Source organism: Marinobacterium profundum (genome assembly GCF_001528745.1).
Lineage (GTDB): Bacteria > Pseudomonadota > Gammaproteobacteria > Pseudomonadales > Balneatricaceae > Marinobacterium_A > Marinobacterium_A profundum.
In genome coordinates this window covers 1-57671 of record NZ_BCNS01000032.1, presented here as the reverse complement: position 1 = coordinate 57671, position 57671 = coordinate 1, and the positions used below count along the sequence as shown (strand labels likewise).

General features: G+C 57.9%; 54 protein-coding genes (1 of these 54 running past the window's edge). 22 read left to right on the top strand and 32 right to left on the bottom strand.

Going from position 1 to position 57671, the window contains the following annotated elements:
* On the bottom strand, positions 1-132 hold the 5' end (the start) of the coding sequence (locus MPRO_RS02390) for a glycosyltransferase (protein ID WP_067286561.1). It extends 939 nt beyond the left edge of the window; the window shows 132 of its 1071 coding nt (coding positions 1-132); its start codon is at positions 130-132; the stop codon falls past the left edge of the window.
* Between the two features lie 283 nt (positions 133-415).
* Here MPRO_RS02390 and msbA (MPRO_RS02385) point away from each other — a divergent pair, with 283 nt between their 5' ends.
* Positions 416-2176, top strand: a complete 1761-nt coding sequence (msbA, locus tag MPRO_RS02385) for a lipid A export permease/ATP-binding protein MsbA (RefSeq protein WP_102136253.1) — start codon at positions 416-418, stop codon at positions 2174-2176.
* An 87-nt stretch (positions 2177-2263) separates the two neighbouring features.
* Here msbA (MPRO_RS02385) and MPRO_RS02380 read toward each other — a convergent pair whose 3' ends face one another.
* From MPRO_RS02380 to lpxL, 6 genes are all read right to left on the bottom strand, one after another.
* On the bottom strand, positions 2264-3433 hold the full coding sequence (locus tag MPRO_RS02380) for a nucleotide sugar dehydrogenase (RefSeq protein WP_067286496.1): 1170 nt from the start codon (positions 3431-3433) through the stop codon (positions 2264-2266).
* A 170-nt stretch (positions 3434-3603) separates the two neighbouring features.
* Complete coding sequence (rfbD, locus tag MPRO_RS02375) at positions 3604-4485, bottom strand: dTDP-4-dehydrorhamnose reductase (protein ID WP_067286494.1); 882 nt, start codon at positions 4483-4485, stop codon at positions 3604-3606.
* 2 nt (positions 4486-4487) lie between these two features.
* Positions 4488-5030 carry a dTDP-4-dehydrorhamnose 3,5-epimerase gene (gene rfbC / locus MPRO_RS02370; RefSeq protein WP_067286491.1) on the bottom strand — a complete coding sequence of 181 codons (543 nt, stop codon included), beginning with the start codon at positions 5028-5030 and terminating at the stop codon, positions 4488-4490.
* Positions 5027-5905 (bottom strand): glucose-1-phosphate thymidylyltransferase RfbA, encoded by an 879-nt coding sequence (gene rfbA, locus MPRO_RS02365; RefSeq protein ID WP_067286489.1) that lies wholly within the window; start codon positions 5903-5905, stop codon positions 5027-5029. The genes rfbC and rfbA overlap by 4 nt, the downstream gene beginning before the upstream one ends.
* A gap of 76 nt (positions 5906-5981) precedes the next feature.
* Entirely contained in the window at positions 5982-7052 is a 1071-nt protein-coding gene (gene rfbB, locus MPRO_RS02360; protein WP_067286487.1) for a dTDP-glucose 4,6-dehydratase, read from the bottom strand.
* Between the two features lie 176 nt (positions 7053-7228).
* Positions 7229-8155 carry an LpxL/LpxP family Kdo(2)-lipid IV(A) lauroyl/palmitoleoyl acyltransferase gene (gene lpxL / locus MPRO_RS02355; RefSeq protein WP_067286485.1) on the bottom strand — a complete coding sequence of 309 codons (927 nt, stop codon included), beginning with the start codon at positions 8153-8155 and terminating at the stop codon, positions 7229-7231.
* Positions 8156-8344: 189 nt separating this feature from the next.
* Between lpxL and msbA (MPRO_RS02350) the strand changes: the two genes are divergently transcribed.
* Entirely contained in the window at positions 8345-10105 is a 1761-nt protein-coding gene (gene msbA / locus MPRO_RS02350; RefSeq protein WP_067286483.1) for a lipid A export permease/ATP-binding protein MsbA, read from the top strand.
* A gap of 3 nt (positions 10106-10108) precedes the next feature.
* Positions 10109-11389 carry a lipid IV(A) 3-deoxy-D-manno-octulosonic acid transferase gene (gene waaA, locus MPRO_RS02345; protein WP_067286481.1) on the top strand — a complete coding sequence of 427 codons (1281 nt, stop codon included), beginning with the start codon at positions 10109-10111 and terminating at the stop codon, positions 11387-11389.
* Positions 11390-12022: 633 nt separating this feature from the next.
* Here waaA and cyaY read toward each other — a convergent pair.
* Positions 12023-12346, bottom strand: a complete 324-nt coding sequence (gene cyaY / locus MPRO_RS02340; protein WP_067286479.1) for an iron donor protein CyaY — start codon at positions 12344-12346, stop codon at positions 12023-12025.
* A gap of 110 nt (positions 12347-12456) precedes the next feature.
* On the opposite strand from cyaY, the gene lptM reads away from it, so the two are divergent.
* From lptM to MPRO_RS02315, 6 genes are read left to right on the top strand one after another with little or no spacing between them, the layout of a single operon-like run.
* Entirely contained in the window at positions 12457-12606 is a 150-nt protein-coding gene (gene lptM / locus MPRO_RS25390; RefSeq protein WP_216821216.1) for an LPS translocon maturation chaperone LptM, read from the top strand.
* A gap of 14 nt (positions 12607-12620) precedes the next feature.
* Entirely contained in the window at positions 12621-13880 is a 1260-nt protein-coding gene (gene lysA, locus MPRO_RS02335; protein ID WP_067286477.1) for a diaminopimelate decarboxylase, read from the top strand.
* A gap of 14 nt (positions 13881-13894) precedes the next feature.
* The gene (gene dapF, locus MPRO_RS02330) at positions 13895-14725 is read left to right on the top strand and encodes a diaminopimelate epimerase (RefSeq protein ID WP_067286475.1); all 831 of its coding nucleotides are present in this window, start codon (positions 13895-13897) and stop codon (positions 14723-14725) included.
* Entirely contained in the window at positions 14722-15408 is a 687-nt protein-coding gene (locus tag MPRO_RS02325) for a DUF484 family protein (RefSeq protein WP_067286467.1), read from the top strand. The genes dapF and MPRO_RS02325 overlap by 4 nt, the downstream gene beginning before the upstream one ends.
* Entirely contained in the window at positions 15408-16310 is a 903-nt protein-coding gene (gene xerC, locus MPRO_RS02320) for a tyrosine recombinase XerC (protein WP_067286465.1), read from the top strand. Before MPRO_RS02325 ends, xerC begins: the two co-directional genes overlap by 1 nt.
* A complete protein-coding gene (locus MPRO_RS02315; RefSeq protein ID WP_067286463.1) occupies positions 16303-17028 on the top strand; it encodes an HAD family hydrolase in 726 nt (241 codons plus the stop codon). Before xerC ends, MPRO_RS02315 begins: the two co-directional genes overlap by 8 nt.
* 18 nt (positions 17029-17046) lie before the next feature.
* On the opposite strand, the gene hemW is transcribed toward MPRO_RS02315, so the two are convergent.
* The 8 genes from hemW to MPRO_RS02275 all read right to left on the bottom strand — a co-directional run bounded on the left by hemW (position 17047) and on the right by MPRO_RS02275 (position 23592).
* Positions 17047-18186: a radical SAM family heme chaperone HemW gene (hemW, locus tag MPRO_RS02310; protein ID WP_067286461.1), complete on the bottom strand. Its 1140-nt coding sequence runs from the start codon at positions 18184-18186 to the stop codon at positions 17047-17049.
* Between the two features lie 130 nt (positions 18187-18316).
* On the bottom strand, positions 18317-18934 hold the full coding sequence (gene rdgB / locus MPRO_RS02305) for an RdgB/HAM1 family non-canonical purine NTP pyrophosphatase (protein ID WP_067286459.1): 618 nt from the start codon (positions 18932-18934) through the stop codon (positions 18317-18319).
* Positions 18931-19392, bottom strand: a complete 462-nt coding sequence (locus MPRO_RS02300; protein ID WP_067286454.1) for a DUF4426 domain-containing protein — start codon at positions 19390-19392, stop codon at positions 18931-18933. Before MPRO_RS02300 ends, rdgB begins: the two co-directional genes overlap by 4 nt.
* A gap of 14 nt (positions 19393-19406) precedes the next feature.
* Entirely contained in the window at positions 19407-19997 is a 591-nt protein-coding gene (gene metW / locus MPRO_RS02295; protein WP_067286450.1) for a methionine biosynthesis protein MetW, read from the bottom strand.
* Positions 19988-21163, bottom strand: coding sequence for a homoserine O-succinyltransferase MetX (gene metX / locus MPRO_RS02290; RefSeq protein WP_067286448.1), 1176 nt, complete (start codon positions 21161-21163; stop codon positions 19988-19990). Before metX ends, metW begins: the two co-directional genes overlap by 10 nt.
* 255 nt (positions 21164-21418) lie before the next feature.
* On the bottom strand, positions 21419-21961 hold the full coding sequence (locus MPRO_RS02285) for a YggT family protein (RefSeq protein ID WP_067286446.1): 543 nt from the start codon (positions 21959-21961) through the stop codon (positions 21419-21421).
* A gap of 96 nt (positions 21962-22057) precedes the next feature.
* Positions 22058-22882 (bottom strand): pyrroline-5-carboxylate reductase, encoded by an 825-nt coding sequence (proC, locus tag MPRO_RS02280; protein WP_067286444.1) that lies wholly within the window; start codon positions 22880-22882, stop codon positions 22058-22060.
* Entirely contained in the window at positions 22879-23592 is a 714-nt protein-coding gene (locus tag MPRO_RS02275; protein ID WP_067286442.1) for a YggS family pyridoxal phosphate-dependent enzyme, read from the bottom strand. The genes proC and MPRO_RS02275 overlap by 4 nt, the downstream gene beginning before the upstream one ends.
* A gap of 93 nt (positions 23593-23685) precedes the next feature.
* On the opposite strand from MPRO_RS02275, the gene MPRO_RS02270 reads away from it, so the two are divergent.
* The 4 genes from MPRO_RS02270 (at position 23686) to MPRO_RS02255 (ending at position 28049) form a co-directional block, all read left to right on the top strand.
* Positions 23686-24720: a type IV pilus twitching motility protein PilT gene (locus MPRO_RS02270; protein WP_067286440.1), complete on the top strand. Its 1035-nt coding sequence runs from the start codon at positions 23686-23688 to the stop codon at positions 24718-24720.
* Positions 24721-24747: 27 nt separating this feature from the next.
* Entirely contained in the window at positions 24748-25914 is a 1167-nt protein-coding gene (locus MPRO_RS02265) for a PilT/PilU family type 4a pilus ATPase (protein ID WP_067286438.1), read from the top strand.
* A gap of 225 nt (positions 25915-26139) precedes the next feature.
* Entirely contained in the window at positions 26140-27390 is a 1251-nt protein-coding gene (locus MPRO_RS02260; RefSeq protein WP_067286436.1) for an MFS transporter, read from the top strand.
* Positions 27391-27527: 137 nt separating this feature from the next.
* On the top strand, positions 27528-28049 hold the full coding sequence (locus MPRO_RS02255; protein WP_067286434.1) for a 2-amino-4-hydroxy-6-hydroxymethyldihydropteridine diphosphokinase: 522 nt from the start codon (positions 27528-27530) through the stop codon (positions 28047-28049).
* Here MPRO_RS02255 and MPRO_RS24945 read toward each other — a convergent pair.
* The 11 genes from MPRO_RS24945 to MPRO_RS02195 all read right to left on the bottom strand — a co-directional run bounded on the left by MPRO_RS24945 (position 27930) and on the right by MPRO_RS02195 (position 38285).
* Positions 27930-28643: an SDR family NAD(P)-dependent oxidoreductase gene (locus tag MPRO_RS24945; protein ID WP_158651721.1), complete on the bottom strand. Its 714-nt coding sequence runs from the start codon at positions 28641-28643 to the stop codon at positions 27930-27932. The two genes, MPRO_RS02255 and MPRO_RS24945, sit on opposite strands and share 120 nt — an antisense overlap.
* Before the next feature lie 55 nt (positions 28644-28698).
* On the bottom strand, positions 28699-30660 hold the full coding sequence (locus tag MPRO_RS02240) for a putative bifunctional diguanylate cyclase/phosphodiesterase (protein ID WP_067286428.1): 1962 nt from the start codon (positions 30658-30660) through the stop codon (positions 28699-28701).
* 27 nt (positions 30661-30687) lie between these two features.
* Positions 30688-31191: a putative pterin-binding protein gene (locus MPRO_RS02235; protein WP_067286426.1), complete on the bottom strand. Its 504-nt coding sequence runs from the start codon at positions 31189-31191 to the stop codon at positions 30688-30690.
* 292 nt (positions 31192-31483) lie between these two features.
* Positions 31484-32755, bottom strand: a complete 1272-nt coding sequence (locus MPRO_RS02230; protein ID WP_067286423.1) for a dihydroorotase — start codon at positions 32753-32755, stop codon at positions 31484-31486.
* A 20-nt stretch (positions 32756-32775) separates the two neighbouring features.
* Complete coding sequence (locus tag MPRO_RS02225; protein ID WP_067286421.1) at positions 32776-33786, bottom strand: aspartate carbamoyltransferase catalytic subunit; 1011 nt, start codon at positions 33784-33786, stop codon at positions 32776-32778.
* A gap of 14 nt (positions 33787-33800) precedes the next feature.
* Positions 33801-34310: a bifunctional pyr operon transcriptional regulator/uracil phosphoribosyltransferase PyrR gene (gene pyrR / locus MPRO_RS02220; protein WP_067286419.1), complete on the bottom strand. Its 510-nt coding sequence runs from the start codon at positions 34308-34310 to the stop codon at positions 33801-33803.
* Positions 34291-34767, bottom strand: a complete 477-nt coding sequence (gene ruvX / locus MPRO_RS02215) for a Holliday junction resolvase RuvX (RefSeq protein WP_067286418.1) — start codon at positions 34765-34767, stop codon at positions 34291-34293. Before ruvX ends, pyrR begins: the two co-directional genes overlap by 20 nt.
* 162 nt (positions 34768-34929) lie before the next feature.
* Positions 34930-35499: a YqgE/AlgH family protein gene (locus MPRO_RS02210; protein ID WP_067286416.1), complete on the bottom strand. Its 570-nt coding sequence runs from the start codon at positions 35497-35499 to the stop codon at positions 34930-34932.
* 34 nt (positions 35500-35533) lie between these two features.
* Positions 35534-36511: an energy transducer TonB gene (locus MPRO_RS02205; protein ID WP_245635010.1), complete on the bottom strand. Its 978-nt coding sequence runs from the start codon at positions 36509-36511 to the stop codon at positions 35534-35536.
* A gap of 8 nt (positions 36512-36519) precedes the next feature.
* Positions 36520-37470 (bottom strand): glutathione synthase, encoded by a 951-nt coding sequence (gshB, locus tag MPRO_RS02200; protein ID WP_067286412.1) that lies wholly within the window; start codon positions 37468-37470, stop codon positions 36520-36522.
* A gap of 80 nt (positions 37471-37550) precedes the next feature.
* Positions 37551-38285 carry a 16S rRNA (uracil(1498)-N(3))-methyltransferase gene (locus tag MPRO_RS02195; protein WP_067286410.1) on the bottom strand — a complete coding sequence of 245 codons (735 nt, stop codon included), beginning with the start codon at positions 38283-38285 and terminating at the stop codon, positions 37551-37553.
* Positions 38286-38653: 368 nt separating this feature from the next.
* Here MPRO_RS02195 and MPRO_RS02190 point away from each other — a divergent pair, with 368 nt between their 5' ends.
* From MPRO_RS02190 to MPRO_RS02175, 4 genes are all read left to right on the top strand, one after another.
* Positions 38654-40216, top strand: coding sequence for an ABC transporter ATP-binding protein (locus MPRO_RS02190; RefSeq protein ID WP_067286559.1), 1563 nt, complete (start codon positions 38654-38656; stop codon positions 40214-40216).
* Complete coding sequence (locus tag MPRO_RS02185; RefSeq protein WP_067286408.1) at positions 40209-41306, top strand: ABC transporter permease; 1098 nt, start codon at positions 40209-40211, stop codon at positions 41304-41306. Before MPRO_RS02190 ends, MPRO_RS02185 begins: the two co-directional genes overlap by 8 nt.
* Positions 41307-41311: 5 nt before the next feature.
* Positions 41312-42238, top strand: a complete 927-nt coding sequence (locus tag MPRO_RS02180; RefSeq protein WP_067286406.1) for an ABC transporter permease — start codon at positions 41312-41314, stop codon at positions 42236-42238.
* A 79-nt stretch (positions 42239-42317) separates the two neighbouring features.
* A complete protein-coding gene (locus MPRO_RS02175) occupies positions 42318-43403 on the top strand; it encodes a BMP family ABC transporter substrate-binding protein (protein WP_067286404.1) in 1086 nt (361 codons plus the stop codon).
* Between the two features lie 438 nt (positions 43404-43841).
* On the opposite strand, the gene ald is transcribed toward MPRO_RS02175, so the two are convergent.
* Positions 43842-44960, bottom strand: a complete 1119-nt coding sequence (gene ald / locus MPRO_RS02170) for an alanine dehydrogenase (RefSeq protein WP_067286402.1) — start codon at positions 44958-44960, stop codon at positions 43842-43844.
* 336 nt (positions 44961-45296) lie between these two features.
* Positions 45297-46487, bottom strand: a complete 1191-nt coding sequence (gene metK / locus MPRO_RS02165; protein WP_067286400.1) for a methionine adenosyltransferase — start codon at positions 46485-46487, stop codon at positions 45297-45299.
* Between the two features lie 291 nt (positions 46488-46778).
* Between metK and tkt the strand changes: the two genes are divergently transcribed.
* The 5 genes from tkt (at position 46779) to MPRO_RS02135 (ending at position 53165) form a co-directional block, all read left to right on the top strand.
* Positions 46779-48773, top strand: coding sequence for a transketolase (tkt, locus tag MPRO_RS02155; RefSeq protein ID WP_067286396.1), 1995 nt, complete (start codon positions 46779-46781; stop codon positions 48771-48773).
* Positions 48774-48822: 49 nt separating this feature from the next.
* The gene (locus MPRO_RS02150) at positions 48823-49842 is read left to right on the top strand and encodes a type I glyceraldehyde-3-phosphate dehydrogenase (protein WP_067286394.1); all 1020 of its coding nucleotides are present in this window, start codon (positions 48823-48825) and stop codon (positions 49840-49842) included.
* Between the two features lie 45 nt (positions 49843-49887).
* Positions 49888-51048, top strand: a complete 1161-nt coding sequence (locus MPRO_RS02145; protein ID WP_067286392.1) for a phosphoglycerate kinase — start codon at positions 49888-49890, stop codon at positions 51046-51048.
* Positions 51049-51226: 178 nt separating this feature from the next.
* Positions 51227-52291 (top strand): class II fructose-bisphosphate aldolase, encoded by a 1065-nt coding sequence (gene fba, locus MPRO_RS02140; protein ID WP_067286390.1) that lies wholly within the window; start codon positions 51227-51229, stop codon positions 52289-52291.
* Between the two features lie 418 nt (positions 52292-52709).
* The gene (locus MPRO_RS02135) at positions 52710-53165 is read left to right on the top strand and encodes a hypothetical protein (RefSeq protein ID WP_067286388.1); all 456 of its coding nucleotides are present in this window, start codon (positions 52710-52712) and stop codon (positions 53163-53165) included.
* Between the two features lie 113 nt (positions 53166-53278).
* On the opposite strand, the gene MPRO_RS02130 is transcribed toward MPRO_RS02135, so the two are convergent.
* The 3 genes from MPRO_RS02130 to MPRO_RS02120 form a co-directional block, all read right to left on the bottom strand.
* Positions 53279-55000, bottom strand: a complete 1722-nt coding sequence (locus MPRO_RS02130; protein ID WP_216821215.1) for a purine-cytosine permease family protein — start codon at positions 54998-55000, stop codon at positions 53279-53281.
* Between the two features lie 576 nt (positions 55001-55576).
* A complete protein-coding gene (locus MPRO_RS02125) occupies positions 55577-57055 on the bottom strand; it encodes a mannitol dehydrogenase family protein (RefSeq protein ID WP_067286386.1) in 1479 nt (492 codons plus the stop codon).
* A gap of 150 nt (positions 57056-57205) precedes the next feature.
* The coding region (locus MPRO_RS02120) for a TOBE domain-containing protein (RefSeq protein ID WP_158651720.1) at positions 57206-57671 on the bottom strand (466 nt) is incomplete at its 5' end.

The window sequence follows — 57671 nt, the reverse complement described above, 5'->3', positions numbered from 1 at the left end:
CCGGGATCCTTGGGCTTCGATGATTAATTGTTGTTCAATAGAGGGGTCGGTTGCAAAGGCAGCGGATACTTTTTCAAAGTAGGTCTCGGCTCCTGCCTCTGATTGCGATAATAAAATCTGCATTACCTTCATACTGGCACCGAGTTTATTTTTTATTCGAAGCAGTGGCCTGAGGGCCACCAACATAGTTTTTGCCTGGAGGGATGTCAAACGCTGGATTTTACAGGCCAGACTCTCTTGTATTTGTGACAGATATTGATGCAGTTGGCTTCACCTGTTGAGAGCATCTTGAGGCGCCGCTGCACCCACATAGGCTGTGGTGGGTTTTTCCGGTCCGGGAGTCCCGAGCAGTAAGGCGGGGTGGGGTCGTCTGTGTATAATGAGCGGCTGTGATTACGGAATAATGCGGGTCTCAATGAATAAACAACAGCAACCGGCAGCCGAGCACAGCAGCTGGGTGGTTTACAAGCGTCTGCTGGTTTACGTGAAACCCTACTGGTTTGCCTTCGTTATCAGTTTCCTGGCGTTTGCACTCTATGGCGCCTCCCAGGCGTTATCGGCAAAGTGGCTCGAGCACGTGATCGATGCGATCGAGCAGGGCGCACTGGAAAAACGAACCTTGCTGGCGCTGGCGGTGTTGGGCATTTTTCTGATGCGAGGCGTCGGTACTTTTGTTGGCAGCTACGCCATCAGCCATGTCGGTCGCGAAGTGGTGCATAGCTTGAGGACCGAGTTGTTCGACCGCATGCTGACGCTGCCCAGCGACTATTATCAGCACAGTTCTAGCGGCGAAATGCTGGCGAAGCTGACCTATAACGTTGATCAGGTGACCGGGGCTGTCACCAATGCGGTCAAGACGGTTCTGCGCGAAGGCTTGACGGTCATAGGTCTGTTTGGGTATCTGTTTTATCTCAACTGGAAGCTGACGCTGATTTTCATTGCAGCGGCGCCCTTTATCGCCGTTGTCGTGACGGTGGCGTCCAAGCGGATGCGCAAGCTGAGTCGCCGTTTGCAACAGTCGGTTGGCGACATTACCAGCGCCGCATCCGAGACCATCAAGGGCTATCAGATCGTCCGTATTTTCGGTGGCACCGAGTTCGAGCGCAGCCGTTTTCATGCCGCCAGCGATCGAAATCGCCGCCAGTTCATGAAAATGGTGGTCACCCAGTCTCTGAATACGCCGGCGGTGCAGTTTCTAATCGCCATGGCACTGGCGGGTCTGCTCTATATCGCAATGCACCCGTCGGTGATGGGCGTCATGAGTACCGGCGCCTTCGTTGCATATTTGACGGCCGCTGGCCTGATCACCAAACCGTTACGGGCTCTTAGCAATCTAAGTACTGTCATTCAAAAGGGTATCGCCGCATCTGAGTCGGTGTTTTCGGTCATTGACGAGGCACCGGAGCAGGACAACGGTCACTACAGTGTCCAGCGTGCCAGCGGCGAACTCAGTTTCGACAAGGTTGGCTTTCGCTACCGGGATGACAGCGAGATGGTGTTGCACGATCTCGACCTGCATGTCCCCCGCGGGAAAACCGTCGCGCTGGTTGGGCGCTCCGGTGGCGGCAAGTCGACGCTTGCTTCACTGCTGCCGCGCTTTAATGCCGGCTGGAGCGGCCGTATTGAGCTCGATGGCATACCGCTGGAGGAGTACCGGCTCGATAATCTGCGACAACAAATAGCGCTGGTTAACCAGCACGTGGTGCTTTTCAACGGCTCTATTGCAGATAATATCGCCTACGGTGTCATGGCGGACTGCAGTGATGAACAGGTGCGTGCTGCGGCCGAGGCGGCGCATGTGATGGAGTTTGTTGATCGGCTACCCGAAGGACTTCAGACCGAGGTCGGCGAGGGCGGGCTGCTACTTTCGGGGGGGCAGCGGCAACGTATTGCTATCGCCCGGGCAATCCTCAAGGATGCGCCTATCCTGATTCTCGATGAGGCGACCTCGGCACTGGATACTGAGTCCGAACGCCATATCCAGGAAGCGCTGGAGCAGGTCATGGACGGACGTACAACGCTGGTCATCGCCCACCGTCTGTCCACCATCGAGAAGGCTGACTTAATAGTAGTGCTGGAGCAGGGGCGTATCGTCGAGCAGGGAGGGCATCAGGAATTGCTCGAACAGGGGGGCGCTTATGCTGCGCTCTATCGTATGCAGTTCGCGGACGCCTGAGGGCGCGAACTGCCTGGCACGAAATTCGGGTTGAAGGGTGTCACAGTACCCGCCGCGGGAAGGTGCGGCGGGGAGTTAGTCAAGGGGTTAGGAGTCTCCCCCGAACAGGTCACGGGTGTACACCTTGGCTTCCACATCACGGAGCTCGTCGGTCATGCGGTTGGCAACGATCAAATCGACGCGGGTCTTGAAGGCGTCCAGATCCGTTATCACTTCGGAGTGGAAGAATTCGCTTTCCTGCAGCACAGGTTCGTAGATGACGACCTCGATCCCCTTGGCCTTGAGCCGTTTCATCACGCCCTGAATTGCCGAGGCACGGAAATTGTCGGAATCAGCTTTCATTACCAGGCGGTACAGGCCAACGATTTTGGGTTCACGGCGCAGAATTGATTCGGCAATGAAGTCTTTGCGCGTGGTGTTGGAGTCGACGATGGCCCGGATCAGGTTGCTCGGTACGTCGGCGTAGTTGGCTAGCAGCTGTTTGGTGTCTTTGGGCAGGCAGTAGCCGCCATAGCCAAATGACGGGTTGTTGTAGTGGCTGCCAATGCGCGGATCCAGGCTTACGCCTTCGATGATCTGTCGGCTGTCCAGACCGTGGGATTCGGCGTAAGTGTCCAGTTCGTTGAAATAGGCGACGCGCATCGCCAGGTAGGTGTTGGCGAACAGTTTGATGGCTTCGGCTTCGGTACTGTCGGTGAATAGTGTCGCCACCTCCTGTTTGATAGCGCCCTGCTGCAGCAGGGTGGCGAAGGTCTTGGCCCGCTCACTACGCTCGCCGACGATAATGCGCGATGGGTACAGGTTGTCGTGCAATGCCTTGCCTTCTCGCAGAAACTCGGGAGAGAAGATCAGGTTATTGGTACCTAAGGTCCGTTTAAGTTCGGCAGTATGCCCGACCGGGATGGTGGATTTGATCACCATTACAGCCTGCGGGTTGATCTCCATTACATCGCGGATAACGGCTTCGACACTGGATGTGTTGAAGTAGTTGGTCTGCGGGTCGTAGTCGGTGGGCGTGGCGATAATGACGAAGTCGGCGTCCTTGTATGCTTCAGCCTTGTCGAGTGTTGCGCGCAGGTTGAGTGATTTTTCCTGCAGGTAGGCTTCGATCTCGATATCGACGATCGGTGAACGTCGTGAGTTGATCAGTGCGACCTTCTCTTCAATAACATCAAGGGCGACCACATCGTTGTGCTGTGCCAGCAGCACGGCATTCGAGAGGCCTACATAGCCGGTTCCGGCAACTGCAATTTTCATACGCAATGTGTACCTGTTTGTAAGCTCGTTTAGTCTGGATGATAGCACCCAGGTGCGCTTGCCACGTTGTAAACAGTTAACGGTGGACAAAGACGCAGAGGGGGTTCAGGCAGAATATGCACGTAAGCAGCCTGGTTGTCGAAAGTGCAAGTGCGCAGGGCATACATGCATCAGGCGCTTTTCAAGGCTTCGAGCACTCTATGCAAATCCGCCCGCCAATCGGGTTGTTCAATGCCAAAGGCTTGCTGCAGCTTGCTGCAACTCAGTACTGAGTTGGCAGGGCGCTTGGCCGGGGTAGGGTAGTCGGCGGTGGTGATGGCGTTGATCTGCGGGGATTCTGACAGCAATCCCAACTGCTGCGCCTGCTCGAAGATAGCAACAGCGAAGTCGTGCCAGCTACAGGACGGAGTGCCGCTGAAGTGATAAACCCCCCAGGGCAAGGTGCCGCTGGCGGCGTAGTCACGGGCGACTTTCCACAGGGCCTGGGCGATGCTTATGGCAGCGGTGGGGGCTCCGTATTGGTCGGCAACAACGCCCAGAGTCTTGCGCTCCTGGCCCAGGCGCAACATGGTTTTGACGAAGTTATTGCCCGTAGCGCCAAATACCCAGCTGGTGCGCAGCGTTATATAGCGGCTGCAGTGTTCGGCCAGTGCCTGCTCTCCAGCCAGTTTGCTGGCGCCATAGACCCCGGTGGGAGCTGTGATGTCGGCTTCTGTATAGGCTGCTTGGGCATCGCCGGAAAAAACATAGTCGGTGGAAATGTGTAGCAGCGGAATGCCGGCGCGCTCTGCGGCCTGGGCAAGCAGGCCTGTGCCGTCTCGGTTAACGGCATAGGCGCGCTCGCTGTCACTTTCGGCTTTATCCACAGCGGTGTAGGCCGCGGCATTGATGATGAGCTGCGGCTGCAGTTGGGTCACCGTGCGTGCAACCTGGTCCGAATCGCTGATATCCAGCTGTGCCGACCCCAGCCCCGTGACATTGAATTCAGCCGGAGCCAGACGTATGAGTTCGGCACCAACCTGACCCTGGGCACCGGTAATTAAAACACGCATGCCTAAGTTCCTTGTGCGAGCAGTTCGCGCAGTGTCGGGTTAGCCTGATCCTTGGCGGAGAGCTTGGGTGCTTCGATAGGCCAGGGAATATTAACCTCGGGATCGTTCCACATGAGCCCGCCTTCATCCTCAGGGAAATACAGATCCGTACATTTATAGGTAAAGTCAGCGAAATCACTCAGCACGCAGAACCCATGGGCATAACCCGGCGGCACCCAGAGCTGGCGGTGGTTCTCGTCGGTCAGTTCAACGCCGACATACTGGCCACAGCTGGGCGACTGCGGATTAATATCCACGGCCACATCGTAGACAGCGCCACGGCTTACGCTGACCAGTTTTCCCTGCGGCCGGGTACGCTGAAAGTGCAGACCGCGCAGTACCCCACGCGGTGAGCGCGAGTGATTATCCTGCACAAAGGGAAGTTCTATACCGGCTTCGCGATAACGCTCTACCTGGAAGGTTTCGACAAAAAATCCACGCTGATCGCCGAAGACCTTTGGCTCTATGATCAGGACGCCCGGCAGTGCGGTTTCGATGACTTTCACTTGGGTGTCCCCTGTGTCAGCAAACCTTGCAAATATTGACCATAACCGGTCTTGCTCAGTGCGGCGGCCTGGAGCGCCAGCTTGTCTGCTGAGAGCCATCCCTGGCGATAAGCGATCTCTTCCAGGCAGGCGACCTTGAGCCCCTGCCGTGCTTCGATCGTTTGCACGAAGTGACTGGCCTCCATCAGGGAATCGTGGGTACCGGTGTCCAGCCATGCAAAGCCACGGCCGAACATGCTCACATGCAGATCGCCGCGCTGCAGATAGGCATTGTTAACATCGGTAATTTCAAGCTCTCCACGGTGTGAGGGCTTCACCTGCCGGGCAATTTCAATCACTGAGTTGTCATAGAAGTACAGGCCGGTGACTGCGTAGTTGGACTTCGGTGCCTTGGGCTTTTCTTCAATGGACATGGCCTTGCCGCTGGCATCGAACTCAACCACGCCAAAGCGCTCCGGATCGGTGACGTGATAACCAAAGACAGTCGCGCCTGTTGTGCGACTGGCGGCTTCACGCAGCATGGCGCTAAAGCCGTAACCGTAGAAAATATTGTCGCCCAGGATCAGGCACACATTGCTGTCGCCAATGAAGTCTTCGCCGATCAGGAATGCCTGGGCCAGGCCATCGGGTGAGGGCTGTTCGGCATAGGTCAGTTCAATGCCAAATTCAGAACCATCCCCCAGCAGCTTTTCGAAATTCGGCAGGTCTTCAGGTGTGGAAATGATCAGCACTTCGCGAATACCCGCCAGCATCAACACAGACAGGGGGTAATAAATCATCGGCTTGTCGTAGATCGGCAGCAGCTGCTTGGATACGCCCCTTGTAATCGGGTGCAGTCGTGTGCCGGAGCCTCCGGCGAGGATGATGCCCTTCATGTACAACTCCTTGAATTAAAATTCACAATGCCGAAAAAATAAGCCAGATATAAATCCGCTGTTAAAGGCGACACATTCAGGCCTCTTCGCCTAAACGACCCAGGCGATATTCGCCATTCAGCACCCGTTCCCACCAGTCGCTGTTGTCGAGGTACCACTGCACTGTCTTGCGGATACCGGTCTCAAATGTTTCCTGTGGCACCCAGCCTAGCTCACGCTCGATCTTGGAGGCATCAATGGCATAGCGCAGGTCGTGCCCCGGGCGGTCCTTAACAAAGGTGATCAAGTCACGGTAATGCGCAACGCCTGCTGGCTTCTTGGGAGCCAACTCCTCCAGCAAGTCACAGAGTGTCTGCACGACTTCAAGGTTGCGTTTCTCGTTATGGCCACCAATGTTGTAGGTCTCACCGACAGCACCTTTGGTTACCACCTCCACCAGCGCCCGAGCATGATCTTCCACATACAACCAATCCCTGACCTGAGCGCCGTCACCATAGACCGGCAATGGCTTGCCATGAATGGCATTGAGAATGATGTGGGGAATCAGCTTCTCGGGAAAGTGATAGGGGCCGTAGTTGTTCGAGCAATTTGTCACCAGCACCGGCAGGCCATAGGTGCGCTGCCAGGCGCGCACCAGATGATCGGAGCTGGCTTTGGACGCTGAATAGGGCGAGCTGGGTGCATAAGGCGTAGTTTCGCTAAAGAGGTCGTCGACGCCCTCCAGATCACCAAATACTTCATCGGTAGAAATATGATGAAAGCGAAACGCGTTCTTCTGTGCTGCCGGCAAGGCACTCCAGTAACGGCGTGTTGCTTCAAGCAGGCTGTAGGTGCCGACAATGTTGGTCTGAATAAAGTCGGAGGGGCCATCGATAGAGCGGTCAACATGGGACTCTGCCGCCAGATGCATAATGGCAGAAGGCTTGAACTGGGCGAGTGCCGCATCCAGCGCCGCGCCGTCACAGATGTCCACCTGATAGAAGTGATAGCGGGGCGAGTCAGCCACAGAGGCCAGCGACTCAAGATTACCGGCGTAAGTGAGCTTGTCGAGGTTAGCGACCTCAGTGGAGGTGTTGTCGATCAAGTGGCGAACTACCGCTGAACCTATGAAGCCGGCGCCGCCAGTCACTAATATTTTTTCGATCACTTGAAGCCTCAGAGCTTGGTTAACAAGGGCGGATCATACTAAGTGTAGAACCTGCAGAATGGTCACGCTGCCGCACAGCATCTTACTATGAGTTCCCTTGGCTGTTGGGGTACAAGTCTAGGCTGCCTGGGATTTTAACTTCGCTGGTTCCGCAGCAAGTTAACTGGCAAGAAATCTCAGTCCATATTCCGGTAGAGATAATTTTTCCCCTCGGGATGTGTTTTGAATCGCTTGTGAACCCACATGTACTGTGCAGGATCCTTGCGGATGGCGCGCTCAAGTTCCGCATTGATACGCGCCGCATCGGCGGCTTCATCGCCGCTGGGAAAGGGTTCTATTACCGGAAGCAGTTCGAGCTCATAGCTGTTATCGGGCAGGCGGTGCTGGGCCAGCATCAGAATGGGGGAGCCATTTAGCTTCACCATGCGTGTGGTGGCCGTGATGGTGGCTGCCTGCACACCAAAGAAGGGCGCATAGACCGATTGCTTGAGGCCGAAATCCTGATCAGGGGCGTACCAGATAATATGGTTTTTCCTGAGTGCCCTAATCACCGAGCGAATGTCCGAGCGCTCAATGGCCTGGCCAAAATAGCGCCCGCGCCCGCGGGTGATAATGTCTTCCATCAGCGGGTTGTTGTGGCGTCGGTACATGGCATCCGCCGGATAAAACTCCGAGAACAGGAGGCCCCCGAGATCCAGCGTCGAGAAATGCGCGCCCAGTAGTATGACACCCTTACCCTTCGCAAGGGCGGCATCCATATGCTCGCGGCCCTTGAGCACAGTACGGCGCCGGAACCAGTCTTTGGGGGACCACCAGGCCATGGCGGTCTCGAATGCGCCTATGCCGTTATTGCGAAAAATATCCCTTATCAGGCGTTGCTGTGCAGCGGCATCCAGCTCGGGGAAACACAGGCGTACATTCACCTGTGCGACATGTCTGCGCTCACGGGCGACCCAGTACAGCAGGTTACCGAAGCTTCGGCCCAGCGCCAGTTGTGCCTTGTAGGGCAGGCGATTGAGTAGCCATAACAGCCCCATGCCGAGCCAGGTCAGCCAGAAACGCGGATGCCAGTACGGGGGCTGTGGTTGGTCTTTGCGCGCCATGTGCTTACCATGCTTTTAGCCGGGAGATGGGCTGCATTTTACGGCTGCGCGGTCCGATCGGCAAACCGCGCGTTCAAGGGTTGATCGGGGTCTAACTCCTGATAAAAAACTGCAGGGCATTCGACGGCTCCCGATTTAGTCATCCATGTATAATGTGCATCGAAAACAACGGAATCGATGCGATCATTGATGAGCAAACAACAGTCAGCCTCAACCGAATTCAGCAGCTGGGCGATTTATCGCCGTTTGCTGGTGTATGTAAAACCCTACTGGTTTGCTTTCGTCGTCAGCTTTGTGGCCTTTGGAGTATATGGTGCCTCCCAGGCACTGTCGGCCAAATGGCTTGAACACGTGGTAAATGCGGTCGAAAAAGGTGACCTGGAGCAGCGTGGTGTACTGGCGCTGGCGGTGTTGGGTATTTTTGCGTTGCGTGGTGTGGGGACCTTCGTCGGCAACTACAGCATCAGCCATGTGGCGCGCCAGGTGGTGCACGGTCTGCGCACGGATCTGTTCGAGCGGATGCTGGCGTTGCCCAGCAGCTATTATCTGCAGAATTCCAGTGGCGAGCTGCTGGCCAAGCTGACCTACAACGTCGAGCAGGTCACGGGCGCCGTCACCGATGCCATCAAAACGCTGCTGCGTGAAGGTCTTACCGTGATCGGTCTGTTCGGTTACCTGTTTTACCTGAACTGGAAGCTGACGCTGATTTTTATTGCGGCAGCCCCCTTTATAGCCGTGGTGGTCAGCATTGCCTCCAAACGCATGCGCAAGCTGAGTCGGCGTCTGCAGCAATCGGTAGGCGATATAACCAGCGCAGCGTCCGAGGCTATCAAGGGTTATCAGATTGTGCGCATCTTCGGGGGCACCGAATTTGAGCGCAAGCGTTTCAATGATGCAAGTGATCGCAATCGCCGCCAGTTTATGAAAATGGTGGTGACCCAGTCGCTTAATACGCCTACGGTACAGTTCCTGATTGCCATGGCGCTGGCGGGGTTACTCTTTACGGCGATGCACCCGGACGTAATGGGCGGCATGAGTACGGGGCAGTTTGTGGCTTTTCTTACTGCGGCTGGGCTGATTACCAAACCGCTGCGGGAATTGACCGATATCAGCACCAAGGTACAAAAAGGTATAGCTGCAGCCGAGTCGGTATTTTCGATTATGGATGAAGCCCCCGAAAAGGATACCGGCCAGCAGCAGGTGGATCGCGCACGGGGCGAACTGAGTTTTAACAAGGTGGGTTTTCGCTATGGCGTGGATGCCGACCCTGTATTGCATGATCTTGAGCTGCAGATAGCCCCGGGCCAGACGGTAGCGCTGGTCGGGCGCTCCGGCAGTGGCAAGTCGACCCTGGCGTCCCTGTTGCCGCGTTTCGGTGATGGCTGGACGGGGCAGATTCTGCTGGATGGCATACCGCTGGAACAGTATCGGTTGAGTAATCTGCGCGAGCAGATTGCCCTGGTCAATCAGCAGGTTGTACTGTTCAACGGTACCATCGCACAGAACATTGCCTACGGTGCCATGGCCGCCTGCAGCGAGGCGCGGATAGAGGCGGCAGCTGAGGCGGCCCATGTGATGGAGTTTGTTCGCCGCCTGCCGCACGGGCTCAACACCGAAGTCGGGGAAAGCGGTTTGCTGCTCTCCGGCGGCCAGCGCCAGCGCATCGCCATTGCCCGGGCCATTCTGAAAGATGCCCCCATACTGATTCTGGATGAAGCCACCTCGGCCCTGGATACGGAATCCGAGCGGCATATTCAGGATGCGCTGGATCAGGTAATCAAGGGACGCACGACTCTGGTCATTGCTCACCGACTTTCGACCGTTGAGAAGGCGGACATGATTCTGGTGCTGGATCAGGGGCGTATTGTCGAGCAGGGTTCCCATGCAGAGCTGATCGAGCGCGAGGGTGCCTACGCCCAGCTGCATCGCATGCAGTTCGCGGACAACTGATTGATGGCGCGTCTGCTCTATACGACTCTGCTGTACCTGGCCCTGCCTATTATCCTGCTGCGGCTTTGGTGGCGCGGGCGGCGCGCTCCGGCCTATCGCAGCCGCTGGCGTGAGCGTCTTGGTTTTGTGGCGCCCTGTAACGATCGCCCTCTGTGGATTCATGCTGTGTCTGTGGGTGAAACTGTGGCCATTGCACCGCTGGTGGAGTTGCTGCTGGCCCGCAGACCAGACTTTCCTTTGTTACTGACGACCACCACACCTACAGGTTCCGAACGCGTTCGCGCGCTGTTTGGCGATCGGGTGCAGCATGCCTATTGCCCCTGGGATTTGCCCGATGCCCTGGGCCGTTTTCTGTGCCGCACCCGGCCACGCGGCTGCATCATCGTCGAAACCGAGCTCTGGCCTAATCTGGTACACAGCTGCCAGGCAGCTGGCGTGCCGGTATTGCTGGCGAATGCCAGGTTGTCGGCGCGCTCGGCCAAAGGTTATAAGCGCTTTGCGGCGCTCACGCGGCCGATGCTGCAATGTCTGAGTCAGGTTGTGGCGCAGCATCGCGATGACGGTGCGCGCTTTGTCGAGCTAGGTCTGTCGGTACAGCAACTGACCGTCAGTGGCAGTATCAAGTTTGATATTGAAACTAAGCCGCAATGGCTGGAAGCCGGTACCCGCTTGCGCAAGTGCTGGGGAGATCGCCCGGTACTGGTCGCAGGCAGTACCCATGAGGGGGAAGATGCCGCGCTCTTGCGCATGCTGGAGCAGCTGCGCAGCGAATTTCCGGCGTTGCTACTGGTGCTGGTGCCGCGTCATCCGGAGCGCTTTGAGCCCGTGCACCGACTCTGCCTGGAGGCCGGCTGGTCGGTTGCGCGACACTCGGTGGCAGGACATGGCGAATCAGCGCCGCAGACAGGTTCCGTCGATGTTTATCTCGGCGATACCATGGGTGAACTGATGGGGTTCTATGCCGCGGCGGATATTGCCTTTGTTGGTGGCAGTCTGGTGCCCAGAGGAGGACACAATCCGCTGGAGCCAGCAGCATTGGGCAAGCCCGTACTGATGGGGCAGCAGGTGTTTAATTTTCAGGCGATATGCGATGCGCTGGATAGTGCCGGTGGGCTGACACGGGTGGCCGATGAAACGGCACTGGCCCAGGCGCTGCGGGAGTTGCTGACGGATCCTCTGCAACGCCAGCAGCAGGGCGCTGCCGCCCAGGCCTTTGTGGCGCAAAACCGCGGAGCGCTGGAGCGCCTGTATCAGCAGGTTGAGGAAACTTTGCTGAGATCCTAACAGCCCGCCGACTAGCCCGATCCAGGACGCGCAGGACTCCAGCTTTTTTCACTTATGCCATCCGGCATGGCGGCGAACGGCCGCACTGCGGCTGTGGCACCTTAAATGGTTTAATTCGCTTGGGTAAACGGTGCAATTCGCTTCGCTCATCAGCACCCTACATACAGGCTTGGAGATCCCACTGATATGTCAGAGCGGCTCTTGCTTCCCCCTTATGAGCAGAAAATTGCTCCTGCATTTTCTGGCTACCGGCCATCCATGGCCATATGCCAGCGAGCACTGAGGTCATTCGGCGATCAGGCCCGAAGGGGTGCAACAGGGACTGTTACACCTGCGATGAGGTACATGGATGTACCTTCAGCGCAGCCCGCCGCAGGGGCTCAGGGGGCAGCGAAAAGGCTTCATCGGGGCGTGCTTTCTTTGCACACTTTCCCTTGTAGAAAGTCCTTGTCGCGTAACAAGTAAAGTAGGTCGCCGACAGGCGAAATACGGACTCGAAAAAAAACGGTGCGATTCGCTTGGGTAAACGGTGCGATTCGCTTCGCTCATCAGCACCCTGCGGGCACTCTACAAAAGCCGCTTCGGATTGCCTGCCCCCATTTCGTTCCAGGCGGCTGATTCAGCACGCTGGGTTCAGAACGGAAACGTCAGGTCCACGTCTGCCTGCAGGCGGAATATTTCGCTCAGCACATCGGCCAGGGGAGCCTTGTCGGTATCGCGTATCCAGCGTTCCAGCGACTCATCGAAGTCAAAATGATAGCCGCCATTGCGCGCTGCGACCCAGAGCTGCTTGACCGGTGGTTGGCGGGTGAAGATCACCTGGCTGCCATTTTCGCAGACGATGGTGAGCATGCCACCATGGCTCTCGATGTCCAGATCGCTGTCGACATCTTCCAGCAGGTCTTCGAGGGTGATGAGGGTTTCATCGACGCGGTCGTTGAATTCTGATTCGGTCATCGGTCTGTGGTTCCGCAGTGCTTGGAGCCCGGCAGTATATCCGAGTTTCTGCCGCTACTCATCCCGGGTATAATCGCTGCTTTGGAATCGCCGGAATAGGGGCTGCAATCGTGAAACGCTGGAACTGGATGCTCTTCGTAACCTTCGCGCTGCTCGCTGGCTGTGGCAACAAGGGTGCGCTCTATATGCCGGATCAGATTGATCCCGCTGCCCCCGCCTCGCAGACATCGGCTCAGCCGCCGGCTCCCGCACAGAACTGATAACGGACAGATTGATGGATAACTTTGAGTACCGCGATGGGCGCCTGCACTGCGAGGAAATGAACCTCGAGGGTATCGCTGAAGAATATGGCACACCCTTGTATGTGTATTCCCGTGATGCGCTGGAACGCGCCTACCTGGGTTACGCCCAGGCCCTGGAAGGACGTGATGCACTGGTGTGCTTTGCCGTAAAGGCCAACAGCAATATTGCGGTGCTGAATGTACTGGCGCGCCTGGGCGCGGGCTTCGATGTAGTGTCGCTGGGCGAAATCGAGCGTGTGATCAAGGCCGGTGGTGACCCCTCCAAGGTGGTTTTCTCCGGTGTGGGCAAGCAGGCACACGAAATTCGTCGTGCACTGGAACTGGGTATTCACTGCTTCAACATTGAATCTGAAGCCGAGCTTGAGCGCGTCAGCGAGGTTGCTGCAGCGACGGGCATGACGGCCAAAGTGTCCTTTCGCGTCAATCCGGACGTGGATGCCGGCACCCACCCCTATATTTCCACCGGTCTCAAAGAGAACAAATTTGGCATCGCCATCGAGCGCGCCCGCGGCGTCTATGGCCGGGCGGCGGAATTGCCCAGTATCGAAATCGTGGGCATGGACTGCCATATTGGCAGCCAGCTGACCGAACTGCGCCCCTTTCTGGATGCGCTTGATCGTCTGCTGGTGCTGGTGGACGAGCTGGCGGAGGATGGTATCCAGATCAAACATCTGGATCTGGGCGGTGGTCTGGGCGTGTGCTACACCGACGAGCAGCCGCCCTCTGCCGCCGACTATATAGCGGCAGTGCTCGACAAACTGGGTGACCGTCCGCTGAGCCTGATCTTTGAGCCCGGCCGTTCCATCGCCGCCAATGCCGGTGTCCTGCTGACGCGGGTCGAGTTCCTCAAGAGCAACGGCGACAAGAACTTTGCCATTATCGATGGCGCCATGAACGACCTGATTCGTCCGGCACTCTATAGCGCCTATCAGGAAATCGTGCCGCTGACGCTGCGTGAAGAAGGCGACAGCAAGACTTATGACCTGGTAGGGCCTGTGTGCGAAACCGGCGATTTCCTCGGCAAGGATCGCGAGCTTAATCTGCAGCCCGGCGATTTGCTGGCGGTGTGCTCGGCCGGTGCCTATGGCTTTGTCATGAGCTCCAACTACAACACCAGGCCGCGCCCGGCCGAAGTCATGGTCAGCGATAATCAGGCGCATCTGGTACGCAAGCGCGAAAGCATCAGTGACCTGCTGCGCGGTGAGCAGTTGCTGCCCAAAGACAATTACTGAGAAGCGAAACAGCTATGTTGGTACGTTTTACCAAGATGCACGGCCTGGGCAACGACTTCATGGTGGTCGATCTTGTCACGCAGCGTGCCAAGATTACTCCCGCGCTGGTGAGCCGCCTGGCGGATCGCAACTTTGGCATCGGCTTTGACCAGATGCTGCTGGTGGAGCCGCCGACGGACCCGAAGATGGACTTTCGCTACCGTATTTATAATGCCGATGGTTCTGAAGTGGAGCACTGCGGCAACGGTGCGCGCTGTTTCGCCAAGTTTGTGCGTGACAAGCGTCTGACCATCAAGCCTGTGATCTGCGTTGAGACCGCCAAGGGCAAGGCGATACTGCGGGTGCTGGAAGACCGTCAGGTGGAAGTCGATATGGGCGCGCCTGAGTTGGTGCCGGCTGAAATCCCCTTTATGGCGGACGGCGTTGAGGCGACTTATCCCATTGAAGTGGCTGATCAGTGGCTCGATATCAGCGCGGTGTCCATGGGCAACCCCCACGGCGTACTGCTGGTGGACGATGTCAGCACCGCTGCGGTGGAAACTCTTGGGCCGCTGCTGGAGCAGCACGAACGTTTCCCGGCACGGGCCAATATCGGTTTTATGCAGATTCTGTCGGAGAACGAAATTCGGCTGCGGGTGTATGAGCGCGGTGCGGGCGAAACCCGTGCCTGCGGCACCGGTGCCTGCGCGGCCGTGGTGGCCGGACGTCTGCGCGGCCTGCTTAGTGATGATGTACGCGTGCATCTGCCAGGCGGGGAGCTGCAGATTCGCTGGGCAGGTGAGGGCTCATCCGTACTGATGACAGGCCCTGCGGAAACCGTTTACGAAGGGCAGATTTTCATATGACCGATCAGGCCAAAGATGAGCCGCATGGGCTCGACGAGCAGCAGGTGGCGGAGTATCTGGCGCAGAATCCGGATTACTTTTCCCGTCACTCAGGTTTGCTGGAAAAGCTCTACGTGCCCCACGAAACCGGCACCGCCGTGTCGCTGGTGGCGCGTCAGACCGGCGTACTGCGTGAGAAAAACCAGCAACTGCGCACCCATCTGTCTGATCTGATCGACGTTGCGCGTCACAACGATGTGCAGTTCGAGAAGACCAAGCGCATGGTACTGGCGTTGCTGGGCTCTGAAACCCTGGATGATGTCGCCATCGCCATTGATGAGAGCCTGTGTCGTGATTTTCAGGGCGATATTACAACGCTGATGCTGCTCGGAGATGGCGAAGAAAGTGGCGCCGCGCGCTGGCTGAGTGCGGCCGATGCCCTGGGACTGGAGCCCTTGCTTGGGACCAATCTGCCGAGCTGCGGTCGCCTGCCGGAGCCGCAGCATCTGTTCGTATTTCAGGAACAGGCGTTTCGGATTCAGTCGGCGGCGGTTATTCCGCTGGTGCAGGGTGAAACCCTGGGCCTGCTGGCGATCGGCAGCTATGATCCGCATTACTTTCAGAGCAGCCAGGGCACCCTGTTCCTGTGCTATGTCGGCGAAGTGCTTAGCCGGGTACTGTCCCGTATCCTGAGCCGGGGCTGATGTCGCCCAATCCGGATGTGCTGGATGCCTTTGTACGCTATCTGCGTACCGAGCGGCAGTACTCCGGGCACACGCTGGACAACTACAGGCGCGATATCGAACGGCTGTTACGCTATGCCGTGGCGAACAGCCTGAGTGACTGGAACAGTATAAGGCCGCGGGATCTGCGTGCCTTTATCGCCGAAACACACCGCGAGGGTCTGGCCGGTAAAAGCATTCAGCGCTTGCTGTCGGCCATCCGCTCCTTCTATCGCTTTCTTAATCGCGAAGGCCTGAGCCAGCAGAACCCTGCGCTGGGTATCAGTGCCCCCCGTTCGCCCCGGCGTCTGCCAAAAACACTGGATACCGATCAGGCGGCCCATCTGATGCAGATTCCGGTGACCGATGCCGTATCTGCCCGCGATTGTGCCATGATGGAACTTATATATTCGTCCGGTCTGCGTCTGGCGGAGCTCGTCAGTCTGGATCTGGGGGATATCGACTTTCGCGATGCCAGCCTGGTAGTGACCGGCAAGGGGCGCAAGACCCGCATGCTGCCGGTCGGCAGCAAGGCCCTGACGGCACTGGATGTCTGGCTGGGACAGCGAGGCAGTCTGTTGCGCGGCGAGCAGCCGGCGCTCTTTATCAGCAAACGCGGCAACCGTATCAGCACCCGTGCTGTGCAGTTGCGCCTAGAGCACTGGGGGCTGCACCAGGCCACCGACGGCAAGGTGCACCCACACCGGCTGCGCCACAGCTTTGCCAGCCACCTGCTGGAGTCCAGCGGTGATCTGCGCGCGGTACAGGAGCTGCTGGGACACGCCGATATCGCCACGACCCAGATCTATACGCATCTGGATTTTCAGCATCTGGCCGATGTTTACGACAGGGCCCATCCAAGAGCGCGCAAAAAAGATGATTAAGTGTGTCACCTTCGATCTGGACGATACCCTCTGGGCCATTGATCCTGTAATCGACATAGCAAATAACTCGCTGTTCGACTGGCTGCAGCGCAATGCGCAGCTTTTTGTGCGTCAGTTCAGCATTGCTGATCTGCCGCGCATGCGCGATGAGGTGCTGGCGCGCTACCCCGAGATCTCCCACAACGTGACTCAGATTCGCCTGCGTTTGCTGCAGGAGGGCATGCGCACGGCAGGTTACGGGCCAGAGCAGGCCGAGGCGCTGGCGTTGCAGGCGTTCGAGGTGTATCTGGAGGGACGTCATCAGGTGGAGTTCTACGAGCATGCACTGACGATGCTGAAGGTCCTGCGCGATCGTAATCTGCTGATCGGTGCCCTGAGTAACGGCAATGCCGACGTAAGGCGAGTAGGGCTGGGTGACTATTTCGACTTCCAGTTCAGTGCCGAAAGCACGGGCCAGGAAAAGCCCCATCCGCTGATGTTCCAGCAGGCGCTGACGCATGCCGGGCTGCGTCCCGAGCAGGTGGTGCATGTGGGCGATAACCCGGTGGCCGATATTGAAGGCGCGCACAATGCAGGCTTCTGGACCATCTGGGTTAATCTCAACGATCAGGTCTGGCCCGGAGGCCCGGCACCGACGCAAACGGTGCGGGCGCTGAATGAAATCCCCCAGGCGCTGATCGAAATCGCAGAACAGGCCGCAGGTCGCGTGACGCTCTAATCGCGCTCAGTTCTGAGCTTACAGAAACATTTCCAGCAAGTTGTTCAGAAACAGCCGGCCCTGATGGGTCGGCCGTATGTGGGCCGAATCATCCTGTAGCAGCCCCTGCTTTATGGCTCGGTCCAGCTGTATGCGGATGCTGTCCGGGCTTATGCCGGCACGGGCCTGCAGTAGCTGCAGCGGCACGCCGTCCACCAGTCGCAGTGCATTGAGCATGAATTCGAAGGCCAGTTCATCCTGAACAATGGCGTTCTCACCCCCCAGACGTTTGGATGCATCCATATAGGCGGCGGGTTGGCGCTGCTTCCAGCGTCGCATGATGTGGCCGTCTGCAGCACGGGTGAGCTTGCCGTGGGCGCCGGCACCTATACCGATATAGTCGCCAAAGGCCCAGTAATTCAGGTTGTGTGCCGCCTGGCGCCCGTCGCGGGCGTAGGCTGACACCTCGTACTGGGCAAAGCCCGCTGCGGCCAGTTTCTCCTGGCCGTGCTCCTGAATTTCCCACAGCACTTCATCCACCGGCAGGTTGGGCGGGCGGGCATTGAATTCGGTATTGGGTTCTATAGTGAGCTGGTACCAGGACAGGTGATCGGGCTGCAGTGACAGGGCTGTATCCAGATCCTGCATGGCGCCGGCCAGGTCTTGCTGTGGCAGACCGTGCATCAGATCCAGGTTGATGTTGTCAAAACCGATGGCCCGGGCGCTGGCGACGGCACGGTAGGCTTCATCGGCGTTGTGGATACGCCCCAGTGCCTTGAGTTGGGTGTCGTTGAAACTCTGGATACCAATGGACAGGCGGTTGACACCGGCGGCCCTAAAACCTGCGAAGCGCTCTTGCTCGAAAGTACCAGGATTGGCTTCCATGGTGATTTCGGCCTTGGCAGACAAGGGGGTACGTGCGGCGACGCCGCTCAGAATCTGCTGGATTGCCGCGGCTGAAAACAGGCTGGGGGTGCCGCCACCGATAAAAATGGTGTCGATGCTGCGTCCCTGTACATCGGCCAGCTCTGTGTCCAGATCCTCCAGTAGCGCTGCAACATAGTCCGCTTCCGGCAGTTCGCCCTTGGCGGCGTGGGAGTTGAAATCGCAATAGGGGCACTTGCGTACGCACCAGGGAATGTGAATATAGAGCGAAAGGGGCGGCAGCTGCAGAGACATGGGATCAGGGCTTCATAGGAGGAAAAACAGCGATGGCCGATTCCCCTTGAAGTGAATGAGGGAACCGCATTCCGCCACCAGTACAGTGTGGCGGAATGCGGATTATCCCATGAGTCGCGGCTAAAGTCCGTCAGTTCTTCAGGTAGGGGCCGATCTGCTCGACCAGGCGGGCCACGGCCTGGCCGCGGTGACTAAGACTGTTTTTCTGCTCGCGGGGCAGTTCGGCGGAGCTCATGCCGAGTTCTGGCAGCAGAAACAGCGGATCGTAACCGAACCCCTGCTCACCCCTGGGCGCATGCAGTATATGGCCTTCCCAGGTGCCAATACTGATCAGCGGAGTGGGGTCTTCAGCGTGGCGCATAAAGGCCAGTACGCAGCGAAAGCGTGCGCTGCGCCGGGCATCCGGTACATCCTTGAGCTGGTGCAGCAGCCGACTGTTGTTTTCGGCATCAGTGGCGCCTGGGCCTGCGAAACGCGCCGAGTAGATGCCCGGGGCACCATCGAGGGCGTCGACCTCAAGCCCGGAATCGTCGGCCAGTGCCGGCAAGCCGGTGCTGCGACAGGCATGGCGCGCCTTGAGGATGGCGTTCTCGATAAAGCTGAGGCCGGTTTCGTCGGCGTCGCTGACATTAAAGGCCGATTGCGGCAGCACCTCGATGTGCAGGGGGGCGAGCACCTGGCTGAATTCGCGCAGTTTTCCGGCGTTGCCGCTGGCCAGGATGATGCGTGGGTGATTGAGTGTGGTCATTCGGCGTAGAAGGTCTGTTCAAACTGGATGCTGTAGGCGGGCTGGTTCGGATCCGGCTGGACGTCGAGCGCGATACGCATCAGCTGGTCGTTGGAAAAGGGCAGGCCGCCGATGTAATAGAGCGCGTCTGTTTCTTCAATTTTCTTGAAACTGATGTCGCTGCTCTGGCCGATCAGGTTGCTGGCGCTTCCCTTGACGATGGCGCTCACCGGCGTTTTGCTGCCGTCGCTGGCTTTTTTCAACACCGCTACATTAATCAGGGCCAGGGTTTTGCTACGGGTCAGGCCATAGCTCTGGGCCACCTGGGGCTCGACAAAAGTGCTGTTGAAAGCGTTGTAGTGCACTTCATAGTCACCGTAGGCGACGAACTGGTCTGCCTGGGCGAAACTTGTGCTGAGCGCCAGGCTTGCAAGCAAGCCCTGCAGGCTATGGCGCAGTGTGGATGTTAACGCGTTCATGGGGGCTCCTGATGTTATCGGGTGATGCGGTAGATGGCGATTTCGCCCAGCATATTGGGCCAAAGTCGCAGCCACCAGCGGTCACGATGTTCATTGTCCACGACGGTACGGTCCAGAATATGAATGTTGCGTTCAACACACAGACGTTCAAAATCCTTGAAGGTGCAGAAGTGGATGTTTGGGGTGTTGTACCAAGTATAGGGCAGGAATTTTGACACCGGCATCTTGCCGCGCAGCGCCAGATAGCTGCGTGCTCGCCAGTGGCCAAAGTTCGGAAAGGTGATGATGCATTCCTTGCCGATACGCAGCATCTCGTCAATGATCTGATCGGGACGGTGCATGACCTGCAGCGCCTGGGTCATTATCACGGCATCAAAGCTGGCATTACGCAGCGTCGCCAGCCCCTCGTCTATGTCCTTTTCGATCACATTGACCCCGGCCTCCAGGCAGGCGGTGATATTGTCGTGGTCAATCTCCAGACCGTAACCCGTGACCTGCTTGTGTGTGGCAAGGTAACTCAGCAGTTCTCCGTCGCCACAGCCAAGATCCAGCACCCGGGTGCCGGGTCTGATCCAGTTCTGAATGATATCCAGGTCTACGCGCATCTCAGCGGCTCTCCTGCAGATGAAGGTATATCGGCGGCCACCTGACCCAGGCAGGCGCCGAACACTTCCATATAGCGTGGTATCGGGATCAGAAAAGCATCATGCCCCTGGGGCGAGTCGATTTCTGCATAGCTGACGGCCTTGCCGGCATCAATCAGGGCATCGACAATTTCCCGCGAACGCTCGGGTGAAAAACGCCAGTCGGTGGTGAAGGATATGACCTTGAATTTGCACTGGGCGCCGCGCAGCGCCTCGCTCAGGCTGTCTCCATAGAGTGCGGCCGGGTCAAAGTAATCCAGTGCTCTTGTCATCAGCAGATAGGTGTTGGCATCGAAGGCGGTGGAAAAACGCTCCCCCTGATACTGCAGATAAGACTCGATCTCAAACTGCGGGCTCAAGTCAAAACTCAGCTTGCCACGTTTCATGTCGCGGCCGAATTTCTCCCGCATGCCGTCATCTGACAGGTAGGTAATATGCCCCACCATGCGCGCCAGCATCAGGCCGGTTTTGGGGATGGCATGCTCGGCGTAGTAGTGGCCGTCGTGGAACTGCGGGTCCCGCGTAATGGCCTGGCGTGCCACCTCATTGAAGGCGATATTCTGCGCCGAGAGCCTGGCGGCGGCGGCGATGATAATGCAGTGACGCAGGCGTTGCGGGTAGTCGATCGCCCACTGTAGCGCCTGCATGCCACCCAGACTGCCCCCGATGACAGCGGCCCATTGCTGGATGCCCAGACGGTCCGCAAGGCGCGCCTGGCTTTGGACCCAGTCGGCGACAGTGACGATCGGAAAATCGGGGCCATAGGGAGCGCCCGTCTCGGGGTTCGGCTGATTGGGCCCGCTTGAGCCGTGACAGCCCCCCAGGTTGTTCAGCCCAACAACAAAAAAGCGGTTGGTATCGATAACCTTGCCAGGGCCTATGGCCGAATCCCACCAGCCGGGTTTGGGGTCGTCCATGCTGTGATAACCGGCCAGATGATGATTGCCGGAGAGGGCATGACATACCAGAATTGCATTGGAGCGGTCTGCGTTCAGCGTGCCGTAGGTTTCAACCGTCAGGCTATAGCTGTCCAGTTGGCGTCCGCAGGCGAGCTCCAGTGGCTGGTCAAACTGGAATTGCTGCGGCTGAACAAGGCCGACCGAGTCTGCAGGAGTGGATGTTGGCATTGGCTGATATCCAGGTACTGAAGTAATCGGGGTCAGGCCGTGCAAGCGGCGCAGAACCCGGGGCAAATAACGCTATGGCAGGTGTCGCGCGTGGCCTGGTATTTCCATGGCGGGACTAATAGCGCCGCTAGCCTGATGCGTATGTTCAAACGGCCAGCCATGCAGATCACCGCAGCGCTTGATCGTTGGGCCCAATTTGCCGATGCGCAATTCAGTGTCAGGCTGTCTCCCTGCCACTGAATAGGTGTTTGTCATCTACATGACCAGGCGGCTGACCTGGGACTGCATGATCTGAATGGCCAGGAAAATCAGGATCGGCGACAGGTCCAGCCCACCGATGGGCGGAATCACCTTGCGGGCCAGGGCAAATAGCGGTTCGGTCAGCTGCAGGATGAGCTGGGGCGCCGGATGATAATTATTGGGTGCTATCCAGCTGATGATAACCGCACCTATTACGGCCCAGAAGGCGATGGTCAGCAGGGTATTCAGCAAGCCTGCGAGTGCATACAGCAACAGGCTGGCGATGGGCAGGCTCTGGCCTGCGACCATGAGTAGCAGGAACAATGTCAGCAGCTTCACGCCATAGGCCAGTACCAGCGCAGACAGGTCTACGGAGCCCGCCCGGGGAATGACCCGTTGCAGGGGCGCCAGTGGAATGCTGGTGAGCCGTGCGACGGCCTGGCTGATGGGATTGTAGAAATCCACCTTGGCCAGCTGCAGTAAGAAACGCAAAACGACGATGAACGCATAGAGCTCGCCGATTGTACGGATGATCAGAATAATCGGATCCTGTCCCATGGCTGTTTCGCCGCCTTAGATTCAAGCTGTTGATTTGCTGGCAAGTATAGAGCCTTTCGCGGGCTGAATGAACCGCGCGGGCGGTGCGATGTCCTGCTAGTCCTTCAGAAGCTCTGCGAGTTCCTTCGAACGATTTGCACAGGCCTGCATGGCATCTTCCACCAGAGCTTCAAGATGCGCGCTCTGAAATGACAGTATGGCCTGTTCTGTGGTGCCCTTGGGAGAGGTGACACCCTGGCGCAACTGCGCAGGGCTGAGCGCACTGTCGCTGGCCATGCGCGCAGCACCCAGGGCGGTTTGCAAGGTCAGGGCAGTGGCGGTTTCAGGCGCCAGTCCCAGTTTCTCTCCGGCGGTGATCATGGCTTCCATAAACAGGAAATAATAGGCGGGCCCTGAGCCTGATACGGCGGTCACAGCGTGAATCAGCTCTTCGCGCTCCACCCAGAGCGCCAATCCGACGTGCTTTAGCAACAGTTCGGTTTGCTGTTTCTGTACCTGAGTGACTTTCTCGTTGGCGAACAGGCCGCTGGCACCGGTTTGTACCTGGGATGGAGTATTGGGCATGCAGCGCACAACGGCATTGTCGCCGCCCAGCCAGAGATCCAGGCTGTCACAGGCGATACCTGCGGCCACCGAAACGATCAGTGGGCGCCGCTGCATTACGGTGTCGCGCAGCGGGGCGCAAACCTGTTTCATCATCTGCGGCTTGACCGCGAGGATTAGGATGTCCGCCGCGGCTGCGGCGGCATTGTTGTCGGTGCCTGTGTTAATACCCAGGGTGTTCAGATCGGCCAGTTTTTCCGCCCGAGTGCCTGTGGCCCAGATGCTGGCGGCAGGGTAGCCGTTGTGCAGCAGCCCGGCGATGATGGCGCGGGCCATGTTGCCGGCGCCGATAAAGGCTACAGTCGGTTGCGTGCTCATAATGGGGTGTCCTGGCTAGGTGAGGGGTAGGTTCGGGGGCCGAAAATGGCGCTGCCAATGCGCACTATAGTGGCCCCTTCTGCGATAGCGGCGTCCATGTCACCGGACATGCCCATCGACAGGGTATCCAGCTGTGGCAGCTCGGTTTGCAGTTGCTGCAGCAAAGTGCGCAGAGCAGCAAAGGCCTGCTGCTGCAGTTGTGTATCCTGGCTGGCAGCAGGAATAGCCATCAGCCCGCGCAGTTGCAAACCGGGCAGCTGAGCAACCTGCCTTGCCAGTTCGATTAGGGTATCGGGCAGGCAGCCTGATTTGCTGGCTTCGGCGCTGATGTTGACCTGCAGGCAAATGTTCAGGGGCTGCATATTGGTGGGGCGCTGCTCCGACAGCCTGCGGGCCACCTTGAGGCGATCGACACTGTGTACCCAGTGAAAGTGGTCGGCAATCTGGCGGGTTTTATTGGACTGAATCGGGCCAATAAAATGCCATTCGATGGCAAGGTCGGCCAGTGCCGCGATCTTGTCCAGACCTTCCTGCAGGTAGTTTTCGCCGAAAGCATGCTGGCCGGCGGCGAACGCCTGGCGCAGTTCATCCGCCTGCCGAGTCTTGCTGACCGCCAGTAATTGTATGCTCTGGGGAGGCCGTCCGGTAAGATGCGCGGCGCGGGTGATTTGTGCGCGTACAGCGCAAATATTGTCTACTATATTTTTCATACCCTGCTTTTAGTACCGTCGGCCATTGGATTGACTGGGCTATTCTGCTAGAAATAGGGGCTCCAATGGAAGTGGTACCGGGTGCCCAACGCTATGGATATAACCGAACTATTATCGTTTGCGGTGCAGCAAGGGGCTTCCGACCTGCATATTTCGGCCGGTATGCCACCGGTCATTCGTGTTGACGGCGACATTCGCCGTATCAAACTGCCGGCGCTGGATCACAAGGCCGTTCAGTCGCTTATATATGACATTATGAACGACAAGGTTCGCAAGACCTTTGAGGATACCTACGAGGCTGATTTCTCGATTGATGTTCCCGCGCTGGCGCGCTTTCGTGTCAACGTATTCAACCAGAACCGCGGCGCGGCGGCGGTTTTTCGAACCATCCCGAGTCGCGTGCTGACACTGGAAGATCTCGGCATGGGCAAGGTGTTCCAGGATCTTGCGTCCCTGCCCCGTGGCCTGGTGCTGGTAACCGGGCCTACCGGTTCCGGTAAAAGTACCACCCTGGCGGCGATGGTCGATTACGTCAATGATACTCGCCCCGATCACATTCTCACCATCGAGGATCCGATCGAGTTTGTGCATGAAAGCAAGAAGTGCCTGATGAACCAGCGCGAAGTGCATCGCGATACGCAGAGCTTTTCAAACGCACTGCGTTCGGCATTGCGTGAAGATCCAGACGTTATACTGGTGGGTGAGATGCGAGACCTTGAGACCATTCGTCTGGCGCTTACAGCGGCGGAAACGGGTCACCTGGTGTTCGGCACATTGCATACCACCTCGGCGGCCAAGACCATCGACCGTGTGATCGACGTTTTCCCGGCGGCGGAAAAATCGATGGTGCGCTCAATGCTTTCGGAGTCATTGCAGGGCGTTATTTCGCAGACACTGCTTAAAAAGACCAATGGTGGCCGTGTGGCTGCGCATGAAATCATGATAGGTACACCTGCCATACGCAATCTGATCCGTGAAGACAAAATTGCACAGATGTATTCATCCATCCAGACAGGCGCTGCTTTTGGTATGAAGACGCTGGATCAGGCGTTGCTTGAATTGATGAAAAAAGGACTCATTTCGCGCGAACTTGCGCGGGAAAAAGCAAAGAATCCGCAGGGTTTCTGACGGGTACAAGGCTCGGGGTAACAGGTAGTGGACTTTACACAACTTTTGAAAGTAGTCATCGACCGCGACGCATCGGATTTATTCGTGACCGCGGGCGCTCGTCCGAGCATCAAGGTAGACGGGACCATCAAGCCGCTCACCAAGGAGCCGCTGACTCAATCGCAGGTGCGCTCTCTGGTGTACAGCACCATGAACGACAAGCAGCTGGCTGAGTTTGAGGGCACCAGTGAGTGCAACTTCGCCATCAGTGCCCGAGGCATGGGTCGTTTTCGAGTCAGTGCCTTTATGCAGCGCAACTCGCCGGGCATGGTACTGCGTCGCATCGCGACGCATATCCCCTCGATGGATGAGCTGAATTTGCCTCCGGTGCTGAAAGATCTGGCCATGACAAAGCGCGGGCTGATCCTGTTTGTCGGCGGCACCTCGACAGGTAAGTCGACCTCGCTGGCATCCATGATCGACTATCGCAACATGCATAGTCGTGGACACATTATCACCATCGAGGATCCGATCGAGTACATGCACGACCACAAGGAGAGCATCATTACCCAGCGCGAAGTGGGTATCGATACGGAAAGCTTTGATGTGGCCTTGAAGAACACCTTGCGCCAGGCGCCGGATGTGATTCTGATGGGTGAAATTCGCTCCAAGGAAACCATGCAGCACGGCCTGGCCTTTGCGGAAACCGGCCATTTGTGTATGGCGACATTGCATGCCAACAATGCCAACCAGGCGCTGGATCGTATCATCAGCTTCTTTGGGCCAGAGCACCATAGTCAGATCTGGATGGACATGTCGCTCAACCTCAAGGCCATAGTGGCGCAGCAGTTGCTGCCTACGACCGATGGCAAGGGGCGGCGCGCAGCCATTGAAGTCATGATCAATACGCCGCTTATTTCCGATCTGATTCGCAAGGCCGATGTACATGCGATCAAGGAAGTCATCAAGAAATCCACCAACCTCGGTATGCAGACCTTCGACCAGGCGCTGTTCGAGTTGTACAAGCAGGGCACCATTACCTACGATTCGGCGCTTGCCCATGCCGATTCCGCCAACGACCTGCGTTTGATGATCAAACTCAATGCCGATACCAACCCGGATCTGGCGGCACCGCCGGAAGATAACTCCTTCCTGCTGCAGGAAGAGGATGATTATCTGAACGAAAAAGGCAATATCGACATCAAAACCATGTAACAGCTACGCCAGGTTGGAGTCGTCGTACTGGCGACCCCGCATATTATGGAGCCGCAGGGCTCCATTTTTGTTTCTGGCTGGACGTTGATTCGGGCTGGTAGTCACACCGTTTTCGTGTAAATTACTTTAATAACAGCGTTTTGCGCCTGATGCTAAAACTGTCCGGAAAGCTGACAACCCGGCAGCGCAGTGGCGTGCAAGTATAATAATAAGCTATGGATCACTATGGTTTTTCAACGAAGCATTGAAAACCGGTCGTCCTGTCGGTCGGCTTTTTCATCTCGCATATTCTGTCTCTATTTCGGTGGCAGCGCCTTTCTGACGCTGGCGACCTGGATTACCCGTTTTCTGATTGGCTGGAGCACCTGGGACCTCACCCAGTCGCCGCTCTGGGTGGGTGCTGTCAGCGCCGCCATGCTGCTACCTACTTTCTTTTTATCGCCGGTGTTCGGTGTGCTGGCGGATCGTCTTGATCCGCGCCAGGGCATGCTTGTGGCCTATCTGAGTGAAGCCGTGATCAGCGTCAGCGCTGCTGTGGCGAACTTTCAGGGCGTATTCTCGCTGAACTGGATACTGTGTCTGGCCTTTATGCTTGGAGTGGTCTCTGCCGCGCAGCACCCCATGCGCCTTGTGCTGCTGCCACACCTGGTGGCGCGGCCGTCGCTGCCCAGTGCCGTCGGGCTGGCCTCCATTACTTACAATATCTCTCGCATTATCGGGCCTGCCCTGGGTGCCTGGTTGCTGGTATCCGTATCTACTGCAGCAGCATTTATGCTGGTCTCGGCCCTGTTTGGGGTGGGCTCGCTGTTTTTGCTGCGCATCAAGGTGCATGTCCCACGCTCGCCCCATCATGCCGAGTCCATTTTCACGGCCATGTCGCAGGGACTGGTGGTGATTCGCAACTCGCCGCTGATTCGTCTGGTACTGATTCTGACCATGGTGGATGGGATGATCGGTCGCAGCATCATGGAGCTGCTGCCGGCAATTTCGGGCCGCCTGATCAATGGTGATGCAGGCACTCTTGCGAGCCTGAGCGCCCTTGCCGGCGTTGGTTCTGTGCTGGGCGGGGTCATAGTGTCACGTATGCGTGGACGGGAGCGTACTCTGTTGCAGCTGGTGTTTGCTTCCTTGTTGTTGTGCTCGGTGGTGGTGCTGCTGGTGGCCTGGGTACGAGACCTGGCGGGGCTGGGGCTTATGATCATGCTGGTAAGCATGGCGGTGACCATGATTGGCACGGGTTGCCAGTCGTTGATTCAAGTCTGTGTGGCGGATGCTTACCGCGGTCGGGTGCTGAGCATCTGGACGGTGGTGAGTCTTGGAGTACCGGCACTGGGGGCCTTTTTTATGGGGTCTGTCGCTGAAGTGGTGGGGTTCGTGGGGGTGCTTATTGCCTGCGCCCTGGCTACGGCCGCACTGGTGGTTGTGCTATGGCAGCGCTGTCAGGTTGCCGCTGTGCTCAAAGGCGTGTCCGCCTAGGTTTTATTGTTTGACAGCATGCAGGGGAACCGCGATGGCAGCGGGCAGATTCTGTGTTCCATAGCTGAATTGCGCGCTCTCTGCCACGGCCCTGAGTTATAAAAATAAAGCCCTACAGGGGCAGGGAATGAGGCTATATGTATTACTATCTGTCGGTCGGCTCCAATATAGATCCCGAGGTCAATGTTGCTAAGTGCCTGGAAGTCCTGCTGGAGCATTTCACCACTGCGTTCGTTTACCCCTGCACCTATACCAAGCCCGAGTGCATGGTTACCGACAAGGTGTTCATCAATACCCTGGTGGTGATTCAAAGTGATATGGCGCAGGATTCACTCAAGGCATTCTTTTGCAGCGTGGAAGAGATGCTTGGGCGGGACCGCTCAGACTGCGATCGCAGTATCAAGGATCGCACCTGCGATATTGATATCATCCTGTGCAGCCGCAAGTTCTCGTTGAATGTTTTCAGCGGCTGCCGCGAAAGCTATTTGCAGCAGGTGCTCAGTAAATCATCAAACAAGGCCCGCGTGGCACTCTTTGGGTCATATTTTTCCGATCGACCGGCCTCCATCTATTTTAATGCTGCTGCCCGTAACAAACTGGTTATCGACTATAAATCCTATGCCCTGAAGAATGGGTTCGAACCCGGATTCACCCACTAGCAGGGTCTGATCGAGCACTGCTTTCTTTTCATCGTCTTTGTGGCTCGGCAAAAACATGAGTGGGCCTGGGGCTATGCTGTTCACCCTGATGCCGGGGGCGTATTTTTTGGCGAAGGATTTTGTCAGATTTTCCAGGGCCGCCTTGGTGCTGCAATAGAGGCCAAATTCCCGATTTGGGTTGTCGGCGTAAATATCAGTGATATGGACAATACACCCGGCCTGAGTCTCGTTGTACAGCAGTGGCTGCAGTGCTTCATTGAGGTAGGCCGGCAGGCGCATGTGCACCCGGTAGAGTTCGTCGTAAAAGCTGCACAGGTCATCCTTGTGGGCGGCGTCCTTTTCGAACAGCGATGCATTGTGGATCAGTAACGAGAGCGCTTTATGCTGACTGCGGATGTTGTCGACGGCTGCAGCCAGGGATACTTCACAGCCATAGTCGACCAGTACGACCTGGAGGTTCTGCGTACTCAGAGCGTCAAGCTCTGCGCTGGCCTTGCGGGTAAGGGCAATCACCTTGCAGCCCTGCGCGAGGAAGGCCTGTGTCAGATGCAGGCCGAGCCTGCGGCTCGCGCCTGTAATCAGTACTGTGTTCACTTGGAGTCTCTCGATAGTGATGATGCGTTAGGCGCGCACAGAGGCGGCTTGGCGTCTACTTCTGGTCTGTAACAGTCAGTGGTTTGGGGCGGGATTCGAACAGCTTTTCAAAGGCCGTTGCCGGAACCGGGTAAGAGAACAGATATCCCTGCCCGAAATCGCAGCCCATGGCATTGAGCAAGTTGCGTTGCTCTAATGTCTCGATACCTTCAGCAATGACCATAATACCCAGCTTGTGGGCCATTACGATAACCGCTTCGCAAATGGCCAGATCACTTGAGCCCTGTTGCAGATTGGCAACAAAGGATTTGTCGATCTTGAGGTAGTCGATGTCGAATTTTTTCAGATAGGACATGGACGAGTAGCCAGTGCCGAAGTCATCCAGCGATACTTCCACCCCCATGGCGTGAATGGCTACCAGGCGTTTGGCAAAACTGGCATCCATCAGCAGGCTTTCGGTAATTTCGATGGCGATAGCATTGCCAGGCAGCTCGAGGGACTTCAGGCTGCTGCGCCAACTCTCAAAGCTGTTTGTATCGGCCCGAAGCTGTAGCGGGGACGTATTTACGCTCAGCTGGAAGCTCGACTGGTACTGCTGACGCCAGCGCTGGGCCTGACAGGCGGCTTCATGGAAGACCCAGTTGCCTATGTCGATGATCAAGCCCGTTTCTTCGGCAGCTGGGATAAACTCAAGTGGGCTGATTATGCCGCGCAGCGGATGTTTCCAGCGCAGCAATACTTCTGCCTTGTGCACAATGCCGGTGGTGAGCTCGACAATGGGCTGGTAATGCAGCTGGAACTCTTTCTTCGCCAGGGCGCTGCGAAGGTCATTGACCAGATGCATTTTGGTCTGAGCCGCTTCCTGCATGGAGGCGGTGAAGTAATGGAAGCGGTTGCGTCCCCGCTCCTTGGCAACATACATGGCCTGGTCGGCGTTCTTGAGCAGTGAGTTTACGTCGTCGGCATCGTCGGGGTAAAACGTAATGCCTATGCTGGCAGACACAAAGCCTTCCCGTCCATCGAGTTCAAACGGATCGCTGAGGGTTTTTAAAATCGCCTCGCTGATACCGGCAACATTTTCGGTGCTCGCCATATCACTCAGAATAATGGTGAACTCGTCGCCGCCCAGGCGAGACACCGTATCGGACTCACGCACGCATTTTCTGAGCCGTCGTGCGGCCTCCTGTAGCAACAGATCACCGACTTCGTGACCCAGGGTATCGTTGATATCCTTGAAGTTGTCGAGGTCGAGAAACAGCAGCGCCAGGTGATCTTTGGTGCGGTGTACTTTTTTTAGTTCCTGTTCCAGCCGGTCGAGAAACAGACGTCGGTTAGGCAGGCTCGTAAGGGGGTCGTAATTGGCCACCTTGCTGAGGTCTTCCCGGCTGGCCTGCAATTGCTTGATCTGTCGAACAACGATATAGAAAAAGAGTAGCGTCAGTACCAGCTGGAACAGGATAAGCCTGGTGCTGATGGCAATCTGGCGTTGAACTTCAGCTGCGCGATTTTCTGCATGGAGGCCGGATTGGTGCACCGAGGCAAGTGATAGGTCGTTCAGTTTTTCCTGCAGAGGCACGAGCTGCTGCAGGATGGCGAGCATTGCTTCGCGATCCAATGGCTTGCGGTAGCTCTCGCCAAAGTAGGGGTCGATACTTTCCAGAAAATCGTAGGTGCTCTTGATAATTGTAAGGTAGGCAGTGCCGTTGAGGAGTTGCTCGGACGCCGGGTTGAAGGTGACCGTATCGACGCGGCTGTAAAAAATATCGTGTCGCAGGCGCAGCTTGTTCATGTCGATGCTGGAGGGGTCCAGCACCGCGGTGTAGAGCGCATTGTTGAAGCGCAATGCTTCTGATTGCAGCTGAAAAATATTCCAGCTGACATTGCTCTCGTTGTACTGGACAGTGCCGCTGAGCAGACGGCTATGGTGAAACTGCAGATACAGCACACCGGAAAACACCAGCAGCAAAGAGGTGCTGATCAGAATGAGCCAGTAGGTGATGCTCTTGTTTGACTGCATGTGTTCGTCTTTGTGGCTCCGGCGATGTTACTCGATGTGGATAGCCTTAAGTTGCCATATGGAGCGGTCGTAGTATACCTGGCTCTGGGTTTCGCTATCGTTATCAAAAGGATAGAGCACGAACAGGGGACCTTTCTCACGTACGGTCATGTGCTTGTCATCCCTGTGTGTCGCCACGATCAGGTTGAAGCGGGTGCTGTTGTCCACAGGTATACGCACCTTGTACTCGTTCAGAGCAACCGCCGTAAGGGTTTCGCCGTTGGCTCCAACCTTGGCAAGGATATCCCGCATCAGCGGGCCTGAGAACTTGTGTGGCTCAGGGTACCAGGGAGTGGATGTGGTGAAACTGTACTGCGGTAGTGCTTCAAGCATGGCCATATCAAATACATAAGTGTTGCTGTCGCTGTTGGTCACACTGATGGTGCCGCTGAGTGTCAGCACAGGCCCGCTTGTAGTGTCATCGGCCTGGCCTGGCAGGGCGACGAAAAGCAGCAGGTTCAATGAAAGTATCAATCGACGAAAAGAAAGCATGCCGGTAGTCCTTCTTGGCTGAGGTCTGTGCCAGTGCGGCCATGTGAAAAAATGGTTGTTTCGGTGGTCTGTGTTTACAGATAAAGGGTCGGTAACAAGGGGCCGGAATGGCTGTTCCCAAGGGCGGTGTTGCAACGGTTTGAATGCATCTGGCCATGATCGTCCCTGAGTTAGGCGAGCCGCTTAAGCCTAGAACATTAAAGGGGAAAATCAATTTTCACACGGCTCGTTGAGATTCGAGTGAATATGGCTGAAAGGCGGTGCTGCAGGGCTGCAGCACCGCCTTGACGTGCTAGCGTTGAAACACGGTAGTACCGCCCAGCAAGGTATGGGTCACCTGACCACGCAGTTCCATACCCATAAAGGGGCTGTTGGCGCCGCCGGAGCGGGTTGTGGCCGCCGATGGCGTCCAGTGTGCCGCCGGGTCGAACACGCAAATATCCGCCGGGGCACCTGGTGCCAGCGTGCCGGCCTGAATGCCCAGGACCTGTGCAGGCTCCCAGGTCAGTTTTGCGATGAGCTGCGGCAGTTCAAGTACATCTTGCTCAACCAGCATCAGGCTCAGTGACAGCAGTGTTTCGAGGCCGGCGATGCCTGGTTCAGTGGCGGCAAAAGGGGCCTGTTTGGCGATGGGGTCATGGGGTTGGTGGTCTGAACAGATTGCCTGGATACCATCGGCCAGCAGCGCCTGACGCAGGCCGGCACGGTCCAGCTGGCTGCGCAACGGCGGTATCACATGGAAGTTACTGTCAAAGCCATTGACGTTGCTGTCACTGAGCAGCAGGTGGTGGACTGCTATATCGGCACTCACCTTCAGGCCGCGTTCGCGTGCCTCCATGATCATGCGAGCTGAGCGCTCGCAGGATATCTGGCCGAAATGCGCCCGTGCGTCGGTCTGCTCGATCAGCATCAGACAGCGTGCCACTTCCACTGTTTCGGCGGCTTCCGGGATGCCGGCAAGGCCCAGTCGAGTGCTGGTGGTATCGTCGTGCATGCAGCCGCCGGCGAGTTCAGCGTCCTGGGCCTGAAACACCACCAGCAGATCATGGGTGGCGGCGTACTCAAGGCAGCGCATCAGCACCAGGCTGCTACGAATGGGGCGGCGGCTGTTGGTAAAGGCAATGCAGCCGGAGCTTGCCAGGGCGTGCATCGGTGACAGCTGCTCACCCGCCAGGCCCTGGGTCAGGGCACCCATGGGCAGGACGCGGGTCTTGCCGGCGGCACGGGCCTTGTCCTGGATCAGCTGAGCGACCGCCGGGGTATCGACGATCGGGCTGGTGGTCGGCATTGCCACCAGGGTGGTGATGCCGCCTGCGGCTGCGGCCTGGCTTTCCTGGGCGATGCTGCCCTTGTGAGTGGCGCCAGGCTCGCGCAGGTGAGCACACAGATCGACCAGCCCAGGGCAGACCACCTGGCCGGTGGCATCCAGGGTGCTGTCTGGTACAAAGCCCGCCGGTGCATCGCCAAGGGCTGCGATAACGCCGTTACTGATATACAGGTCGCAGATCTTGTCCAGTGACTGGCTCGGGTCGATCACACGGCCACCGGCTATCTTGATGTTCATCGAGTGGTTTCCTGTTGTGGTCAGTGGGCGGCGGAGGCCGATTGCTGCAGCTGCTTTTCGACCATCTGGCCGCTCATGGCCATGGACATCACGGCCATGCGCACGGCGATGCCGTTGGTCACCTGATCGAGAATCAGCGAGCGGGGGCCGTCGGCGATGGCGGATTCTATTTCGACGCCGCGGTTGATCGGGCCCGGGTGCATGACCACGGCGTCGGGACGGGCGTAGGCCAGCTTTTCGGTGGTCATGCCATAGAGCTTGTAGAACTCGGATTCGCTCGGCAGCAGGGCGCTGGTCATGCGTTCCTTTTGCAGGCGCAGCATCATGATGACATCGACATCTTTCAGCCCCTGGCGCATGTCGGTGAACACTTTCACGCCCATGGCTTCTATATGGCGCGGCAGCAGTGTCTTGGGGGCTATAACTCGGATTTCGCAGGCGCCCAGAGTACGCAGTGCATGGATTTGCGAGCGCGCTACACGGGAATGCAGAATGTCGCCAACAATGGCGAATTTCAGTGGCTCGAAACTGCCCTTGTGGCGGCGGATGGTCAGCATATCGAGCATGGCCTGAGTCGGGTGCGCATGGCGGCCATCGCCGGCATTGATCACAGCGACATGGGGTGTCACCTGGCTGGCGATAAAGTGAGCCGCGCCGCTGTCTGCGTGGCGTACCACAAACATGTCCGAATGCATGGCTTCCAGCGTCATCAAGGTGTCTTTCAGGGTTTCGCCCTTGGAGGTGGACGAAGTACTGATGTTGAGGTTCAGTACGTCGGCGGACAGGCGCTTGGCGGCGAGCTCAAAGGTGCTGAGGGTGCGAGTACTGGCTTCGAAGAACAGGTTGACTACAGTGCGGCCACGCAGCAGCGGCATTTTCTTGATCTGCTTGGCACCCATATCGACAAAGGAGTCAGCGGTATCGAGAATCTCGGTCAGCAGTTCGCGGGACAGGCCTTCGGTGGTCAGAAAATGGCGCAGCTGACCATTGCTGTTGAGCTGAATCCGGTTGGGATCGTTGTGTTCAAACATGATATGGGCCCGAATCAGGTACGTTGACGAATGGTGAGTTCCAGCGGCTGCGGGCCACTGAGCTTGACGACCTGATTGGGGCCCAGCACCAGGGTGCCGCCCACAACGTCGGCCTGCACCGGCAGTTCGCGGCGTTGCAGATCCAGCAGTGTCACCAGGATGACCGAAGCAGGACGGCCATAGTCGAACAGCTCATTGAGCGCCGCGCGCACGGTACGCCCGGACATGAGGACATCGTCCACCAGAATAATGTGGCGGCCTTCGGTGTCGCCCTGCAACTGGGATGGCTGCACGCTGGGGTTAAGGCCCTTCTTGGTGAAGTCGTCGCGGTAGAACGAAATATCCAGAATACCTATGGGTTCCTGCAGGGCGAGTTTTTGCTGCAGTCGCTCAGCCAGCCAGACGCCGCCGGTGCGGATACCCACGATCAGCGGATTGCTGATCTGGCGCTGCTCCAGAATGGATTTGAGTTGTATGGCCATGTTGTCGAGCAAGGCGTCGACACTAAGATTGTCCGATGTCATAGAGGTCCTCCAGTCGAGAGTGGCTGGGAATGCGTTGCTCGCTGGAAAACCAGCTTTCAAGAATCAGTTGTGCCGCTATGCCGTCCACCGATTCCTTCTTGTAATTGGTGCCGCCGCCGGCGGCGCGGTGAATCGCTTTGGCTTCACGTGTACTCAGGCGCTCATCCATCAGAAAGCTCGGCAGCTGGTAGCGTTCATGCATGCGGTTGGCAAACTTGCGTGCTCGCCGGGCCATGTCGCTGATGCTGCCATCCATGTTCAGAGGGATGCCAACCACCAGGGCGTCGGGAGACCATTCCTGCACTATACGGTCTATCTGATCCCAGTCGGGAATGCCGTCGCGTGCACTGACAGGTGCGATTGCGGTGGCGGTGGCGGTAAGGGTCTGGCCGACGGCGACGCCAATACGGGTGGTTCCGAAGTCGAAGGCTAATGCCTGTAGGCAGTCTGCGCTCATTAAATCCGCAATATTTGATGGCCCGGGGAGGCGGTGAGAGGGTCCGGCGCCCACAGGGGTGCGGGGTCAGAATCGCGCATCATTATAGCCAAGTTGGCGTAACAACTTAACAGCTGGTTGTGGGTTCAGCAGTATCGGGTTGCAGCTTGGGAGCTATGTGACTCAGGTGTGACCGACCTGAGCGGTGAGCAGATCCAGGTTGATACCCAGAGTCGAGGCGGCGGCATGCAGGCGTTGTTCGGCGGGCAGATTAAACAGTATATCGAGATTGGCCGGGCAGCTGAGCCAGGCGTTATCGCTGATTTCGCGTTCAAGTTGTCCGGCACCCCAGCCGGCATAACCCAGTGCGATCAGTGCATCCGGCGTGCCCTTGCCTGCGGCGATACTTTCGAGAATATCGATGGAGGTGGTCAGGCAGACTTCATTGGTCACCTGATAGGTGGCCAGCCATGGGCTGTCCTGGCAGCGGTGCAGCACGAAGCCGCGCTCGCCCTGAACCGGGCCGCCGGCGTAAATCTGGCGGTTATCCTTTACCGGCAGACTGTCTTCGGTGTCCAGGTGCTTGAGCAAAGCATCCAGGCGCAGGTCGAGTGGGCGGTTGATGACGATGCCCATGGCGCCGTACTCGCTGTGATCACAGATGTAGGTCACGGTATGCTCGAAATGGGCATCGTGCATGTGCGGCATCGAGATCAGAAACTGGTCGCGCAGACTGCTGGTCTTGAAAGACATTGGCGTACATCATTTGGGAGGTTCACCTAAAGGATTAGTACAGCCGGGTCTGATTCTCAAATTTCCAGGTCCGAATTAATTCAAGTTCATCGGTGGTTTTGCGCATTTCCACCGGAAAGGCAGGGAAGGGCGCCGCCAGCTGGACGATATGTACGGCAGCGTCATCGAGGACCTTGTAACCCGAAGATTGCAGTATCTCTATGTTCTTGACGCTGCCATCCGGCAGTATGGAGACCAGCAGCCGCAGACTGCCGTAAATGCCCTGCTTGCGGGCTTCTGAGGGGTAGTTGTCGTTGCCGGTACGTTCGATGTCACGGCGCCAGCTGTCCAGGTAAGCCGCATCAATGGCGCCTAGCGTAGAAGCCGCGGTGAGACGGCGAACCCTGGGTTTCCTGGAGAACTGCTCCTGTTGCAGGTCGAGCTGTGCCTGCAGGCTGGCAATCTCCAGACTGCGGGCCAGCAGCGAGGTCGAAACCCCAGGCGTCGGCGGCGGTGCAGCGGACTTGGCTGCTGCGGGCTGGCTGCTCTGCTTCTGTTTGGCGGGTGCTGTGGTGGTGACTACTTTTTGTGGCTTGGGGGTGGCTATTACGGGTTTGGGCTTGGCGATTTCGGGCGCCGGCACGGGTATTGGGACGGGCTGAGGTGTAATTTCTTTGGCTTCTGGCTGCGGCAGGCTTTGCTGTCTGGCCTGTTGCTGCTGTTCGTTACTGTGAAAGGGGGCGTCTTCGAGCGTCGAGGGCGCACGCTTGGTCTCGGCGGTGCCACTGCCCAGCTGATTGGCCTGGGCGATAAAGTCGGCTTCTTTTGGGGCTTCTACGGACTCGAAGCGTGCCAGGGTGATATCCAGCGTCTTGCGCGGCGGCTTGAATTCCGCCGTCGAGAAACTAATCCCCAGCAGCACTATGGCGTGTACTGTGATGGCCACGAAAAGGGTAAAACCAAACCGATCCATAAGGCCCACCGCCGGCGCAGGGCCGGTGGTAGTTGGGATTGCAGTGGTGAGTCTGTTCAAGCTGCGCCTCAGGCCTGTAGCTTGCGCTCAATGGCGTCCATCAACTGCATGCCTATGTCGAGCCCGAACTGGTTATCCAGTTCGCGGATGCAGGTTGGGCTGGTGACATTGATTTCGGTGAGGTAGTCACCAATGACATCCAGACCGACAAACAGCAAACCCTGCTCGCGCAGCGTGGGTCCGATCTGGTCGCAGATCCAGCGATCGCGGTCGGTCAGCTCGCGCCCTTCGCCGGAACCTCCAGCGGCCAGGTTGCCGCGGGTTTCGCCGGCCATGGGAATGCGTGCCAGAGCATAGGGCACGGGTTCACCGTCTACCATCAGGATGCGCTTGTCGCCCTGGGCTATTTCGGGCAGGTATTTCTGCGCCATTATGGTTTCGGTGCCGTATTTGGTCAGGGTCTCAATAATGACACCGAGGTTGACGCCATCGGGCTGGATGCGAAAGATCTGGCTGCCGCCCATGCCGTCCAGTGGCTTGAAGATGACATCGCCGTGCTCGGCGTGAAACTGGCGCAACAGATCATCGCGCCGCGTTACCAGTACCGGCGGGCAGCACTGCGGGAAGTGGGTGGCAAACAGTTTTTCGTTGAAGTCCCGCAGCCGCTGCGACGGGTTAACCACCAGGGTGCCCTGCTTCTCAGCCTGCTCCAGCAGGTAGGTGCTGTAGACAAACTCGTTGTTGAACGGCGGGTCCTTGCGCATCAGGATCACATCCAGATCCGCCAGCGGCCTGGTGGTGTATGCGCCACGGGTGAACCAGTTGTCCGGATCCATGGCCACGCGTAGTGGTGCCATGTCGGCCAGGGCCTGGCCATCGCGGGAGTAAAGGTGCTGCTGTTCCATGTAGTACAGCTCCCAGCCTTTCTGCTGGGCGGCCCAGAGCATGGCGAGGGAGCTGTCTTTCTTGAAATTGATGGACTCGATGGGGTCCATGACGATGCCAACCTTGATGGACATGCGCGGGTGCATCCTGTGTAAGCCTGTTGATAGGGCAAGTGTACCGATGGATGGCGGTGGCAGCCAGCACCGCCGACGATTCAGCTGGCGCTTAAATCACCCCAGTAACTTTGCAGTATGGCCTGGGCTACCACGGGTGCGGTTTCGGTGCGCAGTACCCGAGGCCCCAGCGCCACGGGCTTAAAGCCTGCGGCTATGGCGAGCTGCACCTCGGCTTCGGTCAGGCCGCCCTCCGGACCTATGAGCAGGGCTATGGACGACGGGCGGGGCAGGCCGCCCAGGGGGCTGGCGCTGTGGTGATGCAGCACCAGCTTAAGATCAGCCTGGACGCGGCTGACCCAGTGTTCCAGCGGTTCGGGGGCATCCAGTTGCGGCACTGTGCAGCGCAGGCTCTGTTCGCAGGCGCTGATGGCTACTTGCTGCCAGTGGCGCAGGCGCTTGTCCTGGCGTTCGCTCTTGAGCTTGACCTCGCAGCGCTCCGAAAACAGTGGCGTCATGCGTGCCATACCCAGCTCCGTGGCTTTCTGTACGGCATAATCCATGCGCTCACCACGGGACAGGGTCTGGCCTATATGTATCTGCAGCGCGCTGTCGCGTTGGGGTCTTTCCTGGCTGTCGATGCGTACCTGCAGGCTGCGCTTGTCGACTTCGGTCAGGGTGGCAAGGCACTCGCTGCCATCGCCATTAAATAACATGACCTGATCCCCCACTCGCATGCGCAGCGTACGGGCCAGGTGTTGCACGTTGTTGTCGCTCAGCAGCAGGGTATCGCCGGGGTTCATGGGCTGGGGTTCGTGGCAACGCGGAATACGCATCCGGCAGGGCTCCGTGGAGATTCGAAAGCGGGCATTATGCCACAAGCTGTGAATGGTGCTGCCCGATTCGGCGCTGCCCGCTAGCGAGCAGTGGGCACCGTTTGGGTGCGTTTGTGATGCAGAACTGGGAGCCTCGTGCGGGTGGGCGGGGGAGTGCTGGAAAGTTTGAAGTTGACTAAAAAGTCAGAAAGTAACAGGCTTTGCCATCGATTAAAGCGCGGTATCGTCGACTAATGGGCGGTGCGCGCAGAAGGTGGCACGGTGGTTGCTGTGCCAGAGTGACACCGCAGCGTCAGGGCGCGGCGCGGGGGCTGCGCATGAACTATTCTCAGTGCGCACCACCTGGTAACTCCATGATGGAAGACTTTATGACGACAGCACAACCGCAGCCCAGGCTGTCCTTGCGCAATATCAGCAAGCGCTTCCCCGGTGTTCTGGCCAATGATCGCGTGTGCCTGAATCTGTATCCGGGTGAGATTCACGCCATGCTGGGTGAGAACGGTGCCGGTAAAAGCACGCTGATGAAAATGATTTACGGCGTGATGAAACCCGATGAAGGTGAGATTTACTGGCAGGGGGGGGCGGTTGATATTGCTGAGCCCGCCCAGGCGAGAGCGCTTGGTATCGGCATGGTGTTCCAGCACTTTGCCCTGTTTGAAACCCTGACGGTGACGGAAAATATTGCTCTGAGTCTGCCGGCCCAGGAGGCTCGAGACCTGAAAGCGCTGGGTCGACGCATTCGGGAAGTATCCGAGCGTTACGGCATGGCGCTGGAGCCCGACCGGCTGGTGCATTCGCTGTCCATAGGCGCGCGCCAGCGGGTCGAAATCGTGCGCTGTCTGATCCAGGACATCAAACTGCTGATTCTGGATGAGCCCACTTCGGTACTGACGCCGCAGGAAGTGGAAGGCCTGTTTAAGACGCTGAATCAGCTCGCCGCAGAGGGCTGCAGCATTCTGTTTATCAGCCACAAGCTGAATGAAGTACGAGCCCTGTGTCACAACGCTACTATACTGCGCGGCGGTCGAGTCACCGGTGAATGCAAGCCGGTGGAGGAAAGCGCCCATAGCATCGCCCGCATGATGGTGGGGGAAGACACGCCCCTCAGTACGACCTATGAAAAGCGTGAAGGCGGCGATGACTTTCTGGTGGTGCGGGATCTGTCGCTCAAGAGTCTGGACCCATTCGGAACCCGGCTGAAAAACATCAACCTGCGGGTACGAAAGGGCGAAATTGTTGGCATTGCCGGTGTGGCGGGTAATGGTCAGGATGAGTTGCTGGCCGCACTCAGTGGCGAACGTCTGGGCGAGAATGCGGGTCAGATTTGCGTGCCGGCGGGACGCATTGCGCTGTTGCCACCCTTGCAGCGGCGTATTCAGGGGCTGGCATTTGTGCCGGAAGAACGCCTGGGGCGCGGTGCGGTACCGGACATGAGCCTGGCAGAAAATGGTCTGCTCACGGCCTTTGGTGCAGGTCTTGTGAAGAAAGGTCTGGTGAACTGGGGCCGGACGCGGGACTTTGCCCAGAGTATTGTTGATGATTTCAAGGTCAAGTGTAGCGGCATAGACGCCAGTGCCAAAAGCTTGTCGGGCGGCAATCTGCAGAAATTCATCATCGGCCGCGAGATCCGTCAGAAACCCTCCCTGCTGCTGGCCGCCCACCCGACCTGGGGTGTGGATATAGGCGCGGCCGTGGCGATTCACAAGGCGTTGATCGAACTGCGCGATGCCGGCACCGCCATTCTTATTGTTTCGGAGGATATCGACGAACTTTTCGAAATATCCGACCGTATCTGCGCCATCTGTCATGGCGAGCTGTCGCCGCTGAAGGCGGTGAGTGACACCAATATCGGTGAAGTGGGACGCTGGATGACCGGTGATTTTGATGTGGTGCAGGATGCTGGGCCAACGCAGGGAGAATCCCATGTTTAAAGTGGAAAAGCGGCCGGTCGAATCCCGCCTGATGGGGTATCTGTCGCCGGTACTGGCCGCAGTGCTGACACTGGTCTCGGGGGCTTTGCTGTTTCTGTTGCTGGGGCAAAGTCCGCTCGAGGGGCTTTACACCTTCTTTGTGATGCCACTCAGTGATCTGTACGGTCTGTCTGAGCTGGGGGTCAAGGCGGCACCTATTCTGCTCTGTGCCATGGGCCTGGCGGTCTGCTATCGCGCCAAGGTGTGGAATATAGGTGCCGAGGGGCAGTTGCTGTTCGGTGCCCTGATCGGCAGCTGGGCGGCGCTGCAGCTGTTGCAGGTTGAGGGTGCCTGGGTGCTGCCGCTGGTGCTGCTGGCGGGTGCACTGGGGGGCATGTTCTGGGGGCTGATCCCGGCGCTGTTGCGTACCCACTTCAATACCAACGAGATTCTTACCACCATCATGCTCAACTACATCGCACTCAATGTTCTCTTGTACGGTGTGCATGGTCCGCTGAAAGATCCCGATGGCTACAACTTCCCGGAATCCGCGCTCTTTTCGGAGTCGACCCTGCTGCCCACCCTGCTGGACGGTACCCGGGTGCATATAGGCGTGCTCTTCGCGCTGCTGGCGGTGGCGGTGGTCTGGGTGTTGCTGAGTCGTACCTTTATTGGCTTTCAGATCCGAGTGCTGGGTCTGGATTCGAGGGCGGCCCATTATGCTGGCTATAACGAAAAGCGTCTGGTGATCTTCGTACTGATGCTGTGCGGTGGTCTGGCCGGGCTTGCCGGTGTGCTTGAAGTCACAGGCCCCATAGGTCAGCTGGTGCCGCAGGTATCGCCGGGCTACGGCTATGCGGCCATTATCGTGGCCTTTCTGGGGCGGCTGCACCCGGTGGGTATCCTGCTGGCCAGCCTGCTGATGGCGCTGGTCTATATGGGTGGCGAGATGGTGCAGATCGAGCTGGGTCTGCCCCAGGCGCTGACGGGGCTCTTCCAGGGCATGTTGCTGCTGTATCTGCTGGCATGCGACTTCCTGATTCACTACCGCATTCGTCTGGGTGGTCGTGCAACTGCCAGCGTTGCCGCCCCTGTGTCCGAAGGAGCCTGACCGCCATGGATATCGATTTTATTATCAATGTACTCTACGCCATGATCCGCACCGGTACGCCGCTGCTGATAGTCGCGCTGGGCGAACTGGTCTGCGAGCGTTCCGGTGTGCTGAACCTGGGACAGGAAGGCATGATGCTGGTGGGCGCGGTCTGTGGCTTTATTGTTGCCGCAACCACCGGCAGCCTGTTTCTGGGTGTGCTGGCAGCGATGCTGGCGGGCTGCCTGATGGCCTTGCTGTTTGGCCTGGTGGCACTGGGGCTGAGTGCGACCCAGGTGGCAACCGGGCTGGCGCTGACCATTCTGGGAGCGGGCCTCAGTGCCTTTATAGGTGAGAGTTTTGTCGGCCAGACAGTGCTGGGCTTCAAGGCGCTGCCCATTCCGCTGCTGAGCGAGATTCCACTGCTCGGGCCCTTGCTGTTCAATCATGATGTGCTGGTGTATTTGTCCTTCGGGCTCTTTGCCGGCGTGATCTGGTTTCTGCGCAGTACCCGGGCCGGCCTTATGCTAAAGGCTATCGGCGAAACGCCGGAGTCGGCCACGGCGGTAGGGCTGCCGGTGATGCGGGTGCGCTATCTGGCGGTGCTGTTTGGTGGTGCCATGGCGGGATTGGCGGGTGGCTATCTGTCGCTGGCCTATACTCCGCTCTGGGCCGAGGGCATGACGGCGGGGCGTGGCTGGATAGCGCTGGCGCTGGTGGTCTTTGCCAGCTGGCGTGCCGAGCGGGTGATGTTCGGTGCCTACCTGTTTGGCCTGGCGAGTATTCTGCATCTTATAGTGCAGGGCATGGGCGTGAGTATTTCGTCCAACCTGCTGGCCATGCTGCCCTATGTCGTGACCATCCTGGTACTGGTGCTGCTGTCGAGCGACAAGGCCAGGGTTCGACTGTATGCGCCCATGTCCCTGGGCAAGCCTTTTCATCGAACTCAGTAGAGCGCCAAGCAGGCAATTTGGGTCGAGTTGATGCAAGCGTTCAACAAAAGCGGTTAATAACAGCAGGAGAGTGGAATTTATGGCAATGCAATTGGGAGCTTTGGTTCGTGCCGCGTCGACGGTATTGCTGGCAACGGCAGTATCAGCTGCTGCGCTGGCGCAGGAACCGCTGAAGGTGGGTTTCGTCTATATAGGCCCCACCGGTGACGCGGGCTACACCTATGCCCATGACAAGGGCCGCAAATACATGGAGGAACAGCTGGGCGATCAGGTCACCTCAACCTACGTCGAGAACGTCGCTGAAGGTGCGGATTCCGAACGCGTGATTCGTCAGCTGGCGAAAAGCGGCAATGAGCTGATTTTCACCACCTCCTTTGGCTACATGAACCCGACCCTGAAAGTGGCCAAGCAGTTTCCCAAGGTGGCCTTTGAGCATGCAACTGGCTACAAACGTTCTGCCAATGTCGGTACCTATATGGGCCGCATTTATGAGTCGCGTTACCTCACTGGGGTGATTGCCGGCAAGATGACCAAAAGTAATGTGGTGGGCTATGTCGGCTCATTCCCGATTCCTGAAGTGGTCCGCGGCATTAATGCCTTCACCCAGGGGCTGCGCAGTGTGAACCCCGATGCCACTGTGAAGGTGGTCTGGGTTAGCTCCTGGTACGATCCGGCGAAAGAGCTGGAAGCGGCGGAAAGTCTGATTCTGCAGGGCGCCGACGTTATCAGTCAGCACACGGATTCAGCGGGCCCGATCCAGGCGGCTGAAGCCAAGGGTGTCTACGCTTTCGGTTACAACTCCGACATGTCGCTCTACGGCAAGAATGCACACCTGAGTGCGGCTGTGTTCAATTGGGGACCACTGTACGAAGCCAAAGCCCGTGCTGTCATCGATGGCAGCTGGAAGGCAGAGGATGTCTGGCTGGGTCTGGCGGCAGGCTATGTGGATATCGCCCCCATGAACGATGCGGTACCGGCCGATGTACAGCAGCTGGTGATGGATCTCAAGCAGCAGATTGTCGATGGCAAGCTCCATCCTTTCGCCGGTCCTCTGACGAATCAGGCAGGGGAGATAGTGGTGGCAGAGGGTGAAGTACTGGCCGACAAGGAAATGCTGTCCATGGGCTATTACGTCCAGGGCGTTGAAGGCGAATTACCCAAGTAACCGAAATAACCACCAGGGATGGTGGAAATCCTGAAAACGCAGGACGCGGTTTTCAGGGAACCACCAGGGATGGTGGGAATGCAGTTTTTGCAGGAGCAAAAAACTGCCCTGCGCCCGCGGCATACGACCACCAGGGATGGTGGGAATGCAGGCTATGCAGGAGTAATCGTCTGCCGTTCATCCTGAACATTGCCGCTCATGCACATGACCGCCAGGGATGGCGGGAATGCAGTTTTTGCAGGAGCAAAAAAATGCCCTGCGCACGCGGCATACGACCACCAGGGATGGTGGGAATGCAGGCTATGCAGGAGTAATCGTCTGCCGTTCATCCTGAACATTGCCGCTCATGCGCATCCCTGCGCACGCGGCATACCGTTCGTCCTGAACATAAAAAAGGCTGCCTGATGGCAGCCTTTTGCGTTGTGGAGTGAGCGGAGGTCAGGCTGAGAGTGCTTCGCTAGCGCTCAAGTGGTCGTAGCCCAGGGCTTGTGCGACAGCCTCGCAGGTAATGCGGCCGCGATGTACGTTGAGGCCGTTACGCAGATGCGAGTCGTCCTGCAGTGCCTGCTGGTAGCCCTTGCTGGCCAGCGCAATAACGTAGGGCAGGGTGGCATTGGTGAGGGCGAAGGTGGAGGTGCGGGCCACACCGCCTGGCATATTGGCGACGCAGTAGTGCACTATGCCATCGACCTCGTAGGTTGGCGCCTGGTGGGTGGTGGCTTTCGAGGTTTCGAAGCAGCCGCCCTGATCGATGGCGACATCCACCATCACGGCACCGGGGCGCATCAGTTTGAGCATCTCGCGGGTGACGAGCTTGGGCGCAGCCGCACCCGGAATCAGTACGGCACCGATCACCAGATCCGCCTCGGACACGCAGGACTCCAGCGCGTCGGCGGTGGAGTAAAGCGTTTTCATCGCCGGACCATAAAGGTTGTCCAGTTCCTTGAGGCGGGCCAATGAACGGTCGAGTACCGTGACTTCAGCGCCCTGTCCGATAGCCATACGAGCGGCATGGGTGCCGACGACACCGCCACCAATCACTACCACCTTGGCCGGGGCAACGCCAGGCACACCGCCGAGCAGGGTGCCGTTGCCACCCTGGGCTTTTTCCAGCGCGTGGGCGCCGGCCTGGATCGACATTCGGCCTGCGACTTCGCTCATGGGAGCCAGTAGCGGCAGGCCACCGCGGTCATCGGTGACGGTCTCGTAGGCGATGGCAATGGCTCTGGATTCGACCAGTAGCTCGGTCTGTTGTGGGTCGGGGGCCAGGTGCAGGTAAGTGAAGAGGATCTGGCCGTCGCGCAGCATGCGACACTCCTCGGGCTGAGGTTCCTTGACCTTGATGATCATGCCGGCGCGCTCGAATATCTCGGGTGCGCTGGCAACAATCTCAGCCCCTGCCGCGCTGTACTGCTCGTCGGTCAGGCCTATGGCGGTGCCGCCGTCCTGCTGTATCAGTACAGCATGTCCCTGGCCGACCAGTTCGCGCACGCCGGCGGGGGTCATGCCGATGCGGTATTCGTGGTTCTTGATTTCCTTGGGTACGCCAATAATCATTTTTATTCTCCTGCGTCCGATGGGGGTTTATTCCATGCTAGGGCAGAAGGGTCGAGAAATGTGTTTGATATTTTATGAATCACGAAAATTTATCCTGATAAATCATGAATTATCAGGAATATACGTTTTTGCGCTGCGGTAGCGGCGAGGGGCAATCCGGCTGCGAAACAGTGCCTGGGTACGGCGCCTGCCCGCGGCTGTCCTGGGCTCGGAAGGGGGGGGGCTGCAAGCATGCTGCACTTGCGGCGAGGGGTGGGCGTTGTTAGCGGGAAGCGTTGTGTTCATACGAAACAGGCTGCCCGAAGGCAGCCTGTTTGACCAAGCCCGGTGGCTTAATCAGATACCGGCGTCGGCGCGCAGCGCTTCGGCCTTGTCTGTACGTTCCCAGGTGAAAGCGGTGAAGGTATCGTTGCCCACTGTCATCTCGTAGGGGTCGCGACCGAAGTGACCGTAGGCCGCAGTGGCCAGGTACATAGGGTGCAGCAGGTCGAGCATGCGGGTGATGGCAAACGGACGCAGGTCGAAGTGTGCGTTTATCAGCTTGATGATCTTGTCATCGGAGATCTTGCCGGTGCCGAAGGTATTGATGGCAACAGACGTTGGCTCTGCCACGCCTATGGCGTAGGACACCTGAATCTCGCAGCGATCGGCCAGGCCCGCAGCCACAATGTTCTTGGCGACGTAGCGGCTGGCATAGGCGGCGGAGCGGTCAACCTTGGACGGATCCTTGCCAGAGAAGGCGCCGCCACCGTGACGGGCCATGCCGCCGTAGGTGTCAACGATGATCTTGCGTCCGGTCAGGCCACAATCGCCTACCGGGCCGCCGATAACGAACTTGCCGGTTGGGTTAATGTGGAACTTGGTGTCCTTGCTAATCCATTCGGCGGGCAGCACGTGCTTGATGATCAGTTCCATCACCGCTTCACGCAGGTCGTTCTGGTGAACTTCCGGGTTGTGCTGGGTCGAGAGTACAACAGCGTCTATACCGCAGGGCTTGCCGTTTTCGTAACGGAATGTGACCTGGGACTTGGCATCCGGACGCAGCCAGGGCAGCAGGCCCGAACGGCGCGCTTCGGCCTGGCGTTCAACCAGACGGTGGGCGTAGGTGATCGGAGCCGGCATCAGTACATCGGTGTCATTGGAGGCATAGCCGAACATCAGGCCCTGGTCGCCGGCACCCTGATCTTCGGGGCGTGAGCGGTCAACGCCCTGGGCGATATCGATGGACTGCTTGCCGATGATGTTGATCACACCACAGGTTTCGCCATCGTAGCCGACATCGGAGGAGGTGTAGCCGATCTTGCAGATTACGTCACGGACGAGTTTCTCCAGATCGATCCAGGCATTGGTGCTGATCTCGCCGGAAACGATGGCAACACCCGTCTTGACCATGGTTTCGCAGGCCACGCGGGCGTACTTGTCTTCTGCAATGATGGCATCAAGTACTGCGTCGGAAATCTGGTCCGCAATCTTGTCTGGATGGCCTTCAGACACGGATTCGGAAGTGAACAAGCCGTATTCGCTCATCTGCGTTATGCATCCTCTTTTCAGGGGTCTATCTAACAAGGTACCCGTGCCAGACCGGCCAGGCGATTTCATAATTGCGCGCATTTTACCGGCGATGGATGCAAAATGCATGACGAATGCCGGCGTTTTTAATGAAAATTTCCCTAATTCAGATGAAATTACCTCATTCAGGTACAAAAAAGATCGATTCCCATTTGATGCCGGAGGGCAACTAAGCGAAAATTACGCCTTTCAAATTTTCAGTCCTCCACACTCTTACTTGTTCGGGTCAAAAACCCAGGAGTTGTTTTAATGTCCTCTCGCAGAGAACTTGCCAACGCCATTCGTGCGCTGAGTATGGATGCCGTCCAGAAAGCGAAGTCCGGCCACCCCGGAGCGCCCATGGGTATGGCGGATATCGCCGAAGTGCTTTGGAACGACTTCCTGAAACATAGCCCCACCAACCCGCAGTGGTTCGATCGCGACCGCTTTGTGCTGTCTAACGGTCACGGCTCCATGCTGGTTTACTCGCTGCTGCACCTGAGCGGCTACGACGTCAGCATCGACGACATTAAAAACTTCCGTCAGCTGCACTCCAAGACCGCCGGTCACCCTGAATACGGTTACTGCCCGGGTGTTGAAACCACCACAGGCCCGCTGGGTCAGGGCGTTTCCAATGCCGTGGGCTTTGCCATTGCCGAGAAGACGCTGGCGGCGCAGTTCAACCGCGACGGCCACGACATCATCGATCACTACACCTACACCTTCATGGGCGATGGCTGCATGATGGAAGGTATCTCCCACGAATCCTGCGCTCTGGCCGGTACTCTGGGTCTGGGCAAGCTGATCGCGTTCTGGGATGACAACGGCATCTCCATTGATGGCGAAGTGGAAGGCTGGTTTACCGACGACACGCCCAAGCGTTTCGAAGCCTATGGCTGGCAGGTTATCGCCGGCGTTGATGGCCACGATGCTGATCAGATCCGTGCCGCCATCGAGCAGGCTCAGGAGAACAGCACTCAGCCGACGCTGATCTGCTGCAAGACCATCATCGGTTTTGGCTCCCCCAACAAGGAAGGCAAGGAAGACTGCCACGGCGCACCACTGGGCGACGACGAAATTGCTCTGACCCGTGCACGTCTGGGCTGGACCCATGGCCCCTTCGAAGTACCGCAGGATATCTATGACGACTGGGATGCCCGCGCGTCCGGCAGCCAAGATGAAAACGAGTGGAATGCGCGCTTTGCCAGCTATCGTGCCGAGTTCCCGGAACTGGCTGATCAGCTGCTGCGTCGCATCAGTGGCGATCTGCCGGCGGATTTCTCCGCCCAGGCTGATGCCTGGATTCAGGCCGTGGCCGACAAGGGCGACACTATTGCCTCGCGCAAGGCGTCCCAGAATGCTCTGAACGCATTTGGCCCCATGCTGCCTGAACTGCTCGGCGGCTCGGCGGATCTGGCCGGCTCCAATCTGACGCTTTGGTCCGGCGCCAAGGGTATTGGGCGTGAAGATGCCAGCGGCAACTACCTGTTCTACGGCGTGCGCGAGTTCGGCATGTCGGCCATCATGAATGGCCTGGCCCTGCACGGTGGCTTTGTTCCCTACGGCGCCACTTTCCTGGTGTTCATGGAATATGCTCGCAATGCCCTGCGCATGGCGGCTCTGATGAAGCAGCGTGTGATCCACGTTTACACCCACGACTCCATAGGTCTGGGCGAAGACGGCCCGACGCACCAGCCGGTGGAGCAGATCTCCAACCTGCGTCATACCCCCAACATGAGCCTGTGGCGGCCCTGCGATGCAGTTGAATCCGCCGTCGCCTGGAAGTGTGCGCTGGAGCGTACCGATGGCCCGAGTGCACTGATTTTCTCGCGTCAGAACCTGCCGCATCAGGCCCGCAGCGCCGAGCAGCTGGCAAACGTTGCCAAGGGTGGCTATATCCTGCGCGACTGCGTCGGTCAGCCGGAAGCTATACTGATTGCCACCGGTTCCGAAATCGGTCTGGCGATGGATGCCGCTGAAGTCCTGAGCAAGGAAGGCAAGCAGGTACGGGTGGTGTCCATGCCATCCACCGATCGTTTTGAAGCCCAGGACGCCGCCTATCGCGAGTCGGTTCTGCCGGCTCAGGTCAGCGCCCGTGTGGCGGTAGAAGCGGCCCAGGCCGATTACTGGTACAAGTACGTGGGCCTGAACGGCGCTATCGTCGGCATGCGCAGCTTCGGCGAATCGGCCCCGGCCGGTGAGCTGTTCAAGTACTTTGGCTTTACCGTCGAAAATGTCGTCGACACTGTAAAATCGATCCTTTAATGGTTTCAGGGCCGGCTTTTGCCGGCCTTGCCTTTGGCGTCGGATGTCGATGAAATATCGCGTTGCAATCAACGGTTACGGCCGAATCGGGCAGTGTGTGCTGCGCGCTATCTATGAGTGCGGCTTTCGCCGTGACTTCGAGGTGGTGGCACTGAACGAGCTGGCGGATATCGAGACGGTCAGTTACCTGACGCGCTACGACACCACCCATGGGCGTTTTCCGTTGCCGGTGTCCCATGATGGCAAGGATTTGCTGATTGATGGCGACCGGATTCGGGTACTTAACGAGCCCGACCCGCGCAATCTGCCCTGGCGTGAGCTCAAGGTGGACCTGGTGCTGGAGTGCTCCGGTGCCTTCAAGGATCGCCACAGTGCCGAGCTGCATCTGGCGAAGGGTGCGGGCCGGCTGCTGTTTTCACAGCCGGCGACGGCCGAGGTGGATGCCACCATCGTTTACGGACTGAATCAGCAGTTGCTGCGGGCGTCCCATACGATAGTGTCGGCGGCCTCCTGCACCACTAACTGTGTGGTGCCGGTGCTGGATCTGCTGGATCGCGAGTTTGGCATTGTGAATGGCGTTACCACGACCATTCACTCGGCCATGAACGACCAGCCAGTGATCGACAGTTATCACCAGACGGATCTGCGCCTGACGCGCAGCGCGCTGCAGTCGATTATCCCGGTAGATACAGGCCTTGGGCGCGGTATTGATCGTTTGTTGCCGCATCTGGAAGGGCGCTTTGAATGTCTGCATCTGCGGGTGCCGACCATCAATGTCTCGGCCATGGATCTGACGGTCAATGTGCGGCGTGAAACTTCGGTTGAGGAGGTTAATGCCCTGATGCGAGCCAGCGCCAATGGCGCTCTGCAGGGATTGTTGGGTTATACCAACGAAGCCCATGCATCTGTGGACTTTAACCGTGATCCACGCTCCGGCGTGTTTGACGCCACCCAGACCCGGGTCAGCGGCGGCACCATGCTGAAGATGCTGTGCTGGTTCGACAACGAATGGGGCTTTGCCAATCGTATGATGGATGTCGCGCGCTACTGGCTTAATCGACGGGACTAACGGGTTTACTGCTTTTAAATTTCACAAGCATAGGTAGGACACTCAATGAGCGTACTGAAAATGACAGAGCTTGATCTGGCCGGTAAGCGGGTCCTGATCAGGGAAGATCTTAATGTGCCGGTCAAGGACGGCCAGGTCACTTCGGATGCCCGCATCCGTGCGGCGCTGCCGAGCCTGGAGCTTGCGCTCAAGGCCGGTGCCAAAGTCATGGTGATGTCTCACCTGGGCCGTCCGACCGAAGGCGAATATGACGAGCAGTACTCCCTGGCGCCGGTTGCGGCTCACCTGGGCAAGTTGCTGGGTCGCGAGGTTCCGCTGATCAGGGATTGGACCGAGGGTGGCTTCAGTGTGGGCGAAGGCGAGTTGGTGCTGCTTGAGAACGTGCGCTTCAATGTCGGTGAGAAAAAAGACGATGAAGCCCTGTCGCGCAAGATGGCTGCGCTCTGTGATGTCTATGTGATGGATGCCTTTGGCACCGCACACCGCGCCCAGGCTTCAACCCACGGTGTTGCCCGCTTTGCCACCCAGGCCTGCGCCGGCCCGCTGCTGGCCGGTGAGCTGGATGCGCTGGGCAAGGCGCTGCTGAACCCTGCACGTCCACTGGTGGCCATCGTTGGGGGCTCCAAGGTTTCGACCAAGCTGGAAGTACTGAATTCGCTGTCCGACAAGGTGGATCAGCTGATCGTGGGTGGTGGTATCGCCAATACCTTCCTGGCCGCTGCCGGCAAGCCGGTGGGCAAGTCACTGTGCGAGCATGACCTGCTTCCTATCGCCAAGGCGCTGATGGAGCGAGTTTCCATTCCGCTGCCGGTGGATGTGGTGGTGGCGACCGAGTTCGCCGAAACCGCAACCGCGACGGTCAAGCTGGTGGACGATGTGGCCGCCGATGACATGATTCTGGATATAGGTCCGCAGTCTGCCGCGGCACTGGCCGAATTGCTCAAGAGCGCCGGTACCATCATCTGGAACGGTCCGGTTGGCGTGTTCGAGTTCGACCAGTTTGGCGAGGGTACCAAAACCCTGTCTCTGGCGATTGCGCAAAGCCCGGCCTTTTCCATTGCCGGTGGTGGTGACACCCTGGCGGCGGTCGACAAGTACGGTATCGCCGATCAGGTGTCCTACATCTCTACCGGTGGCGGTGCTTTCCTCGAATTTGTCGAAGGCAAGGTATTGCCGGCCGTGGCGATGCTGGAATCGCGCAGTTAGCAGTCTGTCGGGCTTTTTCGCAGTAGATCAGTGGTAAGCCCGACAGGCTGCCGGAGTTAACTGAGCGGGCTGACGCACTGATGTGTCAGCCACAGACCCGGCACAAGTCGGGTATTGAATTGAATCCGGGTTGCCGCCACCGGCGCCAACCCCATGAACTGAATTTAAGGGTGACCTAATGGCTCTCATCTCCATGCGTCAGCTGCTGGATCATGCCGCCGAAGTCGGCTATGGCATTCCAGCTTTTAACGTTAACAACCTGGAACAGATGCGCGCCATCATGGAAGCGGCTGCCAAGACCGACTCTCCGGTGATTGTGCAGGCCTCTGCCGGTGCCCGCAAATATGCCGGCTCCAATTTCCTGCGCCACATGATTCTGGCCGCGATCGAGGAGTTCCCCCATATTCCGGTGTGCATGCACCAGGACCATGGCACTTCGCCGGCCATCTGCCAGCGCTCCATTGCCATGGGCTTCTCGTCCGTGATGATGGACGGCTCTCTTGGCGAAGACGGCAAAACGCCGACCAGCTACGAGTACAACGTCGAAGTAACTCGCCGTACCGTTGAAATGGCCCACGCCTGTGGCGTTTCCGTGGAAGGTGAACTTGGCTGCCTGGGCTCGCTGGAAACCGGCCAGGCCGGCGAAGAAGACGGTATCGGTGCCGAAGGTATTCTGACCCACGATCAGATGCTGACCGATCCGGATGAGGCGGCTGATTTTGTCAGCAAAACCAACGTTGATGCCCTGGCAATTGCCTGCGGCACCTCCCACGGCGCTTACAAGTTCAGCCGTCCGCCTACCGGCGACATCCTGGACATCAACCGCATCAAGGCAATCCATCAGCGCATTCCAGGCACACACCTGGTCATGCACGGATCTTCGTCGGTTCCCCAGGAATGGCTGGCGGTGATCAACGAGTTCGGTGGCGAGATTCCGGAAACCTACGGTGTGCCGGTCGAGCAGATCGTTGAAGGCATCAAGCACGGCGTTCGCAAGGTCAATATAGATACCGACCTGCGTCTGGCATCCACCGGTGCTGTGCGTCGCTTCCTGGCGCAGAACCCGTCCGAGTTTGACCCGCGCAAATTCCTCAAGGCGACCATGACTGCCATGAGCGATATCTGCGAAGCCCGCTTCGAAGCTTTCGGAACCGCTGGCAATGCCAGCAAACTGCGTGCTATTTCGCTGGAAGATATGGCGACCCGCTATGATCGCGGCGAGCTGAATGCCAAGGTGAACTAAGTCATTAGGCACTGAAAAAGGCGACCTTAGGGTCGCCTTTTTGCGTTATGGCCTTCTGGTCACGATTAATCTGAGAACAGCATGGGGGCGGTGTCAGAGCAGAGCGTGAATACCGAGCATGAGATTGAACTCCGGGGTCTTCATATTGGACAGGGTGATGGTTTTTGCCACATTGTGGTGCATGAATATCGCCAGCGGGATAGCGGTCAATAATAAAGTTGAATGATTGCTCAAAATATCTATAAATCACGAAACAATTTAAAAGACTGGAAGTCAGATATTGGCGAGTGAGCTTAACGTTCACACGGCAGTCATTTCTTAATATATCAAGGAGTCCCCATTGACGACTGACACAGGTACGACAACCCTTTGTGGAGCAAGCAGCGAAACAAATATCACCCAAGTGCAATTTCTGGTCATGTCGGCTTTGCTTGGTGCCTTGGTGGGTGTCTTGTTTATTTTCGTTCAGCCCTGGTTTGGCATGGATACGCTGACAAGCCGTCATGCCGCGCTCTATCAGCAGCTCGGTGGCTGGAGTGCGGTCCCTGCGCTGGTTATTGCATGGCTGGCCCATTCGGCCGTGTCCGTGTTTTACGGTGTGTTGAGCGGTATTTTGATTCTGAAAACCCAGCGCTTGCCATTGGTTGCGTTCTTTACTCTGGCGTTCTCCTGGGTAACTACCGTGATAGCGCCGCCTGCGAACGCCCTTATAGTGCAGCTGGTGTCTTTCCAGCGTATTGATGTAGGCAAATTGCCGGGTCTGAACTTTGATCTAGATGTAAAATTTGTGCTGCATCTGGTGTTTTTTGCCGCCATTGTCCTTGGGTTATTTGCCTACCAGAGGAAATCCGGCACCGCTGAAGTTTCCCGGTAGTTGCGTTTTTCCTGGTGTGATGACGGCGGCGAATTGAGTTGCTGAGTGACAGAATCCGCTGGCAATAAAAAGGCGACCTTAGGGTCGCCTTTTCGCGCTATTGGGTCTGAGCCTTAATGGGCCAGGGCCTGGCGCCTTTTCAGGGCCCAGTAGGCGCAGGTGAAATAGATCAGGGTGCCAATGAAACCCAGGTTGTAGAACAGCTCGCGGTTGGCTTCATAGGCGATCATGTCCGGGCTGCGCAACAGGGTATTACACGCCAGCACCAGGGTAACCAGCAGGCTGGCCCAGGACGCCCGGTGCAACCACTGGGTCAAGCTTGAAGTGTCCTGTGGCTGTACCGTGGCGGTGGCAGCCTGCTGGATATGGTGGGCCTCGACCTCGCGGTCAAAGGCTTGCAGTTCCGCTTCCTGCTGCGGATACTTTTGCGCGGCACCGTACTGACTGGCCAGCAGGGTGTAGAGCAGAATCGTAAAGAACCAGGTCGGGATGAACAGGTAGTAGAACGACATCACATCCAGTGCGTTCAGGCCCAAGGCAAAGGCCAGGCCTGCTGCCCAGGACACCACCGCCGGCGTGCTATGGGTGAGCTTGAGGTAGCTGACCCAGTAGCGCGTCAGACCGACGCGGGGAAACACAAAGTGTTCGGCAAATACGATGGCGCCCACAGGGATTACCAGCAGACCGGCATAAGTCAGTAGTGGCAGCATCTTGGTAAACACGAAGGGAAAGCAGGCGACAACGACGGTCACAAGGCCCACGGCCAGTGTTGTCTGGCGGCGTGACCGGGCCTGAAAGATGGCCTGAGCGGCCAAGCCTGCACGGTAGAGGTTGGCGTTGGCGGTGGTCCAGCCGGCAATGATGACGATAACAAACCCTGACAGGCCCAGAGCCTGAAAGGCTACATCACCGGGATCAAGGGTCACTATCGAGGTTTTCAGAATCACCGCGGTGCCAGCCCCCATGATGCCCGCTGCAATCCAGGCGACGTAGTGGCCGAACAGCATGCCGGAACTGGTGCACAGGCCGTATGTCTTGCGCTTGGCGAAACGGAACAGGGCCATATCGATCAGGCCGAAATGGGTAATAGTATTGGCCGCCCAGGCGAAGCCGATGACTTCCATCAGACCGATTCCCGCCTCGCCCTCGGCGTTCACACCGGTCCATATGGACTGACTGCCTATCTGAATAAAGTCCTGCAAGCCCTGCAGTGTGGTGTATCCCAGCACCGCTTCAGCCAGGGGGGGCAGCATGATCAGGGCGCCGCTGGTGAACATCACGAAGAGCCAGGGTGCACAAATACTGGAGAAGTTGGACAGGGCATTGAAGCCATACATGGCGACCAGAACCACTATGGCGCCGACGGCCAGCACTATCATCACAAACCAGGCGTTGGTCGGATACCAGTTTAGCTGTGCCGGGATATCGAACAGGAACCGTACAGCCGTTGATGACACCGTGATCATCGCGGCCGAAATCACGGTAAAGATAATGACGTTGGCCCAGTTATAGAGCCTTGTCATGGTGCCACCGGCAATCTTGTGCAGGTAGGTATAGAGGCTGAGCCTCGTTTCAACGGCGATAGGCGCGGTAATCAGGGTCCAGCTCAGCAGCGCCAGGATATTGCCGATCAGCAATCCCAGCAGGATATCCATGGTTTTGGCGCCCAGTGCCACGAAGGTTGCACCTATCACAAACTCGGTTGCGGCTACGTGCTCGCCGGCATACAAGCCCAGGAAATGTTTCCAGCCGTGCAGTTTGTGTGGTGGAACGGGCAATTGCTCTTCATGCATGCTACCGACGCGGCTGGTCGGTATTGCGGTTTTCATGTCCATGACGTTGCTTCTTGTCTTCTTAATAACCGGAGTTGATTAAATGAATGCCCGTAGCCAACACAGCTTGCAGGCAGAGTCTGCCAGCAAGTCGTTATTTGACTGCAGGGGCTGTGGATAAAGTGATTCCTTGGATGAAACATTTATTCCCTGTGACTATCTCCAGTGTTGATACTCAGTGGATATGTTCAGGGAGCTATTAACCTGGTGGACAAATAGGTTCCCTCCCTATTTGTCCGTCACGCCAGAACTCTTTAGCCTAAAAGAATGGGCGCAAGTGTATGGACTTGCTGGCCTTCTTGGGGGCGAAGAGGTGACGTTCGCATTGGCCTGCGGCCAATGATGAAGCATCCCTGCTTCATGTATTAACCCGCCGGGTTAATAATACGAGCCGGTATTTTTTCGCTGGTGGCAGATCACTGATCACAACTGCGCCCACCAGGGTTACTGGCGGGCGCAGGGCAGAAAACAACGGTTTTCTGTGGCTGGGCAGGGGTCCGCGTCGGTGCGAATCAGTGCCCGGCTATCGAGGCTTTACCAACGCAAGTGACGTTGATTCAGAGGCAGCAAGTTCCGGAATCAGGCGACCTGGTCGAGTCCGTCGATTGTTGCGGCAACTCCCTGTTTTTCGAGCTGCTTTAGTGCAGTCTCAAAAGCAGAAACCAGCGCAGCAGATGCACCTAGCTGAGTGCCGAAAATATCTTCCAGCCCCAGGAAACGTGTGCTCAATCCGTCCCGTTCCTGGCAGGCTGACAGCAGCATGTCGGCGAGTGGATCTTCCACCTTGTAGTCAGCGCCGGGCGCTTGGGCCTGGTGCAGATAGAGAGCCCAGCCGGCCAGAATCAGAGCAAAGCGGTGTGCTGGCGCCCCCGCTTCGAGGCGTTCTTCCAGAGTACCCAGGATGAATTTGGGGATCTTGCTGGAGCCGTCCATGCACAGACGGGCCAGCTGGTCACCGATGCGCGGGTTGGCGAAGCGCTCGATCAGGGTGTCCTTGTACTGATCCAGGCTGATGCCTTCGATAGTGCCAAGGGTTGGGGTGACATCCAGATCCATAAAGCTGCGGATAAAGCCGCTCAGGCGGGTGTCCTGCATCACTTCGTGGCTGTAGCGGTAACCCATCAGATAGCCCAGATAGCTCATGGCAGAGTGGCTGGCGTTGAGCAGGCGCATTTTCATCTGCTCATAGGGTGCTACATCGGCGGTAAACTGCACGCCGACGTTTTCCCAGGCCGGGCGGCCGTTGCAGAAGTCATCTTCCATGACCCACTGCAGAAAGGGTTCGCAGACTACGGGCCAGGCATCGTCAATGGCGGCAAAATTACGCAGCAGATCCTTGTGGGCGCTGGTGGTGATGGGCGTAATACGATCGACCATGCTGTTGGGGAAGCTGGCGTTGTCGGCAATCCAGTCGGCCAGTACCTGGTCGTGGCGTGCGGCAAAGCTCAGCAGCGCGTGGCGCGCCTTGTCACCATTGTGGGGCAGGTTGTCGCAGGACATCAGGGTGAAGGCCGGCAGACCACGTTCACGGCGTGTTGCCAGGGCAGTGGTGAGGTAACCGAACACACTGCGCGGTGACTGTGGGTTAGCCAGGTCATGCACAATATCAGCGTGGTCAAAATTGAATTCGCCGCTGTGATCATCCAGCAGATAACCGCCCTCGGTAATGGTGAGGGAGACAATACGGGTCTGGGGCGAGGCCAGTTTTTCCAGCACGGCTGCGGGGCTGTCCGGTGCAAACAGGTAGTCGCTGATAGCGCCTATGACTTCGACGCGCGGGTGCTCGGACTGACCCAGCTCCATCAGGCTGTAGAGGTAATCCTGCTCGCGCAGAACCTGCGCCATGGCACGATCGCTCTCGCGCAGGCCTATACCGCAGATACCCCAGTTCTGATCCTGCGTCAGACGCAGAAATCGCTCTGTATAGACGGCCTCATGGGCACGGTGAAAGCCGCCCACACCAATATGCACTATACCGTGGCCCAGGGCCTGGCGTGGATAGGTGGGGTGCGCTATGTGTTCGCCCAGCTGAGCGATAGTGGCATTGTTGAGTTTCACAGGAATCACCAGGGATTTATCAGAGCGTCGCTGGCCGCGATAACAGGGAGGGCGGGCAGGGGCGCAGGGGGTTGCGATAAAAAACCGCTGGGCCTGGCGAACCAGGCGCAGCGGGTGGCAGACGCCAAAACTTGTAAGGGTATCGCTGACTCAGGCAGCCTGGGCTGGAGTGCGCGGGCGCGGGATGGTCTTGCCATCGGCATCGAACAGGTGCGCCTGGGTCAGGTCCGGGATCAGGGCTGCATTCTGGCCGTAGTCTGCGCTGAAATCTCCCGGCGCACGCACGGTCATCATTTCGCCATTGCCCAGCTTGATGTAGCAGTAGGTATCGGCACCCAGGTGTTCGGTTACGTCCAGGCGGACCTTGAACGGGCTGGCATCGCTGGCGACCACTTCGATATGCTCGGGGCGGATGCCCATGGTGATGTCATCACCGATCTTGAGGTTGGTGCTCTGGTGCGGCAGCTGATATTCCGGGCCGCATTCCAGGGCTACTGTCACGTCGCTGCTGCTGACCGCGCTGACTTTGCCTTTGAGGAAGGCCATTTTCGGCGTGCCGATAAAGCCTGCCACGAACTGGTTCACCGGGTGGTGATAGAGTTCCAGCGGCGAGCCG

Coding starts and splice junctions, on each gene's coding strand:
- ald (WP_067286402.1), bottom strand. CDS start 44,960: ATGATTATTGGCGTACCCAAGGAAATCAAGAACCACGAATACCGCATC.
- MPRO_RS02285 (WP_067286446.1), bottom strand. CDS start 21,961: ATGGGACAGGATCCGATTATTCTGATCATCCGTACAATCGGCGAGCTC.
- MPRO_RS02225 (WP_067286421.1), bottom strand. CDS start 33,786: ATGTTTGAACACAACGATCCCAACCGGATTCAGCTCAACAGCAATGGT.
- MPRO_RS02260 (WP_067286436.1), top strand. CDS start 26,140: ATGGTTTTTCAACGAAGCATTGAAAACCGGTCGTCCTGTCGGTCGGCT.
- MPRO_RS02135 (WP_067286388.1), top strand. CDS start 52,710: ATGTCGGCTTTGCTTGGTGCCTTGGTGGGTGTCTTGTTTATTTTCGTT.
- metX (WP_067286448.1), bottom strand. CDS start 21,163: ATGCCAACATCCACTCCTGCAGACTCGGTCGGCCTTGTTCAGCCGCAG.
- MPRO_RS02185 (WP_067286408.1), top strand. CDS start 40,209: ATGTTTAAAGTGGAAAAGCGGCCGGTCGAATCCCGCCTGATGGGGTAT.
- MPRO_RS02235 (WP_067286426.1), bottom strand. CDS start 31,191: ATGCTTTCTTTTCGTCGATTGATACTTTCATTGAACCTGCTGCTTTTC.
- MPRO_RS02315 (WP_067286463.1), top strand. CDS start 16,303: ATGATTAAGTGTGTCACCTTCGATCTGGACGATACCCTCTGGGCCATT.
- MPRO_RS02240 (WP_067286428.1), bottom strand. CDS start 30,660: ATGCAGTCAAACAAGAGCATCACCTACTGGCTCATTCTGATCAGCACC.
- rdgB (WP_067286459.1), bottom strand. CDS start 18,934: ATGACCACACTCAATCACCCACGCATCATCCTGGCCAGCGGCAACGCC.
- metW (WP_067286450.1), bottom strand. CDS start 19,997: ATGCGCGTAGACCTGGATATCATTCAGAACTGGATCAGACCCGGCACC.
- MPRO_RS02195 (WP_067286410.1), bottom strand. CDS start 38,285: ATGCGTATTCCGCGTTGCCACGAACCCCAGCCCATGAACCCCGGCGAT.
- waaA (WP_067286481.1), top strand. CDS start 10,109: ATGGCGCGTCTGCTCTATACGACTCTGCTGTACCTGGCCCTGCCTATT.
- MPRO_RS02150 (WP_067286394.1), top strand. CDS start 48,823: ATGAAATATCGCGTTGCAATCAACGGTTACGGCCGAATCGGGCAGTGT.
- lpxL (WP_067286485.1), bottom strand. CDS start 8,155: ATGGCGCGCAAAGACCAACCACAGCCCCCGTACTGGCATCCGCGTTTC.
- MPRO_RS02190 (WP_067286559.1), top strand. CDS start 38,654: ATGACGACAGCACAACCGCAGCCCAGGCTGTCCTTGCGCAATATCAGC.
- proC (WP_067286444.1), bottom strand. CDS start 22,882: ATGAGCACGCAACCGACTGTAGCCTTTATCGGCGCCGGCAACATGGCC.
- fba (WP_067286390.1), top strand. CDS start 51,227: ATGGCTCTCATCTCCATGCGTCAGCTGCTGGATCATGCCGCCGAAGTC.
- rfbA (WP_067286489.1), bottom strand. CDS start 5,905: ATGAAGGGCATCATCCTCGCCGGAGGCTCCGGCACACGACTGCACCCG.
- MPRO_RS02175 (WP_067286404.1), top strand. CDS start 42,318: ATGGCAATGCAATTGGGAGCTTTGGTTCGTGCCGCGTCGACGGTATTG.
- MPRO_RS02180 (WP_067286406.1), top strand. CDS start 41,312: ATGGATATCGATTTTATTATCAATGTACTCTACGCCATGATCCGCACC.
- cyaY (WP_067286479.1), bottom strand. CDS start 12,346: ATGACCGAATCAGAATTCAACGACCGCGTCGATGAAACCCTCATCACC.
- tkt (WP_067286396.1), top strand. CDS start 46,779: ATGTCCTCTCGCAGAGAACTTGCCAACGCCATTCGTGCGCTGAGTATG.
- MPRO_RS02380 (WP_067286496.1), bottom strand. CDS start 3,433: ATGAAAATTGCAGTTGCCGGAACCGGCTATGTAGGCCTCTCGAATGCC.
- MPRO_RS02255 (WP_067286434.1), top strand. CDS start 27,528: ATGTATTACTATCTGTCGGTCGGCTCCAATATAGATCCCGAGGTCAAT.
- MPRO_RS02145 (WP_067286392.1), top strand. CDS start 49,888: ATGAGCGTACTGAAAATGACAGAGCTTGATCTGGCCGGTAAGCGGGTC.
- xerC (WP_067286465.1), top strand. CDS start 15,408: ATGTCGCCCAATCCGGATGTGCTGGATGCCTTTGTACGCTATCTGCGT.
- rfbD (WP_067286494.1), bottom strand. CDS start 4,485: ATGCGTGTTTTAATTACCGGTGCCCAGGGTCAGGTTGGTGCCGAACTC.
- MPRO_RS02230 (WP_067286423.1), bottom strand. CDS start 32,755: ATGAACATCAAGATAGCCGGTGGCCGTGTGATCGACCCGAGCCAGTCA.
- MPRO_RS02275 (WP_067286442.1), bottom strand. CDS start 23,592: ATGAAAAATATAGTAGACAATATTTGCGCTGTACGCGCACAAATCACC.
- msbA (WP_067286483.1), top strand. CDS start 8,345: ATGAGCAAACAACAGTCAGCCTCAACCGAATTCAGCAGCTGGGCGATT.
- hemW (WP_067286461.1), bottom strand. CDS start 18,186: ATGTCTCTGCAGCTGCCGCCCCTTTCGCTCTATATTCACATTCCCTGG.
- MPRO_RS02130 (WP_216821215.1), bottom strand. CDS start 55,000: ATGGACATGAAAACCGCAATACCGACCAGCCGCGTCGGTAGCATGCAT.
- pyrR (WP_067286419.1), bottom strand. CDS start 34,310: ATGACATCGGACAATCTTAGTGTCGACGCCTTGCTCGACAACATGGCC.
- metK (WP_067286400.1), bottom strand. CDS start 46,487: ATGAGCGAATACGGCTTGTTCACTTCCGAATCCGTGTCTGAAGGCCAT.
- lysA (WP_067286477.1), top strand. CDS start 12,621: ATGGATAACTTTGAGTACCGCGATGGGCGCCTGCACTGCGAGGAAATG.
- ruvX (WP_067286418.1), bottom strand. CDS start 34,767: ATGAGCGCAGACTGCCTACAGGCATTAGCCTTCGACTTCGGAACCACC.
- msbA (WP_102136253.1), top strand. CDS start 416: ATGAATAAACAACAGCAACCGGCAGCCGAGCACAGCAGCTGGGTGGTT.
- dapF (WP_067286475.1), top strand. CDS start 13,895: ATGTTGGTACGTTTTACCAAGATGCACGGCCTGGGCAACGACTTCATG.
- MPRO_RS02210 (WP_067286416.1), bottom strand. CDS start 35,499: ATGTCTTTCAAGACCAGCAGTCTGCGCGACCAGTTTCTGATCTCGATG.
- MPRO_RS02300 (WP_067286454.1), bottom strand. CDS start 19,392: ATGAACGCGTTAACATCCACACTGCGCCATAGCCTGCAGGGCTTGCTT.
- gshB (WP_067286412.1), bottom strand. CDS start 37,470: ATGTCCATCAAGGTTGGCATCGTCATGGACCCCATCGAGTCCATCAAT.
- MPRO_RS02325 (WP_067286467.1), top strand. CDS start 14,722: ATGACCGATCAGGCCAAAGATGAGCCGCATGGGCTCGACGAGCAGCAG.
- MPRO_RS02270 (WP_067286440.1), top strand. CDS start 23,686: ATGGATATAACCGAACTATTATCGTTTGCGGTGCAGCAAGGGGCTTCC.